Raw genomic sequence first — 57,671 nt, forward strand, 5'->3', positions numbered from 1 at the left:
CCATCACAACATCTAGGGCATCCATAGTCTTGAAGTTGTCACTTTTCCCGAAACTGTAAGTGCTGGCAGATATTACAACTTCTTGGATTGCCGTAGCTTTTTCTTTCATTTGGATAGAAAGATTACGTAGCTTGCTGGCATCTGCAGTCTGCATATATTCTTCAAAACCAATCATGGTAATCTTGATAGACGCTTCTCCAGTTTTTGATGTGGAAAAGGAAAACCTACCCAGAGAATCTGTCAGGCATCCATCAATCGTACCTGTAATGAAAACATTGGCACCAGCAAGCGGTTCCTGACCGCTTTTTACCATGCCTGATATGATGGTCTGTGCAGCCAGGTTGCAGACTGTAGTCAGCAGCAATGCGATATGTATTATTCGATGTTTCATGCCGCAAAGATACTGCATGAAACAGGATTTACCAAATTCTTAGGATATTCAACTAAATCTTATGATGGAAAGCTAGTTAAGATGCCGAATAACTAAGTTGAAGGACAGATAACTAGGTAAGATAAGTCTTTAACTTGGGCACAAATCTTCGGGAAACGGGTATGATGTTTGTGCTATTTCTGAGAGTCAGTTGATAACCATTTGAGTTTCCTCGTGCCGAAGTGATATTATTCACATTGACAGCAAAAGAACGGTGACATTGGAAAATGTTCTCAAACTCTTTCAACTCTTCAAGAGCATGGGTTAGTGTTGTATGGATATCAACAGCAACAACATTACCTTCTTTTAGAAAACAGACGGATACATTGTTTTTCTGTGCTTCCATATAAAGTAGATCGTTGATGGCAATCGACAGATCGTTTCCTCTTACGTTAGTATCATGGATGGTAATAGATACTTCTTCCTGTTCCTTTGTTGTATTGCGTAACAACTCTTCCATTCTCTCTCGTAATGTTCTGTTGTATTGCATTCCGATAGATAATGTCGTAAGAAATATGCCTATGATAATAGTCCAATTTAGAAACAAGAGAAACAGACTGAATGTAATCGTATGATGAAACAAGTATGAGGATAGGAGGAAATTACCGAAGGCAATGATGAAAATCAGTCCGAGTATAGCTACTCCTTCATGCCAGATACGCCAGGGCTTGATAGTTTGATGCAAATACTTCAAGATCGTTGCAGCGTATGTTATGTAGCATCCAAAAGTTACCAGTCCGAATAATGTAGCAACAAAGCATTTGTTACCTTGATATAAGCAGAGTTCAAATGGCTGCAGAAAATATAAAATTACCCAAATGATGAAGCCAAAGATGCTACTATCTTTTAGCAAGTGTTTACTCTGTTTAAAAGGATATGTTCGAGTTAGAAACGACATGTTGAATCTGATTTATTTAATTAACGCAGCACTATCATTTATCTTCTTTATCAGAGTACCTAAGCTACTCTGTTGGTGCACCGGGATGCTTGCCATATCCAGACATTTTGTTTATTATCGTGCTGTAAAAATAAAACAAAGTTCTGAATGACACGGCAAAAGTACAAATAAAATTTGAGAAACGCACTTTTGGAGACGTTTATTTTGGTAATGAAGCATTTTCTTATGATGTCTCAGGACTTTTTATCACATTATTATTATATATATGCATCATCTTTCATGATAGCAAGAAACATCAATCCTACTCTGTTCGACCTCTCGGGAAGAAAAGTCCTTGTGCCACAAAAAGGACACATTTATATTATGGGCAACAAGAAAGTCGTATGGTAGGAACGTGTGTTTCGGATAAAATATAATAAAAGCCGCAGTTTGTAAACGCAAACTGTGGCTTTTTCGTTTTTTTATGCTATCTTTGCACACAGATAGTGTTTTTAAAGATAGATCATGATGGAACAGCAAGTTAAACAAGTACCTTATGGGGTGGCAGATTTTGTTACGGTAATAGAGCAGAATCTATATTATGTGGATAAGACGATGTTTATCCCGGAGCTGGAGAAGCAGCTTCGCAATCTCTTCTTCACCCGCCCTCGTCGTTTTGGTAAGAGTATGTTCTTGAGTATGCTCTATTCTTACTATGACTGTACGCAGAGCCATAAGTTCCAGAGTCTTTTTGGAAATTTGTGGATAGGCCAGCATCCTACTCCTTTGCAGGGAAAGTATCAGGTGCTGTTCCTCGATTTCTCCCAGATTACGGGTAATATCGACAAGCTTGAGACTAAGTTTAATTCTTATCTCAGCATCAACCTTGATGCTTTTGTCCGTCAATACTCAGAATATTATCAGGCAGAGATGGAAGAAATCCTGGCGCAGGAAGATTTCGAGGAAAAGATGGAACTGATATTCAAGGCTGCCAAGGCGCACCAGTATCATCTGTATCTCATCATCGATGAGTATGACAATTTTACGAATGTCATTCTCAATGAACGTGGTGAGAATGTATATCATGCAATTACCCATGCCGATGGATTTTATCTTGATGTCTTCAAAAAGTTCAAGGGTAATTTTGAGCGTATCTTCATGATGGGTGTGAGCCCTGTAACCCTGGATGATGTGACGAGTGGATTCAATATAGGTTGGAACATTTCTATCAAGCCGGAGTTTGATGAGATGCTGGGCTTCTCTACCACTGATGTGATGGAAATGTTTACCTATTATAAAGAACATGGTAGTATTCCTGCTGATAGTGATATTGATGCCATCGTCAATGATATGAAGCCATGGTATGATAACTATTGCTTTGCTAAACAGGCATTGAAGAAGAAAACTCGTATGTTTAATTGTGATATGGTTCTTTATTACCTTCGCAATTATATGGATGCCGGATGTCCGCCAGAAGAGATGATAGACCCGAATACCCGTACCGGTTACGGCAAGATGAAGAAACTGTTGCAGTTTGACAAGCTGGATGGAGAGCGTAAGGGCATTATCCGCAAGATAGCAGAAGAGGAACAGATTGTTACCCAGCTTTATGAGTCGTTTTCTGCGTATCATATTCCAAAGGCTGAGATATTCCCAAGTCTTCTGTTCTATTATGGCATGTTGACCATTAAGGGAACTCGTGGCTCCAAGCTCATTCTGGGCATTCCAAACAATAATGTCCGCAAGCAGTATTATGGTTATCTGGAAGAGGAGTATCAGGCAAAGGCTTATGTGGATGTCAACCAGCTTACCGATTACTATTATGATATGGCATACGATGGTAAGTGGGAAGAAGGATTGCGCTTCATGGCAGATGCCTATGCCAAGGTTTCATCGGTGCGTGATGGCATTGAGGCTGAGCGAAACCTGCAGGGATTCTTCATGGCTTATCTGAATCTGAATGATTATTATATCACGGCTCCAGAGTTAGAGTTGAATCATGGCTATTGTGATTTCTTCCTTTTGCCGGACCTTACCCATTATGCCAGTCAGCATAGCTACATTCTGGAATTGAAGGTTCTTTCTAAGAAAGATTTCTCTGCGATAGTTGAAGGTGAGTTCACGGAAGATGGCAAGCCTATGACCAAGGCCGAGAAACAGTGGCGTGAGGCTGTTGATCAGATTCATCGATATGCCGAGGCTCCAAGGGTTGAGGCTTTGCGCCAAGGCACAAAACTCCATCTCATCATCATGCAGTTTGAGGGGTGGGAACTTAAACGGATGGAAGAAGTATAAAATCAATGAAAAGAATCAATATTATCTTAATAGTACTACTTAGTAGTATTCTTCTTCTAGGTTCTTGCACCCAGAAGAAGATGGTGATTGGTGTGTCGCAATGCTGCAGCGGAGTTTGGCGCGAGAAGGTGAATAATGAGATTCGACTGGCGCAGTATCAATATAAGAATGTGGATTTGCTGTTTACTACTGCAGAGAATGACGGGCAACGCCAGGCTCGCCAGATAGACAGTATGATAGCCAGGAAGGTAGATTTAATCGTGGTGGCTCCTGATAACGTGAATGATGTAACTCCTGCCATCGAGCGAGCTTATCGTGCGCATATCCCGGTTATCCTCTTCGACAGAAAGGTAAAGACACCCCATTATACAGCTTCCATCGGTGGCGATAATGTAGAAGCGGGTAGGGAAGTAGCACGCTTTCTTGCCAGTAAACTGGATGGAAAAGGTACCGTTGTTGAGATTACGGGCTTGAAGGATGCTTCCCCTGTCATTGAGCGCCATCGTGGTTTCCACGAGGTGATGAAGAATTATCCGGGAATCAAGGTGGTTACCCTAGAAAGCAACTGGAAGATGGAGCGTGCCCAGGAGTTAATGAAGCAATATCTGGATAAGGGCGGACATGCGGATGGCGTGTTCGGACATAGCGACTTGGGTGCCATAGGAGCCTTTCTGGAAGCAGAGAGACGAGGCATTGATAAGCAGATACTGATAGTAGGCATTGATGGATTGCCTGGAGAATGGGAAGGAGTGGATAGAGTGAAGAGAGGACAGTTTGCAGCTTCTTATGTCTATCCTACCCAGGGCGAAAAGATTATGGAATTGGCGATGAATATCCTTCAGGGTAAACCCTATAAGAAGAATAATGTGATGAAATCATTTCTTGCTACCCAGGAAAACTGCGATGCCATCGCCCTACAATATCAGGATTTGGAAGCCAAGATGAAGAATCTGGATCAGATTTCTGACAGTCTTGATTCTTATTCAGAGGTTTCCCGTATTCAGAAATGGATGATTATTGTTGCCATCGTCATCGTATTGGTTCTGCTCTTTGTCATCTACTATATATATAATGTATATAGAAAGAAGCTGCAGAAACAGAAAGCCGTGGCTCGTGGCTTCATCGAGAACAAGGAGGGCTGGGCTGCTGAACTGAATCATCTGGATGAGAGTGATCGTTACTTCATGGATCGTTTCAAGAAGAAGATCCTTGAGAATATGGGCAATGCTGATATGAAGATGGATGATTTGGGAGCCCAGATGCAGTTGAGCAAGGTGCAGCTCTATCGCAAGGTGAAGGCTATGACAGGAAAAACGCCTGCCGAGCTCCTGAAAGAGATGCGCCTGCAGAGAGCCTATACCCTCTTGCAGCAAACAGACAAGACAATCTCTGAAGTTTCGGCAGAAGTAGGCTTTGCTGTTCCTGGCTATTTTTCATCATGCTTCAAGAAGCAGTTTGGTGTTCTTCCTACCGATTTTAGAAATGAACAGGCATCTAATAAGGAATAGTTTTCTAACTCCTTTAAAATAAGTACTTTAAAATCTTGACGAAAGATTAGAAAATCGTTTCATGTAACATAATTATTGTTACAGGAACGATTTTTTTTATTCTCATATCCAATCTTTGCCTAATTTTGCGGCAGAAATTAAAATAAAACAATTTTGAAACTTAAAACGTTATAATAGTATGAACAATCTTTCAAGATTACTGATGAGCTCTGCGCTCTGTACTGTTTGCACCGTAGCTAGTGCACAACAGGTAAATGTAAATGGCATTGTGAAAGATGCTGCTGGTGAGACAGTCATTGGTGCATCTGTCATGGTGAAAGGCACAAAGACTGGTACTGTTACCGACTTTGATGGTAACTTTCATGTAGAATGTGCTCCTGGTTCCACACTTGTTATATCTTATATTGGATATAAGACGCAAGAAGTAAAGGCTTCAGACAATATGGAGGTAACACTTCAGGAAGATGCCAACGACTTGCAGGAAGTAGTTGTAACAGGTTATACCACTCAGAAGAAGGCTGACTTGACCGGTTCCGTGGCTGTGGTTTCAACCAAGAACCTGAAGACAAGTTCAGAGACTGACCCGATGCGTGCTTTGCAGGGTCGTGTTCCTGGTATGACTGTTACTACCGATGGTTCTCCTATTGGTTCAGGAACCGTGCGTATTCGTGGTATCGGTTCTTTCAACTCTTCTCAGGATCCGCTTTATATCATAGATGGTGTGCCTACCAATATGGCTTTGAATACCCTCAATACAAATGATATTGAGAGTATGCAGGTTTTGAAGGATGCCGCTTCGGCTTCTATCTATGGTTCCCGTGCATCGAATGGTGTCATCATCATCACCACCAAGAAAGGTAAGAAGGGTAGCAAGGTTGCTGTTGACTTCTCTGCCAACCTCACTGCACAGTTCTATTCCAACCAGTCGAAGATGAAGCTGATGAACTCCAGCCAGTATGCTACTGCGATGGCTCAGGCAGCCCTGAACGATGGACTCGATCCTGTAGCTTATGCTGCCAACTACGGCATCGACTTGAATGCGGCCTCTGGTACTCCAATCACCGTTTGGAATCCTGCTACCAACCAGTATCAGAACTATACTATCAATGGTCGATATGATGGCTACATCAATGCCAAGAAGACCATGCGATTCTCAGATACCGACTGGCTCGATGAAATCTCTCGCACAGGTTTCTCTCAGAACTACGACCTCTCAGTATCTCATGCCAATGACAAGCATAGCGCTATGTTCTCCTTGGGATACAAGAACAATGAGGGAGTCTTGAAATATACCGACTTTGAGAATATCTCAGCTCGTTTGAATACCTCTTGGAATTTGAACAAGATTGTTACCGTAGGTGAGAATGTGACATTGACTTATACCTCTCAGGTAGATTGCCATCCGATGGAGAATGCCTTGAAGATGCCTTCCATCGTTCCGGTTTACGAAGAAGATGGCAAGACCTTCGCTGGTCCTGTAGGAAGTATGGCCGACCGTCAGAACCCTTGTCGTGAGCAGTATCAGAACCGCAACAACCACCTTGATTACTGGCGCATCTTCGGTAATGCTTTCGTAGAATTGAAGCCAGTCAAGGGATTGACCCTGCGCTCTAACTTCGGTCTGGATTTCAAGACATCGTTTATCAATGCGATGACGAATACTTATCATTCCGATATTGTCAACAATGACATCGCCAAGACAACGCTCTCGAATAACAATGAGACTAACTGGACATGGTCTAACACAGCCCAGTACGTTACCCAGATAGGCAAGCACAACATCGATGTACTCGGTGGTATGGAATTTTCCAAGCAGTCGGTTATCGATTTCTCTGCCTACTCAGAAGGCTATGCGCTGGAAGATAAAGATTATATGTGGCCAAATGCTGCAACAGGAACGATGCGTAACTCGGGTGCAAAGGTAGGTTATCGCCTGGCTTCTTTCTTTGGAAAGGTGAACTACAACTGGGATGATCTCCTCCTGGCTTCCTTCACCATCCGTCATGATGGTTCATCACGTTTCGGTAAGGCACATCGCTGGGGTACTTTCCCTGCTGCATCACTCGGTTTCAGATTCTCTAATCTCCTGAAGAAGGATTGGTTGGATGATGCCAAGTTGCGACTCTCTTGGGGTCAGACAGGTAACCAGGCTATCGACAACAATGCACAGTTTGGTCTTTATGTAGTGGATTACGGATTAGACCGTGTAACCTCTACTGCATACGACCTCTTCCTGCAAGGTTCAGGTACCTTCCCTTCTGGTTATCGTGCCACACAGTTGGCTAACCCTAATTTGAAATGGGAGGCTGCTACCCAGTATAACGTAGGTTTGGATTACACCCTGTTTGGCAACACCCTCTATGGTACAGTGGATGCCTATATAAAGAATGTAAAGGATATGTTGATTAATCCTGCTTATCTGGGTGCAACTGGTGAAGGTGGAAATTCATGGCAGAATGGTCCTTCGCTCCGCAACTGGGGTATGGAGTTCACCGTGGGCTATCGCAAGACCTTGGCTAATGGACTTGGCATCGACGTGAACGGCAATCTGGATTTCTTCCGCAACAAGGTTACTTATTTGCCAGCAACAACAACAGGTGCTTACGCTCACACATCTACGGAAAACCTGGTGCAGAGTGGCAAGTCATACGGTTCTATCGTAGGTTATGTAGCCGATGGAATTTTCCAGAATCAGGAAGAAGTAGATAAGTCTGGACAGCCAAACGCACGTGTCGGTGGATTGAAATACAAGGACTTAGATGGTAAAAATGGAATTACTTCAGATGACCAGACTTGGATTTTCGACCCAGTGCCAGCCTTCTCCTATGGTTTGAATATTGCTCTCAACTACAAGGGCTTTGATTTCAGTATGTTCTGGCAGGGTGTCTATGACCAGGATGTGTATAACAACCAAAAGTTCCAGACCGACTTCTGGGCTATTACTGATGGTGGTTCTAACAAGGGTACCCGTTTGCTCGATGCCTGGAATACCAACAATACCGGTTCTTCCATCCCACGCTTGAGCACCATGAACACAGCCGATGAGGGTCGTGCTTCTACTTACTACGTTGAGAATGGATCTTACTTGAAGTTGCGTACCTTGCAGGTGGGTTACACCATCCCAAGCAGCATCCTCTCTAAGTTGAAGATGACCAGTGCCCGTGTCTATCTCTCAGGTCAGAATCTTTTGACCCTCAAGAGCAATAGCCTGACCTGTTCAGACCCAGAGAATCCAAACTGGAACTATCCACTTTCAACATCCGTATCATTCGGACTTCAGGTAGGTTTCTAAAATGTTTCATATTTTTAAAGAGAATTCTAAGATGAAAAAGTTATATACAATGGTGCTTGCAGCAGCACTGGTAGGAACATTCACCAGTTGTGATGATTTCCTGGATTACACCCCAACAGCTGTGGTTGATGAAGACAAGGCTTTCAGCGAGCCAGACAAGATGGTAAACAGTGCCTATGCGATGTTGGGCGACTGTTGGTTTTCTTACCCATTCAACCTTTGGCCATATGGTGACCTTTCTTCAGACGATTGCTTGAAAGGTGGCGGTGGCACCGGTGACACCGGTTATCACGATGTGGAGATCTGGAGTACCTTGACCTCTACTAAGGGCGAACTCGACGAGTTATGGTATCGTCTCTATTGTGCCGTTTCCCGTTGCAACCGTGCCTTGGTTTCTTTACAGCAGAATGGTGAGAGCACACTGGGTGCTGAGGTAACCAAGCAGCGTGAGGCAGAGGTTCGCTTTCTCCGTGCTCATTTCTATTTCAAGTTACTTACCATGTATCGTCAGATTCCTTGGATAGACGAGAAGGTTTATGAGGATAAAACAACAGAGAGCACATCAAACACTCAGTTTACTTACGAGGAATTGTGGCAGAAGGTGATAGCTGACTTCCAGGCAGCATACGATGTACTTCCTGCTAAGCAGAAGGATGGCGGTCGTGTCAACAAGATTGCTGCCGCAGGTTATCTGGCTAAGTGTTATCTTACCATTGCCTGGGGTGATGGCTATGAGGCAACCGATGGTGTTGACCATATTAATAAGGAGTATATGCAGAAGGTTGTCGACTATACTGATGTGGTGAAGAATTCAGACTATGGTTACATGGCAGACTTCGGCGACATCTTCCTGCCTGACAATAAGAACAGCAAGGAGTCAGTTTTTGCCGTACAGGCTTCCGACTATAGCGAGGACCATACTACCTTCGGACGTGGCAACTGGTCTAACGTGCTGAATGGCTGTTGGGGTATGTGGTCTTGCGGATGGGATTTCCACAAGCCTTCACAAGACCTGGTGAATGCCTTCAAGACCAAGAACGGACTTCCTGAGTTTGATGACTACAACAAGACTTGTGATTATCCTGTAAACGGTGAGCCTAATAGTCAGAAATGGGATCCACGTTTGTTCCATACAGTAGGAATGCCTACCTTCCCATATAAATATGAGTCAGAATACACGATGACTACGGCCAACTCTCGTACACCAAACGTTTATGGTTACTATACCTCTCTGAAGGAAGTACCACAGCGTTCTAAGGGTGAGACATTCAATGGCTCTTGGCAGGCGTTTGCCATGAACGACTACGTGCTCCGTTATAGCGACATCATGTTGATGCGCGCTGAGGCTTTGATAGAGTTGGGCCGTCTGGCTGAGGCTCGTACCATCATCAACGATATCCGTCAGAGAGCCAAGAATTCTGTGGATAAGCATATTGAATATGCCAAGGATCAATGTGATATAGCCCTCTATCCTGAGTCTTATTTCCAGGATAAGGAGACGGCAAGAAAGTGCCTTCGTTGGGAGCGTCGTCTGGAAATGGCTATGGAGAACGGCCGCTTCTTCGACTTGCGCCGCTGGGGCATTGCTTCTGAGACACTGAACAAGTATTTCGAATCTGAGAGGAAAGATCAGTATGGAGAGCAAACATACGCACAATACTTGAAGGATGCCAAGTTCACACCGGGCAAGAACGAGTTCTATCCGGTTCCATATAACCAGCTGTATTACATTCCTGGTCTGTATAAGCAGAATAAGGGATACGAATAATTACCATCGGTATTTTTAGATAATTAGACAATGAAAAAGATATTTATTTCAGCGCTTGTCGCTCTTTGCGGTTTCACCGCCAGTTATGCCCAGCAGGCTTCCTTCTTGAGCAATAATCACTGTCTCTATCGCATCAGCCAGGAGAGTCAGAACCAGAAGTGTCTCTTGCTCCCTGTACAGGAGGATGCTGAGATGGCAAATATCAAGGTGATTGCTGACAACAAGCAGGTGAAAGCCTTCAATGTGAAGTTGGCTAAAGACCACGTAGATTATTTCGTACCTCTCTATATGGATGAGTTTGCTGGCTTGAAAGGCTTGGCTCTCGATATCCATGTCAATGGCGATTATAGCAAGGAAGGACTGAATGCCCTCACTTGCTGGAAAGAGATGAAGTTCTCTGATACTTTCGATATGAAGAATCGCGAGCAGTATCGTCCGGATTTCCATCACACTCCTGTTTACGGATGGATGAACGACCCTAACGGTATGTTCTATAAGGATGGCGTATGGAATCTCTATTTCCAGTATAATCCTTACGGATCACAGTGGGAGAATATGACCTGGGGACATTCTACATCTACCGACTTGGTACATTGGAAGTTCCAGGGTGCCCCTATCCAGCCAGATGCAATTGGTACCATTTTCAGCGGTTCTGCCGTTGTGGATAAGAATAATACCGCTGGTTTGGGCAAGGGTGCTGTTGTGGCTCTCTACACTTCGGCTGGTGAGAACCAGACACAGAGCATGGCTTACAGCACAGATAATGGCAAGACCTTTACTAAATATGAGGGAAATCCGGTCATCACCAGCAATGTGCCCGACTTCCGCGATCCTCACGTGTTTTGGAATGAGGATATCAAGAAGTGGAATATGATTCTGGCTGCCGGTCAGCACATGGAAATCTATTCTTCAGATAACTTGAAAGATTGGAAATACGAAAGCTCTTTCGGTGAGAAGTATGGCAACCATGGCGGCGTTTGGGAATGCCCAGACCTGATGAAGATGAAGGTTCGTGGCACCGATAAGGAGAAGTGGATGCTCATCTGCAACATCAACCCTGGCGGTCCATCCGGTGGTTCAGCAACCCAGTATTTCGTAGGTGATTTCGACGGACACAAGTTTACTTGCGACAGCAAGCCAGAGGTAACCAAGTGGATGGATTACGGAAAGGATCATTATGCTACAGTTACTTTTGATAACGCACCAGAAGGTCGCCGTGTGGCTATCGCCTGGATGAGCAACTGGCAGTATGCCAACCAGGTTCCAACCCAGCAGTACCGTTCAGGCAACTCTATTCCTCGCGACTTAGGTCTCTTCGAGTATAAGGGTGAAACTTATTGCAGCGTGGTTCCATCTCCTGAGATGACAGCAGCAAGAAGCAAGGAGGCTGGCAAGAAACTCACAGAATCTTGCGAGATGGTAGTGAGCCTGAAGGGAAATGCTACTATCACTTTGAGCAACGACAAGGGCGAGAAGGTAGTGATGAACTACGATGCCAAGGCAGAAACCTTCTCAATGGATAGAACCAAGAGTGGTAAGGTGGATTTCAGCAAGGACTTCGCTGCAGTCACCAAAGCTCCAACCTACGGCAAGATCAGCCAGCTGCGTATCTTCATCGACAAGAGCAGCATCGAGGCTCTGGATGCTGACGGCAAGATGTCCATGACCAATCTCGTGTTCCCAAGCAAGCCTTACAACAAGGTTACTGTAAAGGGAAAGGGTAAGTACCAGGTTTACGACATCAAGTAACTTCATCTGTTAAGAACTGAATCTATAACACTATTGTTTCTTAGCGTGTTAATGATGTAACAATGCAACAAAAATGGTAGCCGATGAACGATATTTTATGATATATTATATCGTTTATCGCTACCTTTGCAGCAGCAAAATAGAAACAATAACGCTAACAATTATGAATAAATCATCAAAGTTATCAATCATCCCGGTGATGCTCTGTTTCTTCGCCATGGGATTTGTAGATTTGGTAGGCATCGCCTCCAACTACGTAAAGGAAGATCTCAACCTCAATGATGCAACAGCCAATCTGTTCCCATCGCTGGTATTCTTCTGGTTTCTCATCTTCTCGGTTCCAACAGGAATCCTGATGAATAAGATAGGTAGAAAGAAGACTGTACTCCTGTCTTTGCTCGTTACCGTTATCTCACTCCTTTTGCCCATCTTTGGCGAAAACTTTGAGCTGATGCTCGTGTCATTCTCATTGCTCGGCATCGGAAATGCCTTGATGCAGACATCCCTGAACCCACTGGTTTCGGTGGTGACATCAGGTCAGAACCTGGCATCCACATTGACCTTCGGTCAGTTCGTTAAGGCGATAGCTTCCTTCCTGGCTCCATACATCGCTATGTGGGGCGCCATGGCAAGCATTCCAACCTTCGGTTTGGGCTGGAGAATCCTCTTCCCAATCTATATGGTTATCGGAATCGCAGCTACCTTCTTCCTGGCTGGTACACCTATCGAGGAGGAGAAGAACGAGGGTAAGGCGTCTGGCTTTGGCGAGTGCTTCAAGTTGCTCGGCAAACCTATCGTGCTGCTTTCCTTCATCGGTATCATGTGTCATGTAGGCATCGATGTGGGTACCAATACCACAGCTCCTAAAATTCTGATGGAGCGTCTGGGATGGACGCTGAACGAGGCTGCCTTCGCTACATCGCTCTACTTCATCTTCCGTACCATCGGATGTTTCACCGGTACCGTTTTCCTCCGCATGATGAAGACCCGCACTTTCTTCGTCATCAGCGTAGTGATGATGGCTCTGAGTATGATAGGCATGTGGGTAGGCGAGAGCAAGATGATGCTTTATATCGCCATCGCCCTGGTGGGATATGGCAACTCTAACGTGTTCTCCATGATTTTCTCTCAGGCACTTCTTGCCATGCCTGATAAGAAGAACGAGGTGAGTGGACTGATGATCATGGGACTCTTCGGTGGTACCGTCTTCCCTTTGATTATGGGCTTTGCCAGCGATACTTGGGGGCAGGCTGGTGCTGTGGCTGTCATGGCTGTGGGAGTCGCTTATCTCTTCACTTATATCCGCAAGTTATAATAAAAATCATCCGCAATCGTTTATATCGTATATAATAAGGTGTAATTATGGAAACAAAGAATTTGAATACAAAATATTGTGTAGGTTTGGGCGAAATCCTCTTTGATGTTCTCCCTAGTGGTTCTCAACTCGGCGGTGCTCCTGCCAACTTCGCTTATCATGCAGGTCAGCATGGTTTGCATTCTGTAGCCGTGAGTGCTGTGGGCAAGGATGCTCTGGGCGATACAGCTCTCCGCCTGCTCGATGAGAAGAAGCTCAAGTATGTGATGCCTGAGGTAGATTATCCTACCGGTACTGTTCAGGTGCAGCTTGATAAGGAGGGCGTTCCGACTTACGATATCAAGCAGGGTGTAGCCTGGGATAATATCCCGTTCACCAGTGATATCAGGGAGATTGCTGCCAATGCTGGAGCTGTATGCTGGGGCTCTCTGGCTCAGCGCAGTGAGGTTAGCCGTAAGACCATCTATACGTTCCTCGACCATACTCCAGAGGATTGTCTGAAGATTTTCGACATCAATCTCCGTCAGAACTTCTATACTCCAGAGGTGATTACCGAGAGCTTGAAGCGCTGCAATGTGTTGAAGATTAACGATGAGGAGTTGATTACCATCGGACGTCTCTTTGGTTATCCAGGTTTGGATATCGAGAACAAGTGCTGGCTGATTCTCGGCAAGTATAATCTCGATATGCTCGTGCTGACCTGCGGTGTAAACGGCAGTTATGTCTTTGCTCCGGGTGTGAAGTCATTCCAGGAGACTCCAAAGGTTGAGGTGGCTGATACCGTAGGTGCTGGCGACAGCTTTACCGGTACATTCTGTGCCAGCATTCTGAAGGGCAAGAGCATTCAGGAGGCTCACGAACTTGCCGTAAAGGTAAGTGCCTACGTTTGTACCCAGAATGGAGCGATGCCTCAGATTCCTGATGAATACACCCGTTAACCCCGCTTCCTCTATTGTTTATATAGCAATATAAGATGATAGGTTTAAAGAATAGTTGATATAAAGTTAATGTTAGTTAGTAAGCTGCATCCTGTTTGCGAAGAATGGGTGCAGCTTTTTCTTTTTCAGAAATACAATCTCTCAATTACAATAAAAGAACCCCCTAAAATGGTAAAATGATGCCCCAAAATGGCAGAAATGAATAAAAAGATAACGTTTTCATTAAAAATATTATAAAAGAGTTGCAGATTAATAGATTATTTTGTACTTTTGCATCTAAAATATTAGTAGAACATTAAAAATATAGATGTTATGAAAGACTTAGATTGGTCTAATTTGTCATTTGGCTATCGCCAGACTGACTACAATGTTCGCTGTTACTATCGCGACGGCAAATGGGGCGAAATAGAAGTTTGCTCTGATGAGTATTTGAAATTGCACATGGCTGCAACCTGTCTGCACTATGGTCAGGAGGCATTCGAGGGCTTGAAGGCTTATCGTTGCCCAGACGGTAAGGTGCGCGTGTTCCGTATGGACGAGAACGCTGCCCGCTTGCAGAGCACATGTCGTGGTATCATGATGCCAGAGGTGCCTACAGAAATGTTCGAGGAAATGGTGAAGAAGGTGGTCCGCCTGAACCAGGAGTGGATTCCTACCTACGAGAGTGGTGCTACGCTCTATATCCGTCCGCTGCTCATCGGTACAAGTGCTCAGGTGGGTGTTCATCCTTCTAAGGAGTATTGCTTCCTTATCTTCGTAACTCCAGTGGGTCCATACTTCAAGGGTGGATTCTCTACCAACCCATACGTCATCATCCGTGATTTCGACCGTTCTGCTCCTCTCGGAACAGGTATCTATAAGGTGGGTGGAAACTATGCTGCTTCTCTCAGAGCCAACAATATCGCTCACGAGAAGGGTTATGCATGCGAGTTCTATCTTGATGCCAAGGAGAAGAAATACATGGATGAGTGTGGTGCTGCCAACTTCTTCGGAATCAAGAATAATACATACGTTACTCCTAAGAGTACATCTATCCTCCCTTCTATCACCAACAAGAGTCTGATGCAGTTGGCTGAGGATCTCGGTATGAAGGTAGAGCGCCGACAGATTCCTGAGGATGAGTTGGAGACCTTCGAGGAGGCTGGTGCATGCGGTACTGCTGCCGTAATCAGTCCTATCAGCTACATTGATGACTTGGATACAGGCAAGCGCTACAACTTCGGTGAGAAGCCAGGTCCTATCTCTAAGCACCTCTATGATACGCTCCGCGGAATCCAGTATGGTACCATCGAGGACAAGCATGGTTGGACAACCGTAGTTATTGAGTAATCTATGGCTTCTTTATTGCGTAAAAACCAATATTAGAAATATAATTATGATCAGGGCACTTTGAGGAGTTCACGCTCCTAGGAGTGCTTTTTTTATGTCTTTTTATGCCTGGGGGTTAACAGAGTTAACAGTTAACAGCTGTTTTTTCGATACTCCCCCTCGCGCGTACCTTATTATAATATATATATACTTATTTTTATATGTGTGTGGGGGTACCATGCATTTTTGGGGTGTTAACTGTTAACCTGTTAACCCCTCGCTCTTTTTTCCCCGTCTCTGTGCTTTGCGGGGCATAAGTCATAGAGTTGCGGGGGAAGAAGCTATGAGTTAGGATTCTTAACACATTTCAGTATCATGAAAAGCCTTACGAAAAGCTACATGATAAGCCTCATGATAGCCCTCATTTAAGCCTCTGCCCCGTCATCATTTAAGCCACAGCCCGGTCTTCATTTATGCCTGAAAAACTGCAGAAAAGCCTCTTATTTTGCTACTGGGAATACGTAATATTCTCTGTCTACATCGTAATCCAGAACCCATTGGTCAATCATCACATTATCGTCTAAAGCCTTGATGGTAACGTTATGGCTGCCGTCAGGCAGCGTAACGTAGAAGCTCTTCAGCGTCTGTCCGCGCCACAGGTCAAACTTCCAGTCCTTAGAGTTATAAACCTCCTTCAACTGGCAGATTACCGGTTCTCCACGGTCTATGCTCACACTCACCCTCATGTTCTTTACAGCGTTTAGGAAGCAAGGAATTGCGGCGATGGTAAAACGCGCATCACCGCTCTTGTCGCAGTAGAAATCATAGCTCAGACTGGCTCCCTTCGGCAATTTCACAGCCTTGCCGCTGTGACCTAACAGCGGACGGACGGTAATCTTCTCGGCTCCTCTTACGGCAGCCTGGGCAAGCGGCGATTCTGTAGCCTTGCTCCATTCGTAGGCATTCTTGGCAATGATGTCGCCGGTAACTACAGAGAGCGGCTTGAGATCGTTGTTGCGGTCGAAGGCATCAGCTTTCAGCCGCTTGATGTCGGCAGCAGGCAGTGTGCCCGGAATCTGTGGAGCCTGCATCTCTGCACCGTTGGTAAGGATGAAATTCTTCCATTTGCCGTTTCTGATGCGACTGTAGTAGGCATTGAGCTGCTTCAGTTTGTTGTAAGCATCGATGCTCACAGCTGCTGCAGCCTTCGCCTCATCGTCTTTATTAAACAGTCCCGGACGGGCGATGTGTCTTGCTTCCTGTGCCTCCAGCTCCTTTTCGGCTACGAAGGCAGCCAGGAATATCGGATATTTTACTACCTCGAAGAAACCGTCTTTCTGGTTCTGAGGCAGCATGCGTTCGATGGATTCAGTCTTCGCCTTCAACAGGTCGTAGCGGTAGAGAAAACGCTCCAGTTCGTTGCCGAATTCGCCTGAATGAAACTCAGTATCACCATAAGGCATCGCCATATATGCGGAATGGCGGATGCTGGTAAGGCGGTAATATTCTTCCATCAGAGGCATGATTTTCTTGCCCGTAATGGCGCCAAAGAATGCGTTGAGAGTGTTCTGGATATACGTCTTGCAACCCGCTTTCAGGGCGTTTTTATTCCACGCCAGGTTCATCATCATGGCTAGCTGGAAGGTTGACTGCTTCGGATTGGTAATGTTGGCTATCCAGGCACAGTCTTCGTCGTTGTGAGCGGCAGAGCGGTGCGATTTTCCGTGCTGGGCATTCTTGCTCTCCAGATAATCCTTGCTGTTGAGCATTTCGAGCAGCAGACCCGGCGAGAGGTTGCTCATCTCCATCTGTGCATCCGAGCATACCAGCTTCACATTCTCGATGGTTTTGCGGTGTTTCTTCTTGTGCTTCTTGCCCACAAACTCCGTCACCTTGTAGTTTTCCGCCACGCAGATGTCGAAACTGTCTACCACAGCCTTGTTGTAAGCAGCCTCGTGCCTGCCGTCTACCTGCCACAGCGTATTGGCTCTCAGGCGCAGCATCAATCGGGCGATGCGGCTGTAGTTCTGCGGTTTCATCCACTGGCTGTTGTTCAGGGCAAGTCCTCTGAATTCTATTCTCGGAACCTCTATCCACTGCTGGTCTACGGGTGTATAGAGGCTCTTGCGCTGAGCAGGCTGCAGGTCGTTCCATGCCGCCAGAGGCGAAACGCCAGCCAGCTCAGAGAGTTTCATGATGGCGTAAGCCGTTCCGCGGGCGTTGCTTCCGATAACGATGAGTTTCCCTTTCCTCGTACCGATGTAGAAAGCATCCTTTGCGGTGATAATAAGATGCAGCGGCGCACCGAGTTTTTCTACTGCCGAAAACTCCTTGTTGGTGAGCTGGTCGAGCTGGTAAATCTGTATCGGAGCACCTGATTTTTCTTTCGCATCGAATCCGGTTACGGCTTTCATATCGCCCGCAAACTCCTTGAGGGCAATTTTTACTACCGGCGAAATGATAGAGTTGGTGGTATAAGATACTCTTCCGTAGCCGTCGGTCCAGTAAACGTTGGGTGCTGCGGTCTGAGTTTCCGTCTTCTTCACTTTGGTTTCGGTCAGCGCGTTGGCATTCAGGCTAGAGAAGCAGGCCAGAGCCAAGGCTACGCCTAATATAATCTTTTTATATTTCATTTTTCTTCCGTTTTTGTCTGTTCGGTTGTAGATTCGCTTTTTGCTGAAACTACACATTTCTGCAATTTGCAAAGATACATAAAAGTGTTTAATATCTGAAATTATTTAGTTTTTATTTGCTTATTACATTATTTATTGTTACTTTTGCACCAAATAAATAAAAAGAAATGATGACATTATATCCAAAATTGATTGAAGAGGCGCTTGCTACGGTGATTTATCCAGGCACCAAGAAGAACCTCATAGAGAGCGAGATGCTGGCAGATACGCCTAGCATCAATGGTATGAAGGTGAAGGTGGTTCTTCTCTTTCCTCGTGATACGGATCCTTTCCTCAAGAGTACGGTGAAGGCGGCCGAGGCTGCCATCCATTATCATATTTCGAAAGATGTAGAGGTGGAAATCGTTACTGAGTTCAAGTCGGCTCCTCGTCCTGAGGTGGGAAAGATGCTGCCACAGGTGAAGAACGTCATCGCTGTGAGCTCTGGTAAGGGTGGAGTAGGCAAGAGTACCGTTTCTGCCAATCTCGCCATTGCCCTGGCTAAGTTGGGCTACAAGGTGGGCTTGCTCGATACGGATATCTTCGGTCCTTCCATGCCTAAGATGTTCGGTGTGGAGGAGGAACGTCCTTATTCTGTTCACAAGGACGGCAGAGACCTCATCGAACCTGTCGAGAAATATGGCGTGAAGCTCCTGAGTATCGGTTTCTTCGTAAGTCCTACTACGGCTACTCTGTGGCGCGGCGGAATGGCTTGTTCTGCCCTGAAGCAGCTGATTGCTGATGCTGACTGGGGTGAGTTGGATTACTTTATCCTCGATACACCTCCTGGCACAAGCGATATTCATCTTACGCTGCTCCAGACGCTTTCCATTACGGGTGCAGTTATCGTAAGTACGCCTCAGCAGGTGGCGCTTGCCGATGCGAGAAAGGGTATTGACATGTATCAGAATGATAAGGTGAATGTGCCTATCCTCGGTCTTATCGAGAACATGGCCTACTTTACGCCTGCCGAGCTGCCTGAGAACAAGTATTATATCTTTGGTAAGGAGGGTTGCAAGAATCTTGCTAAGGAGATGAATGTGCCTCTGCTCGCCCAGATTCCTATCGTTCAGAGCATCTGCGAGGGTGGTGATGATGGTGCGCCTGCTGCTACCAAGGTTGATTCCATTACCGGTCAGGCTTTCCTCAGCCTTGCTCAAAGCGTAGTAACGGTGGTGAACCGCAGAAATGCCGAGAAGGCTCCAACCAAGATTGTTAGTACACACTAAGTAGTAAATATCCTATTTGATAAGGGTATAAAATAAAAAGCTAGGATTGCCCTCAAGCAGTCCTAGCTTTTTTTATCAGAGGAGTTAACAGGTTAACAGTTAACAGCTGTTTTTTGCATGGTCACCCCCGAAATTATTCATTGTACATTATCCATTCTCCACGATTTCTTCCGCCTCATCCTCTTCTTCTGCTACTTCGGCAGTAAGGTTTGCCTTGAGTCTGGCTGAGCGCAGTTGCTGCCTGAAAATCAGGCAGGTAGCGAGGAAATAGACACCGGTCTGAATCCAGAGTGCTCTGAATTCCGGCAGAATATCTGAAAGCGAAGCACCCATACTGCTGATTCTGAGGAACCCGCGGATGCCGAAAGTGGATGGGAAAACCCACGAAAATCCTTGCCAAAAGCCCGGAATATTGCTCAGTGGCCATGATACTCCCGTCATAAAAAGCAACGGAACGGAGGTAAATACCACCAGAAGCATCACATTTTCACGATATCTTACCAGACACGACAGCATCAGACCGAAGAAAACGCACGAAAGAATGTAAGGAAGGAGGAAACCGAGAATAGTGGTCCACGTTACCATACTTACAAAACTGAACAGCTTAGGAACCACCAGCGTAAGATACATTCCCATCACGGCATAAACCATGAAATAAACCAATGCCTTGCCGAAAACAATGCGGAAAATACCGCCATAATGCTTGCTTACCGGTATGAGTTCGCGGTTTCTGTTGAGTTCTCTTGATGTTCCCGCTGCCATTCCTATGCCCAGCAGCATCGTCTGCTGCAGGATAAGAACCAGCACAGCCGGCAGAATGGCATTTCCGTAACCTCCTGTCGTGTTGAATATCGGAACCTCATCAAAGGCGAGCGGCTCGGTGGTAATCTCGTCGTCTCTATCCGTAAATCCTCCAGCCTGTGTTATCTGGATGCCCGAGTTGATGTGGCTGGCTACAGCCTGCGAGGTCTGATAAATCGCCTTATAGGTCAGCATCAGACTCATATCGCAGTAAACTCCCACATGCGCCTGTTCGCCCCGGTTCAGCTTCGTATCGAAGTCGGCAGGGAAGTAAAGAATTCCGTGAACCGCCTGTCTGCGCACCAGTTCCTTCGCCTCGTCCAGACTGTTGCAGTAATAGGTAGCCTTGGCATCTGGCGAAGCATCATAATCGCGGATAAACTCGCGAGAACTGTGACTGTGGCTCAGGTCCACAATTGCCGTATCCACTTCTCTCACCACCTCGTTGTTGTAAATCCACGAGTAGAGCAGCGGATAACCCAGCGGCACCAGAATGCAGAAGATGAGCACACCCTCATCGCGGAAAACATTGCGCATTTCCGTCTTCCAGATGTAGCACATGTCCCAGATGCCATTGATAATCTTATATAATAAACTACTTTTCTTCATTACGGTAAGTATTTATATACCAGCATTGCCTTCTTGATGTTCCAGATAGTGAGCATCGGCAGGGCACAGAACAGCACCATTGCGCCCCAGTGGAGCACAGCATCGCCCATCGGGAAACCATTGAAGATGTTCATCTGGTAAATCATGTAATAGTGGCGCATCGGGAAAAGCTGGCCGATAGACTGGATCGGAGAATCCATCGAGAAGAGCGGATAGGTGGCTCCGCAGATGGAGAAACTCACTACGCCCCACAACGAACAGATACTCATCGACATACGGAGCGAAGGCATCAGCCCGAAGGCAAAGATGCCGAAACACTGGCAGGAGAGTATGCTCAGAATGCCTAACAGGATGATAGGCAGCGCGCCGCCCGGATGTGGAAACTGTAATACATAATAGATGTAGAATTCGAACAGCAGGAAGATGCTCAGGAAGATGAGCGTCTGAGGCAGCATCTTACCCGCAATGGCGAGATAAGGATTGTTGCCTGCCATCCGCATCCAGTCTCTTGCCCGGTTGAACTTCAGTTCCGTACCTATAGAATAAGGTGTAATCAGGAAGATGAACAGCATGATGAGTCCCGGCACCATTACGCTCGAAAGATAATAGTTGTAGTTGGCGTATGGATTGCCTATCATGTGCAGATCTACGGCGATAGGCTGCAGGAAGGTCATGATTTCATCATTTGTCTTTCCCAGTGCCGACAGTTTCGCCATTCCTGCTGCCGCACCTCCCAGAGTAGAGATGGTTTTCAAATCGCGGAAGAGCAGGGAGCCGGCTGCCAGCGATACGCTGCTGTAATAGAATGAAATCTTAGGCTGCTTCTGGGCCATCAGGCCTGCCTCCGTTCCGTCAGGAATCAGCAGGAAGGCGTAGATTTCGTTCTTCTGGATAGCATGTCTTGCCTCTGCCATGTTCTCGTAATGAGCCACTACCTTGGTAGTCTGGAAGGCATCGAGCTTATGCACCAGCTGGCGCGATGTGGCGGAGTTGTCCTGATCTACTATGCCCACAGGCATGTCGGTAGGCACTCCTCCCTTCATCAGCGTGGTGAAGAAAATCACCACCACGATGGGGAAGATGACCATGCAGAAGAGATAAATGGGATTCTTCCACATGATGCCGCATTCTCTGAGGGCTATATGATATAATTTCTTAAACATAGATGTTATTTAATGATGAGTGACATTCCCGGGCGCAATCCCTCCAGCTTGGTGACAGGACGGGCCTTCACCTCGAATGTCTTGCGGTCGTAGTCGCCATTATCCTTGGTTGCCTTCCAGGTAGCGTAAGAGCCCTGGTCTTTCAGGTAGTAAACCTTCATCTTGATGTCCTTGTTGAAGGCTGGAACGAAAGCGGTGAACTCATCGCCCTTGTTCAGACCCTTGAGATGGTCTTCGCGAACATTGAAGGTTCCCCACATATCGCTCATGATAGAGATGCTCATGATAGGAGAGCCGAGGCCTACCAGCTCGCCTACCTTAGGATAGACATTGCTTACCTCGCCCTCGCACTGGGCAATCTGAACGGTCTCTTTCAGAAGATTCTTCACTACATCCACAGCGCTCTTCGAAGCCTGGGTGTTGTTGGCAGCCATGCGCTTCTCCTGCTCGCGGGCGCCATTCTTCGCCATATCGTACTGACTTCTGGCAGCAGCCACCTGAGCCTCTGTAGCCTTGTAGGCTGCGTAAGCCTCATCGCGCTTCTGACCACTAATTACGCCCTCGTTGAAGAGGTTCTGCATGCGGTCGTAGGTCTTCTTGGCGATGGTTGCGGCAGCTTCAGCCTGCTGAACCAACTGGTAAGCGCCCTGAATCTGCTCCTTGCGTGCACCTGCATCCGTCAGGTCCTTCATCGCCTCGGCTGCAGCGTTGGTAGCCTGGAGCATCTGTTCCTGCGATTTCATTTCCGGCACTTCGAGGATGGCGAGCGTATCGCCCACATGAACGTAATCGCCTTCCTGAACGCGGAGCTCTACTACGCGTCCCGGCAGTTTGCAGGATACTCTGTATTCTGATACTTCTACCTCGCCCTGAATGGTGTCATCCTTCTGTTCCAAAGTGAAGAAACCGATGACGCCTACGAGAATGACTACTGCTGTAAAACCGATTACAGCGAGCAATATGTTGTTATGCTGTGATTTCTTAGACATTTTGCTTAATCTGAATTTAAATTTGTTATTATTATTACTGCAGGATACCGAGCGCCTTGTTCAGCCCAACCTGAGTCAGCTTCACGTCGATTTCTGCATCAATCTTCTGGCTCTGTGCTTTCTGCCAGGCAGTCTGTGCAGCCATCACGTCGGTAACCTCCATCACGCCTTCCTTGAAACCGAGGTTGGCGCATCTCAGGTTCTCATCTGCACTGGCGATATTCTTCATTGCCATGTTGAGTTTCTTCTGGGCTTCTTTTACCTTAAACTGGCTTTGGGTAATCTGCAGATGAATCTTCTCTCTCGTATCATCCAGGTTCATCTGGGCGATATTGCTGGCAGCCTTGGCGGCTCTCACCTTGTAGGCGCCGTCGAACCAGTTCCATACCGGAACATGAACCATCACGCCTACGTTCCAGACTCCGGTAAACTTCTTCTGGAAACCATTGAATACGTTCGGGTTCGAAATCATGTAGCCGCCTGTCAGCATGACGTGAGGCAGATTGATGGCGCGAACCATATTGGTAGCTTCTTTAGAGATGTCGAGCGCATTCTGCAGCATGCGGAGTTCCGGACGGGTGTTCATCGCTGAATCCTGTGCGGCTACTCTCTGCTGCTCGGTGTCAACAGGAGTTCCTGATAAAGCCAGGGTTTCCTTATCTTCATCGGCAAGTGTGATTTCCTGGTTCATCGGAATGCCGCAGAGCTGACAGAGCAGCATCTTCGACAGGGCGAGCCCGTCTTCTGCCTGGGTAATCTGCATCTCAGCCTCGTTCACCTTTACGTCTACCTTCAGTCCGTCTGCCTTGGTGGCAACTCCCTGCTGAATCATCTTGTGAACATCCTCGTTCAGTTTCTTTACGAGGTCGCGGTAGCTGATGGCGAGTTTCTGCTTCTGCTTCAGCGAAACGGCGAGCCAGTAAGCCTGGTCTATGCTGTAGAGCGTGCTCTGGGTCTGCTGGTCGAGATCATTCTCTGCAATCTGCTCTCCGATGTCGGCAATCTTGTTGGCTGCAATGATGGCTCCACCCATATAGATAGGTTGGCGAACCATCACGCTTCCAGCCCAGATATTGCGGGTGTCGGTGCGGAAAGCATCTACCAGTTTCTCTCCCAGCGCATTGCCTTGCTGCTGCAGGGGTCCCAGTTTCTCATTCATCAGTCCGCCTATCTGCTGCGCTATCTCCGGGGTAATCATTCCCTGACTTACAAGTTGGCTCATCAGATTGCTGGCTCCTCCCGATATTCCTCCGGTAACGGTAGAGCCGATATTGCTGAATGTTGATTTCTGACCGTCGTTCAGCAGCGAAATCTCCCTGCTGAACCATTCGTAACCGCCTAAAGCATCTACTTTAGGAAGATATTTGGTACGTGCCGATTTCTTCATGTTGTACGCCACGTCTTTCTTGAGCTTCGAGGCATTGAGCTGCTTGTTGTTGCGCAGCGCCATGGCACGGCAACTGTCAAGGCTCAGCGTTTGTGCCTGAGCCCCGGCAGGAATCAATGCTCCCATCAGCATGATAAGAGTTATATATTTTTTCATCCTTTGTTTATAATATTATATAATATTGGATGCAAAATTATGGAATTATTCTTAAATGACAAAGAAATTTTGTTTATCAAATCTTTAAGAATCAAAAAATATATTGCATTGTGGAAAAATAGAACATACCTTCTAGTTTTCAGTATTCTTTTAATCGTCTGTTTCTTAGAAATTCACCCGTTCTGTCTCGCCCCAGGTAGGGTCTACGGTAATGCCGATTCCACCACCCGCACTGTCGCCTCCGCCACCGAATCCGTCAGCGATGGAAATCTCGGTATAGGCTGTTTGGTTCTGATGGATTTTCAAATCGGCTTTTTCAAAACTCTTTACCACCTTTGCATCAGCATCCAGAAAGCTGATACTCATCTTGATGTTCTTCTCTTCTTCATGTGGGAAGGTGTAGACGGTAAAGTCTCTGCCGCCATCTTTCATACTGAAATTCTCGGTCTGACGGCTGTTCACGCAGCCGAATCCGGTGGTTGCATCCAGGGTGCTGCTGCCGCCGGTATAATAGAACTTGATGCTTTTGATTTCTTCGGGAATGGTTTCGTCGGTAATATGTAACTTGAAGGCGCCAACCGCTCGCTTCAGGTTGATGTCGGAGGTGGCACCGTCTGCCGTTACGCTCAACCTGCCGTAATAATAGAAGGTGTCGGTAAGCTTGTTGCTCGCAAACTTTACTTTCTCGGGTGCGCTGACAGAGCAGTTTCCCTTTCCGTTATGGGCAATCACCACCAGCCGGTATTCTCCTTCGTCCAGACTTACATAGGCTGTTCCGAAGCCGTTGTCTGTTGAAAGCTGGTTCACCGTCTCCAGTTTCTCCTCTCCGTCAAAGATGGCAAGCGTCAGTCTGGAGCACACATCGCCCAGCGCCATCTGCTTGTCGTCAGCTTTGGTTGTCAACAAACTTGTGCCTTCTATTTTCTGCACATGGATAGTTACGTTGGCGTTTGCCTCACGTGATTTTCCGGTTGTTTCGTCAATCGAAAACTTCTCGCATGAAGTAAGCGTCGCTACGAGCATCAGCAACAGGGATGCCAGTAACCGATAGGACTTCTTACTCATAATAGTTCTTATTTAGTAGTTGCTCTATGCATTATCTCGGAGTTTCCTCGGGCATAAAGATGTGGCAAATATACGTTTTTTCTCTTTTCGATGCAAGTAAAATCTAATAAATCTTTATATTTTTTGTCATTTATCTGTTTTTTCGTAATTTTGCATCGGTTTTGCAGTACTTACACAACCGATTTTGCATTATATATATAATAAGGTATAGAAGATATTGGTATGGATAAGAAGATAAAAGCATTGTTTTTTGATATTGACGGCACCTTGGTGAGTTTCAAAACCCACAAGATTCCACAGAGCACGGTAGATGCCTTGGAGCAGGCTAAGAAGAACGGGGTAGAGGTGTATATTTCTACCGGTCGTCCGCAGCTCCTCATTACTAACCTCGGTCAGATAGAACATCTCATCGACGGTTACATCACCACCAATGGAGCCCGCTGTTTTGTAGGCGATAAGGTGGTGAGCCAGCACGCCATCCTTCCTGAAGATGTAAAGAAGATAATCGAGGCAGCCGACCGTGATGATTATCCGGCAATTGTCGTAGGAGAGCATCATCTTGCTATCCATCATTATACTGACGAGGTTTATGAAATCTTTGCCAAGGGACTGGGGGTGGATTGCGAAATCTTCCTGACTGATGTGAATGAACTGGGAGATGAGCAGATTCTGCAGGTTACTCCTTTCTGTTCGGTAGAGCAGGAGGCGCTCCTGATGCCTACGCTCCGCAACTGCACTTCGGGCAGATGGCATCCTGCCTTTACGGATATTACGGCAGCCGATGCTGATAAGGGCAAAGGTTTGCATGCAATGGCTGATTATCTGGGTTTGAACATAGATGAAACCATGGCTTTCGGCGATGGCGGCAATGATATTTCCATCGTCCGGGAGGCAGGCGTTGGTGTTGCGATGGGCAATGCGGGTGATAATCTCAAGCAGGTAGCCGATTACATTACGACTCATGTGGATGAAGATGGTGTTAAGAATGCGCTCCTCCATTTTGGAGTGATTTAATTTTCCGGCGTTATTGACTCCTTTTTTCATAACTCTCTATATCTAATAAGGTGTAATCTTGATGAACCCTTTTTGATAGGTGAGTTTCATTTTAATAAAATAATTAGGGCAAACATGTTATTTATTGTAATAAATGGCGTGTTTGCCTTTCTGTTTCCAAAACTTCCCTTTTGTACCCAGTTTCTTCTCGTTATTTACTTTTTGATGGAATAAATGCCAAAAATGCTTACGAAAAGTAATGAAATATGCGAAAAATATACATAAAGTACCATAAAGTAGGTATTTTATATCAAATTGTTTGCTAAAAATTTGTTTAATTAGCAAAAAGTATGTATCTTTGCATCCGATATTTGTAAGTTGTTTAATTTTTAAGAGAGAGAATTATGGTAAAAAGATAGCCCATGCTCATGGGAGGGCTCGTTCTTTCAACAGGAATGGCTCTCGCTCAAACTACTGTTACAGGTAAGGTTGTTTCTCAGGAAGATGGTGAGCCAGTAATTGGCGCATCCATCAAGATTGAAGGTACCAAGATGGGTACTGTAACAGATGTTGACGGTAACTTTTCTTTGGTAGCTCCTAATGGAAATGCCAAGTTGGTAATCTCTTATTTGGGAATGAAATCTCAAAAGGTGGTTGCTAAATCAAAAATGAAAATTGTGTTGGAAGGCGAGGACAATACATTGAATGATGTGGTTGTCACAGCCTTGGGTGTTTCTCGCCAAAAGAAGGCTTTGGGTTATGCTGTAACCGAGCTGAAAGGCGATGAGATGCTGAAATCACGTGGAGGACTCAGTAACCCTGTCAATGCTCTGCAGGGTAAGGTTGCGGGTTTGACCATCTCTTCTAGTGCCGGTAGCATGGGCGGATCTTCTAAGGTCTTGCTTCGTGGTGCTAACTCGCTTTCTGGCAGCAACCAGCCGCTGTTCGTTGTTGACGGTGTGCCTATCGAGGGTGGCGACAATAACTCTACCGAGACTCAGCGTGGTGGTGGTGGGTACGATTACGGTAACTTGATTCAGGATATCAACCCTGATGATGTAGAGAACATCAGCGTGTTGAAGGGTGCTTCTGCTACTGCTCTTTATGGTAGCCGTGCCTCTAATGGTGTTATCATGATTACTACCAAGCGTGCCAAAAAGTCTGCAGGACTCGGTGTGGAGTTCAGCTCTTCTGTTGGCTTTGAAACTGTAACCAAACTGCCTAAGCTTCAGAGTCAGTATGGTGGCGGTTATGGTTATGCTGGCGATTATGCTTATGGCGACGATGGTGATGATATGGGTACTGCCACTATCAATGGCAAGGAATATCTGATTCCAGACTATGGTCAGGATGAAAGCTGGGGTCCTAAATTGGATGGCCGCCAGGTGCTTTCATGGTACGACTTGCTTACATGGAAGAATAACGGTTCTGTAGGCGATCCTACTACATCTGCCTGGAGCCCTGCTTCTTCAGATTATCGCGACTTCTTCAAGACTGGTGTTTCTTACACCAATAATATCGCTGTGTCTCAGTCTTATGACAACAGTTCGTTCCGTATTTCCTATACCAATACTTCTTTGACAGGTTATCTGCCAAACAGCAGCCAGTATAAGAATGCCTTGAATGTTACGGGCAACATCATGTCGCCAGACAAGAAGTTGAATGTGTTCACCAGTGTCAACTACTTCAACAACCGTACCAAGGGGCGTCAGGATACTGGTTATGGTGACAACAACATCATGGTGAAGTTCACGCAGTGGGGACAGCGCCAGCTGAACATGAACGAATTGGAGTCTCTCTATAAGAACCCTGATGGAAGCCAGGCTTCCTGGAACATTGGTGGTATTGATGATACTACTATCCAGTTCCACAACAACCCATACTGGAGCCGCTACATGAACTACGAGAATGATAGCCGTAACCGTGTATATGGTAATGTGGGCTTCAGCTATCAGATTATCCCACAGCTCAAGTTCCAGTATAAGGCAAACCTTGATTTCTGGGTTGACAAGCAGTATGAACGCAATGCCGTTTACTCACAGGAGTTGTCTAAGTATAAGGAAATCTCCCGTCAGCAGTATGAGTTGAACCATGAGTTCCTGCTGATGTATAACCAGACATTCGGCGATTACAGCATCAGTGCCAATGTGGGTGCTAACATCATGCGTAATCACTATGAGTATGTGTATGGTTTGACACAGGGTGGTTTGGCTATTCCTGAATACTATAACCTGGCTAACTCCTTGCAGGCAGCCAAGGCTTATAACTATAAGCGAGTAAAGGGAATCAACTCTCTGTTTGGTGATATTACTTTGGGTTGGAAGAACATGCTCTACTTGGAGGCTACTCTTCGTGGTGATAAATCTTCTTCTCTTCCATCAAGCAACAATACATATGTCTATCCATCTGTCACCGGTAGCTGGTTGTTCTCGGAACTGTTGAAGAACAAGGCTCCTTGGCTGACATATGGTAAGGTACGTCTCGGTTTTGCAAAGGTAGGTAACGATACCGATCCATATCAGGTGCTGAGTACTTATACCCAATATACCAACATCGATTCCTCTACTCCAGGTTATCGCTTGCCAAATACATTGAACAATGCCGATTTGAAGCCTGAGTCAACCACATCTTACGAGTTGGGTCTCGAGATGGCTTTCTTAGACAACCGTCTGGGATTCGATGTAACTTACTATCAGACAAATACCAAGGATGAGATTCTTCCTTTGTCAGTATCTGGTACCACCGGTTATATCTACAAGATGATCAACTCTGGTGAAATCGAGAACAAGGGTATTGAGGTGGCTATCCATGCTACTCCTATCAAGACCCATGATTTTGAGTGGAATACATCGTTTACCATCGCATCTAACAAGAATAAGGTGAAGAGCCTTGCAGATGGTGTAGATTATTACAAGATTGCTTCTGCTCCATTCATGGCTGAGGTGGGTGCCAAGGTAGGTGAGGAATATGGTATCATCATGGGTACCAATTTCGTGTACGATGAAAATGGCAACAAATGCGTAGATCCAGAGACTGGTCTCTATATGGCTACTGATGGTAACGAAGTGATTGGTCATATCTATCCAGATTTCACGGGTGGTTGGGTCAACTCATTCCGCTATAAGGGCTTCGATGCCAGCATCCAGTTCGACTTCTCCAAGGGTGGTCAGTTCTTCTCTACCACAACTCTTTGGGGTAACTACTGTGGTATGATGGAGGAGACAGCAGCCAATGGCGTTCGTGAGAATGGTATCATCTCAGAAGGTGTGGTTTATGGTACAAATGAACCTAATACCATGAGGGTAAGTGCTCGTGATTACTACGAGAACTATTACAATGGTCCTGCTGCTCAGAGTGTATTGAAGAGCGATTATATCAAACTTCGTGAAATCAATGTGGGTTATACCTTCAAGTTGAACCCTTCTTGGTTTGTCAAGTCATTGCGTCTTTCTGCATATGGTCGTAACCTCGGCGTATGGGGACCAGACTGCAAGCACTTCGATCCTGAGATGATTGTCACCAGTTCTGGTAATGTTCAGGGTATTGAGGGTGGTGCCACTCCTATGGTTGCCAACTATGGCTTTGGTGTTAGTTTGAAGTTCTAATTTTTAAGATGGAAAAGTTATGAAGAAGATTTTAAAATATATATTGATAGGAGCGGCTTGTTTACCTATGGCATCTTGCGATGACCTGGATTCTCTCAACGAGAATCCAAACGCTCCGGGCAATGTTCCTTCTAACATGCTGATGGAAGGTGCAGAGAAGTGGACCATGGACAATATCTACGACAACTGGTTCAGCGGTCGTCAGTGTCTGGCTTACTCTCAGCAGTGGACCCAGCGCAACTATACAGAGGAGGACCGTTATCAGATTCGTGAGTCTGTAAACAACAGTTATTTCAATTACCTCTATATGGGATTGGCTAATTTCGACAAGGTCATCAAGATGAATACCGATGAGGCTACCAAGAATACTGCTTCTGCTTATGGTGCCAACTGCAACCAGATTGCTGCTGCCAAGATTATGAAGGTCTGGTTGATGGATGTCATCACTGATACATGGGGCAATGTTCCTTACTCTGATATCGCACAGCTGGAAGATAAGGGTGTTCTCTATTGCAAGTATGATGACCAGAAGGATATCTATGCTGGTATGATTTCTGAGTTGGATGAGGCAGTAGGTATGATTGATGAGAATCAGAGTGCCTTCACTTCAGGTGATGTTATCTTCGGTGGTGATGCTTTTAAGTGGAAGAAGTTTGGTAACTCTTTGAAGTGCCGCCTGGCTATCCACATGTCTAAGGTAGATTCCAACTGGAAGAAGTATATCGCTGAGGCGGTAGCCAGTGGTGTGATGGAGAGCAATGATGATGCGGCTAAGTTTACTTACGCATCTTCAGGGTCTGACTATTGTAAGTTCTATGAGGGCTTCTATATTGATGGCCGTAACGACTTCACCATCACCAATGTGCTTACCAAGCTGATGTTGGGTAAGAAAGATGATTTGAATGGCAAGAGCCATCCTTGGGAGGGTACTGTAGATCCACGTATCTCTATCTATACCAACAAGAATGCTCAGGGTACATACGATGGTATTCCATACGCTTGTCCTACAGGTACCCAGGATAAGTTCCGTGCTACATCTCCAAACTGGTATAATGGTCAGCCTTTAGTCTTGACCAAGACTTACGCTGTGCCATTGATGACTTATGCTGAGTTGAAGTTCATCCTCTGCGAGTACAATGGCTATGACGCAGAGGATTACAAGGAAGGTGTAAAGGCTTCTATCGAATATTGGTATGATTTGGCAGGTCAGTCTATCTCTGATGCTGTTGTGGATGCTTATGTTAATGCGGTATCTACAAACGTAGATGCTGAAACATGTGCTATCCAGAAGTACATCGATCTCTTTACCAATGGTACTGAGGCTTGGACTGAGGTTCGTCGTACAGGCTATCCAAACCAGTTGCTTCGTCCAGGTGAAATCACAGCCGTTTACAATGGCAATAATGTGAAGTTTGAACCATTGAGCGAAGTGAAAGGCATGATTATTTCCCGTGTGAAATATCCTACCAATGAGAGTACATTAAATGGTGCCAACTGGAATGAAGCTGTGAAGAAGTTGACCGACGGAACAAACAACTATTATAGTAAGATGTTCTGGGATGTGCGTACTTCTGCATACGATCATCCGGCAAATAAATAAGGATTTTCCTGCGGATAAGTAAGGCTTATTTAGGTAATGATAATAAAGAATATAAGGCAAAGTGATTTGCCTCGTTGTTGACCAAGTCAACACTTATATCTCTCTCGTCTTGGGGACTGGCAGTGGTCAGTCCCCTTTTTATGTTTATAAGAAAGATTTCTTGGTTAATGAGGGTGTGTCATAAGTCTGAATGATAGTTGGTGCATAACAGTTGACTACCGCATGCACAACAGCTGTTGTGCATGCGCATATCAGCTGTTATGCAAGCGCACAACAGGTGTTGTGCGACCGAAGATACTGACTGTCTCAACAACATATCCTATCTCTTCCAATAACTTCTTCTGTCTCTTCCTGCAACTTCTTCTGTCTCTTCCTGCAACATATCCTATCTCTTTCGGCAACATATCCTATCTCTTTCAACAAATAGAAGAGGGTGAATCATAAACTTATGACACATCCTCTTATTTGTAGATGAAGTAGCTGCCTCCATCGCTTTGGCAATATTTCTTCAGAAGCTGGATAATGTATTCGGCATTCTCGCGAACGTGCTGTTCGTCTCCGTCATATCCGTTGATGAGAACCACCAGGTGAGTGGTGTCGCTACTCATCTTGGTTCGCTCGTTATCGCTGGTTGGAGTTCCCACACCACCTATCTTGTCACGGTAAACAGGCAGACCTTCGATGTTGATCATGCCTCTGCCGATGCCTTCGTATGGTTCGCCGGCTTTGCCTACGCCCAGGGTCAGGGTGTCGCCTTCAAACTTGTCTGCATCAAATCCGCCGATGCTGTAGCCGTATGCAATGCTCGCCAGGTTCACAAGATCCACCAGCGTATCTCTCTGGTAGAGTTCCTTGCCCTGCAGCATTCTGCGGATAAGGGCTTCTGATGCAGGACGGTAGCGCGATGGATCCTTGCCGCAGGCACGGTACACCTTTCGGGTGGCGGCAATTCCACTCATCTCTTTCAGCGATTCCGTGGTCAGCGTCTGTCTGTATTTCTCACCGAGGGCATTGATTTCATCCCAAAGTTCCTGACAATAAGGGGTGTTTACCACATTGGCTTCCACACATGCTCCCACAAAGGTGGGACATACCGATTCGATTTCTTCTGATACAATAATTTTCATGATGAATTTCCGTTTTCTGTTAAACCTTACTGATTGGTAGGGCAAAAGTACGAAGAAATATTGGAATAGCCAAAAGTTCAGTCTATTTATATATATAATAAGGTGTAAAAAAAAGCTTAAATGTTTATAACTGTTAAAAGTTTGGTTAAAATGAAACTTTTTTGCGAAAAGATTTGGTGGAATGAAAAATAGTTAGTACTTTTGCACTCGCTTTTGAGAAATGCACTTTCTCTTAGCAATAAAGAAAGAGTTCTTTGAAAGATTTTACATAAACAGACAAGTAGTACAAGAAGCGGTTAACTTCTTATAATTAAGAAAGTTGACTGGGTAAAAGAAACGAACCGTCAAGAAATTGACAAGTCAGGTTTACTAAGCTTCAATAAACGAAAAGGATATTCGTCCTAAGTACAGACAACAAACACTTCGCTAAGTTTTCGGATTTAGCAAAGTAAAAATGATATTTTACAATGGAGAGTTTGATCCTGGCTCAGGATGAACGCTAGCTACAGGCTTAACACATGCAAGTCGAGGGGAAACGACATCGAAAGCTTGCTTTTGATGGGCGTCGACCGGCGCACGGGTGAGTAACGCGTATCCAACCTGCCCACCACTTGGGGATAACCTTGCGAAAGTAAGACTAATACCCAATGACGTCTCTAGAAGACATCTGAAAGAGATTAAAGATTTATCGGTGATGGATGGGGATGCGTCTGATTAGCTTGTTGGCGGGGTAACGGCCCACCAAGGCGACGATCAGTAGGGGTTCTGAGAGGAAGGTCCCCCACATTGGAACTGAGACACGGTCCAAACTCCTACGGGAGGCAGCAGTGAGGAATATTGGTCAATGGACGAGAGTCTGAACCAGCCAAGTAGCGTGCAGGATGACGGCCCTATGGGTTGTAAACTGCTTTTATAAGGGAATAAAGTGAGCCTCGTGAGGATTTTTGCATGTACCTTATGAATAAGGACCGGCTAATTCCGTGCCAGCAGCCGCGGTAATACGGAAGGTCCGGGCGTTATCCGGATTTATTGGGTTTAAAGGGAGCGTAGGCCGGAGATTAAGCGTGTTGTGAAATGTAGACGCTCAACGTCTGCACTGCAGCGCGAACTGGTTTCCTTGAGTACGCACAAAGTGGGCGGAATTCGTGGTGTAGCGGTGAAATGCTTAGATATCACGAAGAACTCCGATTGCGAAGGCAGCTCACTGGAGCGCAACTGACGCTGAAGCTCGAAAGTGCGGGTATCGAACAGGATTAGATACCCTGGTAGTCCGCACGGTAAACGATGGATGCCCGCTGTTGGTCTGAATAGGTCAGCGGCCAAGCGAAAGCATTAAGCATCCCACCTGGGGAGTACGCCGGCAACGGTGAAACTCAAAGGAATTGACGGGGGCCCGCACAAGCGGAGGAACATGTGGTTTAATTCGATGATACGCGAGGAACCTTACCCGGGCTTGAATTGCAGAGGAAGGATTTGGAGACAATGACGCCCTTCGGGGTCTCTGTGAAGGTGCTGCATGGTTGTCGTCAGCTCGTGCCGTGAGGTGTCGGCTTAAGTGCCATAACGAGCGCAACCCCTCTCCTTAGTTGCCATCAGGTCAAGCTGGGCACTCTGGGGACACTGCCACCGTAAGGTGTGAGGAAGGTGGGGATGACGTCAAATCAGCACGGCCCTTACGTCCGGGGCTACACACGTGTTACAATGGCAGGTACAGAGAGATGGTGTTCTGCAAAGCGCATCTAATCCTTAAAGCCTGTCTCAGTTCGGACTGGGGTCTGCAACCCGACCCCACGAAGCTGGATTCGCTAGTAATCGCGCATCAGCCATGGCGCGGTGAATACGTTCCCGGGCCTTGTACACACCGCCCGTCAAGCCATGAAAGCCGGGGGCGCCTAAAGTCCGTGACCGTAAGGAGCGGCCTAGGGCGAAACTGGTAATTGGGGCTAAGTCGTAACAAGGTAGCCGTACCGGAAGGTGCGGCTGGAACACCTCCTTTCTGGAGAGACGAATTTCCTATGAAGTGATAGGGGATCTGATTAAAAGTTCGCTTCTCTTCTTGTACGCACCATCTGTTTAATTAAATACAGGAGACTGGGATTCCTTATACATTATATAATATATAGGGATGGCTCAAGCAAAATGGTTCAACTCCACAATCTCCACCATGCCTTTTAAGGCAAGAAGATCTTTGACATATTGACACAAGCAAAACTGTAAGTAATGAACTTTAGTTCAGACTAAAGTGAATCAAATCGCAAGATGAGATTTCACAAGTTAGAATACAGCTGAAAGTATGAGCTACTTATTCGCTGTCAGGTTAAACTGATAGCAAATACAGTCGTAAAGAAAGTAAGAAAGGGCGTATGGCGGATGCCTAGGCTCACGGAGGCGATGAAGGACGTGATAAGCTGCGATAAGCTTCGGGTAGGTGCAAATAACCCTTGATCCGGAGATTTCCGAATGGGACAACCTAGCCGTCTGAAGGACGGTTACTCTTACCAATGTAAGAGAGCTAACGCAGGGAACTGAAACATCTTAGTACCTGCAGGAAGAGAAAATAAATGAATGATTCCCCCAGTAGTGGCGAGCGAACGGGGAACAGCCCAAACCGTTGACGTCGCAAGGCGCCAGCGGGGTTGTAGGACCGCGACATTGTACTGAAATGGTGAGTGGAAGTATCTGGAAAGTTACATCACAGAAGGTGATAATCCTGTACACGAAGCCAGATCAGGCATAGCGGTATCCTGAGTAACGCGGGACACGAGGAATCCTGCGCGAATCTGCCGGGACCATCCGGTAAGGCTAAATACTCCCGTGAGACCGATAGCGAACGAGTACTGTGAAGGAAAGGTGAAAAGAACCCCGAGCAGGGGAGTGAAATAGTTCCTGAAACCATACGCCTACAAGCGGTCGGAGCACAGCAATGTGTGACGGCGTGCCTTTTGCATAATGATCCTACGAGTTACCGTCACTGGCGAGGTTGAGTGTCACGAGACACGTAGCCGCAGTGAAAGCGAGCCTGAATAGGGCGCACAGTCAGTGGGGGTAGACGCGAAACCAAGTGATCTACACTTGGCCAGGATGAAGTCCCGGTAACACGGGATGGAGGTCCGCACCAATAAGCGTTGAAAAGCTTCTGGATGAGCCGAGTGTAGGAGTGAAAGGCCAATCAAACTTGGAGATAGCTCGTACTCCCCGAAAGGCATTTAGGTGCCGCGTCGGATGGTCACCGTGAGAGGTAGAGCGACCGATAGGACAAGAGGGCTTCACCGCCTATCGAGTCCTGACGAACTCCGAATGCTCACGGTTTGCAGTCCGGCAGTAAGGGGGCGGGTGCTAAGGTCCGTCCCCGAGAGGAGAAGAATCCAGACCGCCGTCTAAGGTCCCGGAGTTCTGCCTGAGTTAGTCTAACGAAGTCTGGTCCCTATGACAGCTAGGATGTTGGCTTGGAAGCAGCCATTCATTCAAAGAGTGCGTAACAGCTCACTAGTCGAGGGTCCGGGCATGGATAATAATCGGGTATAAGGCAGACACCGAAGGCGCGGGATAGCAATTATAAAAGTATCGGTAGGGGAGCATACTCACAGCGTCGAATGGTGTACGTAAGTTATCCTGGAGCGGTGAGTAAAGCAAATGTAGGAATAAGTAACGATAAGGAGGGTTAGATTCCCTCCCGCTGTAAGACCAAGGTTTCCCGGGCAATGCCAATCAGCCCGGGGTCAGTCGGGTCCTAAGTCTAAGCCGAACGGCGATGGCGATGGCAGAGACGGTTAATATTCCGTCACTGCCGCATGGGGCGATGTGGAGACGGAGCAGTGAAACCACCGCGGGGCGACGGAAGTCCCCGTTGAAGGGTGTAGGTGTTGAGGAGAGCAGGCAAATCCACTCTCCGAGCTGAACCTGACAGTACGGAGTCCTCCTCGGAGGAATCTGATAGTGTGGGTAATCATACTCCCGAGAAAATCCGCTAAGCTTAACCCATGCGGCACCCGTACCGCAAACGGACACACGTGGTCGGGTAGAACATACTAAGGCGTTGAGAGATTCATGGTTAAGGAACTAGGCAAATTGACCCTGTAACTTCGGGATAAAGGGTCCTCGTGATGAGCGAGGCGCAGAGAATAGGTCCAGGCAACTGTTTAACAAAAACACAGGGCTGTGCAAACTCGAAAGATGACGTATACAGCCTGACACCTGCCCGGTGCCGGAAGGTTAAGAGGAGATGTCACCAGCAATGGGAAGCATTGAATTGAAGCCCCGGTAAACGGCGGCCGTAACTATAACGGTCCTAAGGTAGCGAAATTCCTTGTCGGGTAAGTTCCGACCTGCACGAATGGTGTAATGATCCGGACGCTGTCTCAACCATGAGCTCAGTGAAATTGTAGTATCGGTGAAGATGCCGATTACCCGCGATGGGACGAAAAGACCCCGTGAACCTTTACTACAGCTTAGCATTGACCTTGGTCATCCGATGTGTAGGATAGGCCGGAGGCTTTGAAGCGGGAGCGCCAGCTTTCGTGGAGCCATCCTTGAAATACGGCCCTTTGGCTGTCTGAGGTCTAACTCGCTAGTGCGAGGACACTGCTTGGTGGGTAGTTTGACTGGGGTGGTCGCCTCCAAAAGCGTAACGGAGGCTTCCAAAGGTGCCCTCGGGTCGATTGGTAACCGACCTCAAAGAGTGCAATGGCATAAGGGCGCTTGACTGGGAGGCAGACATGCCGAGCAGGCAGGAAACTGGGGCATAGTGATCCGGCGGATGTGTATGGAAACTCCGTCGCTCAAAGGATAAAAGGTACTCCGGGGATAACAGGCTGATCCCCCCCAAGAGCTCATATCGACGGGGTGGTTTGGCACCTCGATGTCGGCTCGTCACATCCTGGGGCTGGAGAAGGTCCCAAGGGTTGGGCTGTTCGCCCATTAAAGTGGCACGCGAGCTGGGTTCAGAACGTCGTGAGACAGTTCGGTCTCTATCTATCGTGGGCGTGGGAGTTTTGAGTGGTGCCGTCACTAGTACGAGAGGACCGTGATGGACAGACCTCCGGTTTACCAGTTGTGCCGCCAGGCGCACCGCTGGGTATCTGAGTCTGGATTGGATAAGCGCTGAAAGCATCTAAGTGCGAAGCCAGCCGCAAGATGAGAACTCCATTGAGGGTCGTCAGAGACGATGACGTTGATAGGATGCAGGTGTAAAGACAGCGATGTCAAAGCCGAGCATTACTAATTGCCCGAACACTTTCTTTAATATAGTTCATAGTTTCAGCTGTTGACTCTCGATAAAATCGAGAGGAACGGTGGTTCTTTACTTGATAAACAGTTTGCTTGTGTGCAAATACGTCATAACCCATTATCAGGTGGTTATTGCGGTGAGGTCCCACCTCTTCCCATTCCGAACAGAGAAGTTAAGCTCACTTGCGCCGATGGTACTGCAATGCAATGCGGGAGAGTAGGTAGCCGCCTCCTTTTATCAAGAGCTTCAGATTTCGAAAGATTTCTGAGGCTTTTTTGTTTTTCCTACAGTTCTGCTTTCTTATCGCCTAGCTTTTTCCCACAGATAGATGGGCGCAGCTCCTTTTACCTTTTTACCTTTTACTCTTTTACCTTTCTATTGATTTATATCAAACCTAAGTGTTTAATTACGTGAAAATGCGCTGATAATCAGCCAATTACTTGCATAATTCGTTTTTTTTTTGTATCTTTGCAAACGATAAGAATAAGGATACCAGTATCTTGTGCTTTTTGTTGTGTGAGAAGGTATCCATTAAGGTATCTAACGGGACTGAGGTGAGCAGCCTTTCTTTTTCTCACAAGTTGCCACCGCGAAATCACTGATGTTGTATTTCAGCTTTTCAGGTTCCATAAAACAATTAATATGAAGAGAATAACAATGGTATTAGTTAGCATGTTAATGCTGACATTAGAAATTCATGCAGCGTCGGCTGCAACATCAGGAAATGTATCCTCTACCAGCGAGATGGACTGGACTCCAGTGATGGACGCTATCATTCAGGTAGAGAGTAAGGGTGATCCGAAAGCTAAGAGCGGTAACTCTGTAGGTGTGATGCAGATCACTCCAATTTTAGTAGCAGAATGTAATAATATTCTGAAGCGCAAGAAATCGAAGAAGCGCTACACTTTGGCTGATAGATATAATGTCGCTAAATCTAAAGAAATGTTTCTATTGATTCAGAGTGTCTACAATCCTCTTAATAGTATCGAGCACGCAATCCGTTCATGGAATGGCGGTAATCATTTCAGTAAGAAGCGTACTCAGAGATATTTCGAGAAGGTAATGAAACTTTTGAAAAAGTAATTCTTTTTCCATAAGGCCCGATTGTTCTGAAAAAGAGCAATCGGGCTTGCTTTTTACTCGTTTTCGCCTCTTTTATGTACGTTTTGTTGCTATTCTGTTTAATAACTGTTAAATATATGCAGATTTCTGACAAAATGTTTGGTGGGGTCGGGAAAAAGTCGTACCTTTGCACTCGCAATTCAGAAATGAGTTGATTATATCGCGGTGTGGAGCAGTTGGTAGCTCGCCAGGCTCATAACCTGGAGGTCGCATGTTCGAGTCCTGCCGCCGCAACAATGATCGGGTAAGAAGTTGGTCAACAACATCTTATCCGTTTTTTTTATGCCCTAATTTATTAATTTAACATTAAATATTTGTTTAATTCGAATTAAAGTGCTACTTTTGCACAATAATATTTTTATGTGCAATTAATAAAAAAGGAAGGGCTTCAATATGTCAGTATCCAAAACAAGACAAAAACTGGTAGATGTCGCACGACAACTCTTTGCCAAGAATGGTATAGCAAATACTACAATGAATGATATTGCTGTAGCTTCTGGTAAGGGTAGACGTACGCTTTATACTTATTTCAGTAGGAAGGAGGATGTCTATTACGCGGTGATAGAATCAGAGTTGGAGCGTCTTTCGGACAAGTTGGACGAGGTTGCTAATTGCAAGATGCGTCCACAGGATAAAATCATCGAGCTTATCTATACTCACCTCAGTATGATCAAGGAAACGGTTGTAAGAAACGGTAACCTCCGTGCTGAGTTCTTCCGAAACATCTGGATGGTTGAGAAGGCGAGAAAAAACTTCGATGAAGATGAAATAGAGATTCTCAGAAGGATTTATGCCGAAGGTAGAGAAGATGGTGAGTTTGATATTGATAACATCGATCTGGTGGCCGATATTACTCACTATTGTATCAAAGGTCTCGAAGTTCCATTTATCTATGGACGTTTGGGCCATGGCATGAATGTGGAGTCGAGCAAACCTTTGGTTGCCAAGGTGGTTTATGGTGCCTTGGGAAAGTCAGGCTTGAAACTCTAGATAAAAGATAGTAAATACGTAACTAATTGATAATTAATTAAATAAGAAAGAAATGGGATTATTAAGTGGTAAAACAGCCCTTGTAACAGGTGCTGCTCGCGGCATCGGTAAGGCTGTCGCTATGAAGTTCGCCTCTGAGGGCGCTAACATCGCATTTACAGACCTCGTACTCAACGACGATATGGCTGCCGGTTTGGAAGCTACCCGTAAGGAGATTGAGGCTCTTGGTGTAACCTGTCGTGCTTATGCTGGTAATGCAGCAGATTTCGAGGAGACACAGAAGACAGTTAAGCAGATTCATGAGGACTTCGGTTCTATCGATATTCTGGTTAACAATGCAGGTATCACCAAGGACGGTTTGATGCTCCGTATGAGCGAGGCTCAGTGGGATGCTGTTTTGAATGTAAACTTGAAGTCAGCCTTCAACTTCATTCATGCTTGCTCTCCAATCATGCTTCGTCAGCGTGGTGGTTCTATCATCAACATGGCTTCTGTAGTAGGTGTTCATGGTAATGCAGGTCAGTGCAACTATGCAGCTTCTAAGGCTGGTATGATTGCTTTGGCTAAGTCTATCGCTCAGGAGTTGGGGCCTAAGGGCGTACGCGCTAATGCGGTAGCTCCTGGTTTCATCGAGACTGCAATGACAGCACAGTTGCCTGAGGAAATCCGCAAGGACTGGATGAAGAAGATTCCATTGCGTCGTGGTGGTCAGACTGAGGATATCGCAAATGTTTGCCTCTTCCTCGCTTCCGACTTGTCTAGCTATGTAAGCGGTCAGGTTATTCAGATCGACGGTGGTATGAACATGTAATCTCTCGGCAATCGTTTTATTGATAAAACATGCAGGTAGTTTACGAAGACAACCATATAATCATAGTCTCTAAGAGAAGTGGCGAAATCGTGCAGGGCGACAAGACCGGCGACGAACCTCTCTCGGAGACTGTGAAACAGTACATCAAGGAGAAGTATCACAAGCCGGGAAATGTATTTCTCGGTGTGGTGCATCGCCTTGACCGTCCTGTTTCGGGTTTGGTCGTATTTGCCAAGACTTCTAAGGCATTGAGCCGTCTGAACAATATGTTCCGGGATGGCGAAGTTCACAAAACCTATTGGGCAATCGTGAAGAATATGCCAAAGGAACCTGAGGCTACGCTCACCCATTGGATTGTAAGAAATGAAAAGCAGAATAAGAGCTATGCTTACGACCATGAGGTGAAAAACTCGAAGAAAGCGATATTGAAGTATAAGGTGATAGGTCATACAGACCATTATACACTTCTGGAGGTGAACTTGATGACGGGTCGTCATCATCAGATAAGATGCCAGCTTGCCAAGATGGGATGTCCTATCAAGGGAGATCTGAAATATGGTTCTCCACGTAGCAATGCAGATGGCAGTATTTCTCTCCTTTCACACAGAGTAGAATTTGTTCATCCTGTGTCTAAAGAAACAATAGTAGCAGAGGCTCCGCTGCCGGATGATAATCTTTGGCGGGCTATTGCACCCTAACTCAAAAATCCATGCTTATGAAGAGGTATGCGAAATGGGCAGGAATCACGGTGTTGACTCCATTGGTGCTCATCTTGTTGTTATCCATTCTGCTTTATCTGCCACCTGTTCAGAATTGGGCGGTAAAGCAAGTAGCTGCTTATGCCTCTGAGTCGACGGGTATGGATATTTCGGTAAAGCAAGTACGCCTCGTCTTCCCTCTGAAACTGGGAGTGGAAGGCGTAAAGGTACTTCAGCCAATCGACTCACTCAAGAATTCCCCAAACTTGGCTTTAAGAAATAAGAGAGATACCGTTGCCGACATCCAGAAGATGGTGGTAGACGTACAATTGTTGCCTCTTTTCGAAAGTCAAGTCATGGTGGATGAACTCAATTTCACCCAGATGAAGGTGAATACCACGAATTTTATTCACGAAGCCAGAATCAAGGGCAATGTAGGTAATCTGCGCCTGAAGGCTCATGGCATTGACCTCGGTAAGGAGAAGGTCAGGGTGAATCATGCCCTGTTGGCTGATGCCCGACTCTCGGTAGAACTGAGCGATACCGTGCCGCCGGATACTACGCCTAGTACCAATTTCTGGAAGGTGAATATCGAAAAACTGAAACTGAAGAACACTGATTTCGTATTACACATGCCTGGAGATACTCTTCAGGTGAATGCTTATTTTGGAGATGCGGTGGCGCAGACTACCTATCTCGACCTTTATAAAGGACTTTATCAGATAGGTCATCTTGACTGGAAGAATGGCAAGGTGAACTATGACCAGAACTATATCCGTCCGGTATCGGGCATGGACTTTAACCATATCGCTCTGTCGGCCATGACTTTGAAGGCAGACTGTTTCTATTATTGCGATTCGAAGATAGATGTCAAGATTCGTGAAGCTCAGTTTAAGGAGAAAAGCGGTTTGCAGGTAGACCAGCTCTATGGCAGATTCGTGATGGATTCCGTAAAACTGCAGTTGCCTGATATCTGTCTCCGTACCCCATACTCCCAGTTGCAGGCAACGGTGGATATGGATATGAATGCCTTTGATGAGGTGAAACCTGGCAAGTTGATGGCACAGCTGAAGGGAGCTTTGGGCCGTTCAGACCTGTTCCTCTTTGCAGGCGATGCCTTCCCAGACGCCATGAAGAAGAAATGGCCTTTCTATCCGATGAAGATAGAAGGTTCGTTCAAGGGAAATATGCAGCAGGCATCTTTCTCGGGCTTGAAACTGTCGCTTCCTACAGCCTTCGAACTGAGTGCTGATGGAAAATTGGGTAACCTGACGGATATGAACCGTCTGAAGGCAAATGTAGATCTGAACGCCCGTACCTATCATCTGGATTTCATTACCGCCATGCTTGACCCTTCTCTGATGCAGGAGATACGTGTGCCTAGCGGTATCGGAATCCGTGGTAACATTCAGGCAGACGGCTCCAGATATGCTACCCGACTCGCCATTACCGAAGGTCGTGGCAGAATGAGGGTAGATGCCAAGATAGATGCGAAGACCCGGAAAGACGGCAGTATCGATATGAACCGTCTGGCTTATCAAGCTAAGATTCAGGCGCACAACATCCAGGCAAAGCATTTCCTTCCAAAACAGGATTTGCATTCTTTCACCGGCTCATTGCAGGCGAAGGGAGTGGGAACCGATTTCCTCTCTCCTCGTACCCGATTACAGGCTAAGGCACAGGTAAACCAGATTCAGTATGGCAAATACAAACTGGATCATGTATTGGCAGTGGCTCACGTTGCTAATGGTAAGGTGCATGCCGATATCGACAGCAAGAACCAGTATCTTACGGGGCTCGTCAGCCTTGATGCACTTACGAATTCCAAGAAACTGGAGGCTACCCTGGTGGCAGATGTCCGCGATGTGAATCTTTATTCGTTAGAGGTAACGAAGGCACCGATGCGCCTGTCGCTCTGCGGTCACATGGATATCAGGTCCGACCTGAAGGACAGTCACGACATCATGGCTTCGATGAGTGATATTACGGTTCGTACGGCAAAAAAGAATTACCGTCCGGTGGGTGTTGACGCCGATGTCTTTACCCGCAGAGATACCACGCACGCAGTCATCGATTGCGGCGACTTCCATCTCAACATGGATGTACACGGAGGCTATAAGCAGTTGCTGAGCCGTTTTGCCGGATTGCAGAAAGAATTGGCTCATCAGCTTAGGAACCATCATATTGACCAGGTGAAGATTCGCAGCCAGTTCCCGTTCGGTCATGTTTATCTTACCACAGGAAAGGACAATTTCATTTCCCGTTTCATCGCTTACTGCGGTTATGATTTCAAGACGGTGGATATGAAGATGACCATGTCGCCTGTAACGGGTGTCAATGGTTATCTCAACATCGATTCTCTGGTAGCGAGTGGCATGCAGTTGGATACGATCCGTGCCTTGGTGAAGACTGAGGGCGATACCATCCGCTATGCAGCACGTGTTCAGAACAACAAGCATAATCCTCAGTATGTGTTCCGTGCACAGGTAGAGGGCGAACTGCAGGAGAAGGGTTCCAATATCAATGCCCGCATCTATGATGCCAAAAACAGATTGGGTGTAGATGTGGGTCTGGAGGCACTGCTGCTGGAAAACGGTGTGAAGATTTCGCTCATTGATACCCATCCTGTCCTGGGTTACAAGAAGTTTACTGCCAACGATGACAACTATCTGATGTTGGGCAATGACGACCGTGTTTCTGCCAATCTGAGTCTGAAGGCAGCCAACGGCATGGGTATCCGTATATACAGCAATGATGAAAACGAAGAAGCGCTGCAGGATCTTACGGTGAGCATGAGCCAGTTTAATCTGGATAAAGTGCTCAGCGTGATTCCTTATATGCCGGATATCTCGGGTATTCTTGACGGCGACTTCCATATTATCCAGACCAAGGATGAATTCTCGGTTTCTTCTAATCTGAACATCGACAATATGGTTTACGAAAAGTGTCCGATGGGAGATGTCGGTACTGAATTCGTTTACATGCCAAAGAGCGACGGCTCTCATTATGTAGATGGTTTCCTCAATTATGAGGGTGAAGAAGTAGCTACCGTAAAGGGTACTTACAAGTCGGAAGGAAACGGTTATCTCGATGCCGAAGTGGGTATGGAGAAGTTGCCTCTGCATTTTGTCAACGGTTTTGTTCCTGACCAGATTATGGGTCTGAAGGGATATGGCGAAGGAAAACTGAGTTTGAAGGGAGCCTTGAGCCAGTTGGATGTAGAGGGCGAAGTATATCTGGATTCGGCTTATCTCGTCAGTGTGCCGTATGGCATCACGATGCGTTTTGCCAACGATCCTGTCCGTATCATAGACAGCAAGTTGCTCTTCGAAAACTTCATGATGTATGCCAACAATGAGAGTCCGCTCAATATCCAGGGCAGTCTCGACTTTACGAATATAGAGAAGATGATGCTCGATATCCGGATGAGAGCACAGAACTTCCTGCTGATTGATGCCAAGGAGAATGCCCGTTCCGAGGCTTTCGGCAAGGCGTATGTCAACTTCTATGGTGCGATGCGCGGACCGGTAAGCAATCTGAAGATGCAGGGTAAGCTGGATGTGCTCGGTAATACGGATATGACGTATGTGCTGAAAGAATCGGAACTGACTACAGATACTCAGCTCGATGAACTGGTGAAGTTTACGAATTTCAAGAGCGGCAAGCCTGTCGTTGTTGAACGTCCGGCACTGGAAGGATTGAACATGATGTTGGGCATGTCGATAGACGAGTCGGCTCATATCCTCTGTGCTTTGAATGCCGACCAGACCAACTACATCGACCTGATGGGCGGTGGTGATCTGACGATGACTTACAATTCGGTTGATGGCATCGGCATCACGGGCAAGTATACCCTGAACAATGGCAAGATGAAATATTCGTTGCCTGTCATTCCGCTCAAGACGTTTGATATCCAGGACGGCAGCTACATAGAGTTTAACGGCGATCCGTTCAACCCGGCCCTGAACATCACGGCAACAGAGAATGTCAGGACAACGGTAAACGAGGGACAGGGAACCGGCCGCTCGGTGGATTTCATTTGTGGCGTAAAACTCTCGCAGACATTGAATAAGCCAGGCATCCAGTTTATCGTTTCCTCACCAAACGATGCCACCTTGCAGGATGAACTGAACACGATGAGTATTGAAGAGCGGGGTAAGATAGCCATTACGATGCTGGCTTCGGGCATGTATCTTGCCAACGGAAATACCAATTCGTTCTCCATGAACAGTGCCTTGACCTCATTCCTCAACTCAGAGATCAATAATATTGCAGGTTCAGCGATGCGTTCTGTGGGTGTGGATGTCGGTATGTCGGTAGATAACTCCACCAATGCAGCAGGTGCCATGCACACCGATTACAACTTTAAGTTTGCCAAGCGGTTCTTCAACAACCGCTTGAGTTTCAGTGTGGGCGGTAAGGTTTCTACCGGTGCAGAAATGGAGAATGCAGCCAACAATGATGATGCATTCTTCAACAATATCGAATTGCAGTACCGTCTCAACGAAGGTGCGAGCCAGTATATCCGTGCCTTCTACAACAACAATACCTACGATTGGCTCGAAGGTTTGATAGGTGAGTACGGTGTCGGTTTCAAATGGCAGAGAAAGTTGCAGCATTTCAAGGACATCTTCCGGTTCAAGACCGATAAGCAGCAGATTCCTGCAGCCCCAATGGAGAAGAATCCTGCGGTGAAGAAGAGTACGAACGAAAAGAAGGATACGATGGAGAAAGCCAGAACAAAGGACTTTGACCCATTGAAACTTAACGAAAAGTAATGAGCGATATGAAACAGCAGAACAGGTTATACCTTATTATATATGTGGCAGCATTGCTGATGTTGTCGGGGCAGCTCATAACGGGTTGCTCTTCAACCAGTGCGCTGAAAGAAGACGAGCAGCTGTTTACGGGTCTGGTACCTATCGAGTATAAGAACTACGAGAAGGGATCTTATGCTGATTCTACCATCACCGAGATGGAGTATGCCCTGGCTTCGGCTCCGAACGGTGCCTTGTTCGGAAGCAGCTATTACCGCACGCCGTTCCCTGTGCGTCTGTGGATATGGAATGCTTTCTCTCAGTCGGATGGAGCACTGGCTAAGTGGATAACCAAGGTATTCGGTTCCAAACCTAAGCTGATGGCGAATGTGAATCCGCAGCTCCGTGCCCAGGTAGCCGAGCATCAGCTCGATAAATATGGCTATTTTAACGGTAAGGTGACTTATGATGTGCTGACACAGAGCAATCCGAAGAAGGCGAAGGTTGCCTATCAGGTAGACTTCGGTCATCTCTGGACGCTTGATTCTATGGCTTATCTCAACTTCCCAGCCAAGAGCAAGCAGTTTATAGATGCTTCCATGAACAAGGCGCTCATACGGAAGGGGAGTCCTTTCAATGTCGCCAACATGGAATCGGAACGTCAGCGTATCACCCGTCTGTTCCGCAACAGGGGCTATTATTTCTATCAGAACAGTTATGCTTCTTATCTTGCCGATACCGTGAATGTGCCCGGCAAGGTGCAGTTGCGGCTGATGATGGCAGACAGCGTGGACGATAGGGCTACCCGCCAGTGGTATATCGGAAAGATTCATGTTAATTTCAGAAAGCAGTATATGGAGGAGTTGAAGGATTCCTTTGTGCGCAGCTATCTGAGTTTCCATTATAATGGAAGAAAGATGCCGATACGTCCGGGCATCGTTTTGCAGAGTCTGCGCCTGCGTCCCCGTGAACTGTATCGGGTACGTACCGAGGAGCGTGCCAAGACCGGACTCCAGGAGATGGGACTCTTCAGCTATTCCAGCATCCAGTTTACCCCCCGTTCGGTGCAAACCCTCGACAGTCTGGGCAATGTAGTATATCGTGATACTTTGGATGCCAATATCGATCTGGTATTCGACAAACCATACGATTTCTATGTCGAGGCAAATGCCCGCGGCAAAACGACCGGTAGAGTAGGACCGGAGTTGGTAGTGGGTCTTACCAAGCGCAATGCTTTTCATGGAGGCGAGAAACTTACAGTCAACCTGCATGGTTCGCATGAGTGGCAAACCGTCAGTCAGGCTGGTGGAGGTTCTACCCGCATCAATTCCTATGAATACGGATCGGATGTTTCCGTAGAGTTCCCTCGCATCATCACGCCTTGGAATATGTTCAGAACGATGGAGCAGAATGAGCGCAGATACCGTGCCGGACACATGCCTACCCGATATCGGGGTGTGCCAACTACTACCATCAAGGCTTCGATGAATGTGCTGAACAGAGCCAGCTATTTCCGACGTCATGTGGCAGCGGGCGAGTTAACCTATGCGTGGTCTACCTCTTACCAGCATCAGCATTCTTTCAGCCCGCTGATTCTCTCTTATGAGTTTATGAACAGCCGCACAGCCGCTTTCGATAGCATCCTCGCCCTGCATCCTTATCTTCAGATATCGATGCGCGACCAGTTTGTGCCTAAGATGAGTTATACCTATACTTATCGCAGTCCGCGCCGTTACCGCCATCCTATCACCTGGTCAACCACCATCAGCGAGGCAGCCAATATCCTTTCGCTCGGTTACATGGCGGCCGGAAAGGGATGGAACGAGAAAGACAAGAAGATGTTCAAGAATCCGTTTGCTCAGTTTCTGAAACTGGAGACAGATTTCGTGAAATATTGGCGTATCACCCAGGATGGTACGCTGGTGGGACATGTCAATGCCGGCATTATCTGGAGTTATGGCAATGCCGAGAATGCTCCTTATTATGAGCAGTTCTATATCGGTGGTGCCAACAGTGTGCGAGCCTTTAATGTGCGGAGTATCGGACCGGGCAGATACCAGCCTACCAACAGCAAGTATTCGTATATCGACCAGACGGGCGACATCAAGTATCTGATGAATCTGGAATACCGTCAGAAGGTATGGGGCGATCTCTATGGAGCCCTTTTCCTGGATGCAGGTAATGTGTGGACCTTACGCAACCATGAGTACAGTCCGCTCGGCAAGTTTGATGTTGACAAGTTTTTCCGGCAACTGGCGGTAGGCACCGGTGTCGGTGTGCGTTATGACATGGGTATGTTTGTGATACGTGTCGACTGGGGTATCGGTCTGCATGTTCCTTACGATACCGGCAAGAATGGCTTCTATAACATCCGTCGGTTCAAGGATGCCCAGAGTCTGCATTTCGCTGTGGGTTATCCTTTCTAGGTTTAGCCTGGGAGATGTGTCCGAAAATAAGTCTGATATGTGTTACAGATAGTGCATAAAAGGACAAAAATTGATATTAATCAAAAAAAAGTAGGAAAACGTGCGGTTAACTGCATTTTTTTTGTTACTTTTGCATCGTTATTTTATAAATAACTATCAACTATTAATAAATAAAAGTATAGACAAAATGAAACCTACGTTATTGCTTTTGGCTGCCGGTATGGGTAGCCGTTATGGTGGTTTGAAACAGCTTGATGGTCTGGGTCCTAATGGTGAGACTATCATGGACTACAGCATCTATGATGCTATTCAGGCTGGTTTCGGAAAGATCGTATTCGTTATCCGCAAGGACTTCGAAGATCAGTTCCGTGAGAAGATTCTTTCAAAGTATGAGGGTCATATTCCTGCAGAACTTTGTTTCCAGGCATTGGATGATCTCCCAGAGGGATTCTCAGTTCCAGAAGGTCGTGAGAAGCCATGGGGTACAAACCATGCTGTCCTGATGGCAAAGGATATCATCAAGGAACCTTTCTGCGTAATCAACTGCGATGACTTCTACAACCGCGATTGCTTCATGGTAATCGGCAAGTTCCTCTCTGAACTTCCAGAGGGCAGCAAGAATCGTTATGCCATGGTAGGTTTCCGTGTAGGTAATACCTTGAGTGAGAATGGTACCGTAGCTCGCGGCATCTGCTCTAAGGATGCTGATGAGAACTTGACAACCTGTGTAGAGCGTACCGAGATCATGCGTATCGACGGTAAGGTATCTTACAAGGACGAGCAGGGCGAGTGGGTTGCTGTTGGCGACAATACTCCTGTTTCCATGAACGTTTGGGGCTTCACACCTGATTACTTCCAGCATAGTGAGGAGTACTTCAAGGAGTTCTTGAGTGATCCTAAGAATATGGAAAACAAGAAGGCTGAGTTCTTCATCCCTTTGATGGTCAACAAGCTCATCAATGAGGGTACAGCTACTGTTAAGGTGCTCGATACTACCAGCAAGTGGTTTGGTGTAACTTATGCTGCCGACCGCCAGAGTGTTGTTGACAAGATTCAGCATCTTATCGACGAGGGTGTTTATCCAAACAAGCTCTTCTAATTTAATGTGATGGATATAAACATTAATATATTGACAGATCAGGAAGCCGCTATTCTCCGAGAGACGATAGCGGCTTCTCATCGTATTGTCGTCTGTGCCCATAAGTCGCCAGACGGTGATGCCATCGGCTCTTCTTTGGGATGGGCTGGTTATCTTCGCTCTTTGGGCAAGAAAGTTGACATTTGTGTGCCGGATATGATACCGGATTCTATTTCCTGGTTGCCTGGAGCTGCTGGTATCCTGCGATATGACAGACAGCCTGAACTGGTGCAGCGAGCTTTCGATGAAGCCGACTTGGTATGCTGTGTTGATTTTAGCAGTGAGGGACGTCTTGATGAGATGGACCATGTATTGTTGGGTTGCAAGACTCAGCGTGTCATCATCGACCACCATCTGTCTCCTAATCTTGAGGCTAAGCTGCTGGTTTCGCAGCCACATGCCAGCAGTGCCAGCGACCTGGTATTCCGTGTAGTCTGGCAGTTGGGAGGTTTCCCACAGATGGATCAGACTTGGGCTACCTGCATCTATTGCGGCATGATGACCGATACGGGCGGTTTTACCTATAATTCTACCCAGCCTTATATCTATTACATCATCTGCTTGCTGCTTACCAAGAACATCGACAAGGATAAGATTTACCGCAATGTCTTCAATAATGCCCGCATTCCGGCAGTCCGGTTCCGTGGCTATCTGATGAATGAAAAGCTGCAGGTAGTAGAGGGACTTCATGCCAGTTTCTATACAGTGACCCGTAAAGAATTGAAGAAGTATGACTTTATCAAGGGCGATCTGGAAGGACTGGTGAACGTGCCTCTTACAATCAAGGGACACAAACTCTCCATTTCTCTTCGTGAAGATACAGATATAGACAATCGCATATTGGTAAGTCTCCGTTCGGTAGACGATTTCCCATGCAATAAGATGGCAGCCGAGTTCTTCAATGGTGGCGGTCATCGCAATGCTTCTGGCGGCAAATTGCTTTGCAGCATACAGGAGGCAGAGCAGATAGCATTGAAGGCTATCCTGGCATACGCCGATATGCTGAAGTAGCCGATTTTTTCCTTAGAAATGACGAAAAAGACAGAAAACAACCCCGTTTTGAGGCAATAGGATGATAATAAGTGATAAATAATAATAAAATCAACCTATTCCTCTCGGTGTTGTCTTATCTTTTTTGTACCTTTGCCCAATAAATCAGATTTTAAAAAGAAGAATGAAGAAATTTTTGTTTGCAATGATTGCTTTCGCGGCTGTTTTATCGTTTGCCGCATGCAATGATAGTGAGACTTATAAGGACATGCGCGACAGAGAGCTCGATTCTATCAGCTCTTTCTTGCGTAAGGAAAATATTAAGGTCATCTCCGAGGATGAGTTCAACAGACGTTGGAAAAATAATGAAAAACTGACGGATACAGCAAAGAACAACAACGAATGGGTACTTTTCAACAGTAACGGTATCTACATGCAGGTGATTGACCAGGGATGTGGCGACTATATCAAGAAAGGTACATCGGTAGATGTATTGGTCCGCTTTGATGAGTATAACCTTTCGTATGCTGCAGAAATGAGCGATAAGTGTCTCACGCTTTCAAACAAAGTTCCTGCTTATTCCTATTATATAGATAAGATAAGCGTTACCAATACTTCCGGTACATTCACCGGTTCTTTCGTTGATCCTAAAGCCAGTCTGATGGCCAGAACATATAATTCATCCAATTATGGCAGTGTAAGTTCTACCGTGCCTAGCGGTTGGCTCATACCATTCACCTGGATTAAGATAGGCAGACCGAAGACTGATGATGAACGCATCGCTCATGTCCGCCTGCTCGTACCTCACTCTTACGGTACCACATCGGCATCGGGCAGTGTGCAGGCATGTGTCTACGACATGACCCTGCAGAAAGGAAGATAAACATTAAAAGAGAAAGATATATTTATGACACTGATTAAGTCAATTTCTGGTATCCGCGGTACTATCGGCGGTCCAGCGGGCGATACTTTGAATCCGCTCGATATCGTAAAGTTCACTTCAGCATACGCTACCTTCATTCGCCGTAGCGGTGCTTCAGAGAGTAATACCATCGTTGTAGGCCGTGATGCGCGCATCTCTGGCGAGATGGTAAAGAATGTGGTTTGTGGAACCCTCATGGGTATGGGCTACGATGTATTGAACATCGGTCTGGCTACTACTCCTACCACCGAACTTGCTGTTACCATGAGTGGTGCGGCCGGCGGTATCATCATCACAGCTTCTCACAACCCACGCCAGTGGAATGCCCTCAAGCTCCTCAACGAGAAGGGTGAGTTCCTCACAGCAGCTAATGGTAACGAGGTGCTGGGTATCGCAGAGAAGGAAGACTTCGACTATGCGGATGTGGATCATCTCGGAAAATATACTGAAGACAATACCTTCAACAAGCGCCATATCGACTCCGTACTTGCTTTGAAGCTCGTAGATGTCGAAGCAATCAAGAATGCCCACTTCAAGGTTTGTGTAGATTCCATCAACTCAGTGGGTGGCGTTATTCTTCCAGAGTTGCTCGATGCGCTCGGTGTAGCATATACTTTCCTCAATGGTGAGCCTACAGGCGACTTCGCTCATAATCCGGAGCCATTGGAGAAGAACCTCGGTGGTATCATGGATGAGTTGAAGAAGGGTGGCTACGATATGGGTATCGTTGTAGACCCTGATGTTGACCGTCTGGCTTTCATCTGCGAAGATGGCAAGATGTTTGGCGAAGAGTATACCTTGGTAAGTGTGGCAGATTACGTATTGAGCAAGACTCCAGGCAATACCGTCAGCAACCTTTCATCTACCCGTGCCCTCCGTGATGTTACCGCGAAGCATGGTGGCAAGTACACTGCAGCTGCTGTAGGCGAGGTGAATGTAACTACCAAGATGAAGGATGTTCACGCTGTTATCGGTGGTGAAGGCAATGGTGGAGTTATCTATCCAGAGAGCCATTACGGTCGTGATGCCCTCGTTGGTATCGCCCTCTTCCTGAGCAGTCTGGCTCACAAGGGCTGCAAGGTGAGCGAACTCCGTGCCAGCTTCCCTAACTATTTCATCGCCAAGAACCGCATCGACCTGACTCCATTGACCGATGTAGATGCTATCCTCGTGAAGGTTAAGGAGATGTATGGTAAGGAAAAGGATGTCACCGTAACAGATATCGATGGCGTCAAGCTTGATTTCCCTGACAAGTGGGTTCACCTCCGCAAGAGTAATACCGAGCCTATTATCCGCGTATATAGTGAGGCTTCTACCATGGCGCAGGCTGATGAACTGGGCAAGAAGCTCATGCAGGTGGTTTACGATATGCAGTAAGATACTGAATATGAAATCATATAAAAAGAGATGAAGCAACGTAGATTTAGCTTCATCTCTTTTTTTGTGCGCAGTTTTCCATCTGCAAATGCTCCAATTTAAAGAAAGATAGAGAAAGATTTGGCTTTCTCAGATAAAAGTCGTATTTTTGTTGCAAAATTGCTGACAATGCGGGTTCTGAGGCCTTCGTTGCAGCAATGAAAATCTTGATCCGTTCCTGATAGGGAGCATAAATAAAATTACAGAATAATGGAATCTATTATAAAGCATTATCAGGTAGCCCATGTCGGGTTCAGCCTTTCTTATCCTGATTCCTCTCAGGAGATGATGGCTGTTTTACTGGAGGCTTATCAGGCGTTTGAATGCGATGAACAGATCGCATCTGCTGCCCTGACCTCCTTCTCTCTTACCTTGAACGAAAGCGGGGAAGAACTGAGGAAACCTGCCGGCTTCAAGGAGGAATGCAGACAGGATGAGGAGGGACAGCTCATTATCAGCGGTAGTCTGGGAGAGAAGCAGAAGGCGTTCCTGCTGGCAATGACTGATATGAAATCGATACTGGTTACAGGGCATGATTATCAGCATTCCAGTCTTCTGGTTCCTGCTGGCACCTTCGGCCAGAAGTCGGCTTTCGGATCCCTCAAGGCAACCGTTGACACCTCGCTGATGCTGCTCTATGCCATGCGTTCGGCTGCCGGAGATACACTCCTGTTTCATTCTTCTACCGTAGTAAAGGATGGTAAGGCTTATCTCTTCCTGGGCAAGAGCGGAACGGGAAAGAGTACGCATTCCGGACTGTGGCTCAAACATATCGAGGGCACCCGATTGCTGAATGATGACAACCCGGTGGTATATATATCGCACGAAGGTACGCCCATGGTGAGTGGCTCGCCTTGGAGCGGAAAGACACCTTGCTATAAGAACGAGGAATATCCGATAGGGGCAATTGTCCAATTGTGCCAGGCGCCAGAGAATAAAATCAGAAAACAGACCGTCTTAGAGTCTTATGTGTCTATCAAGAGTTCTGTCTCCGGCAAGGCATGGGAGAAGGAAATTGCAGATGGCCAGCATCAAACGATAGAGAAGCTGATCGGGGCTACCCGGCTTTATCAGCTCGACTGTCTGCCTGATGCCGGTGCAGCCCTCCTTTGCAGTCAGACCATCAGTCTGTAAAACCAACCGTCGGGTAAAAACCAATCGTACAATAGAAAGATGAATATATCCGATTCAAAATATAAGGCAATAGCCGCGCTCGAGCAATTCATCCGTGAAGGTCGTCCTGTCAAGTTTCCGGTCAAGGGCACCAGCATGCTTCCCTTTATCGTAGGTGGTAGAGATTGCGTAGAATTCTATCCGGTAGAAGGCGAGTTGAAGGTGGGCGATATTGTGATGGCGAGGGTAGAAGAAGGCTATCCGGTGGTGCATCGCATCATCGGGATAGAGCCTGTTACAGGAGCAGCTTCCCCCGCATCCTTTTCTGCAGATGATTGCCGTATCGTGCTGACGGGCGATGGAAATCTCGGTTTTAAGGAGCATTGCCTGCGCAAGGATGTCATTGCGAAGGCGCATGCTGTCATCTGTCCCGATGGCAGCCGCAAGAGTCTCATCTCGCAGAAAGCGCTCAGAAACTGGCACAGATGGCAGAGGTTGAGGCCTGTGCGTAGGGTCTTGCTTAAAATAATCAAGCTCTATATCCGTTTATCATATAAAAACTAAAAAACAAGATACAATGAAGATCAAGAACGATTTCAAGCTCCGCGAAATTTGCGGTGAGTATGTGGTAACAGCCGAAGGTATGCAGGCAGTAGACTTTACCAAGTTGATCAGTCTCAACGAAACAGCTGCGTTTCTTTGGAAGGCGGCTGAGAAACAGGGTGAATTTACGATAGCTTCGTTGGCTCAGGCTCTGTGCGATGAGTATGATGTAGTCATGGCTCAGGCAGAAAAAGACTGCGAGGCGATTATTGCTCAGTGGCAGAAAGAGGGACTGGTATGAGGAAGTATGCACTTTGGTTTTTTCGCCAGATGTCTGCAGTCCGTGGACGTTTGCTGTTGCGCATCATCGCCGGTCTTCTGCAGGTAGCATTAGGTTTGTGGCTCGTCTGGCTGTGTCGCCGGTTCATCGATGTGGTGATCTGGCGTGGCAATGTGCTGCGCGAAACCATCGTGCTTTTTTCAGTCATCGCCCTGCTGATAGCCCTTCGCCAGCTGGTATTCTATCTTTCCGGCATCACCGAGGTTATCCTCCAGAATGATATGCGTAGCCGCCTCTTCCGGTTTGTGCTGGGCAGGAAACTCTATGCCGTTAAGCATCAGGCTGAGGCTGGTCCCGGAAAGCCTGCTTCTGATATGCTTTCCGGCGACATCAGCCAGCGTTTGGAGCGCGATCTCTCATCAGCCTCTTCGGTAGTTACGGATATCCTGCCCACAATCGTAGTCACCCTGGTGCAGCTCTTCGGTGCCTTCTTCCTGATGCGTTCTATCGATTCCATTCTGGCATGGAGTCTTCTGGTGTTGACACCGGTAGTTGCAGTCTGTGCCAAGTATCTCGGCAGCCGACTCAAGAAGATGACGCTGGCGATACGCGAGGAGGAGAGCAGCATACAGATGATGATTCAGGAGACGGTAGAACATGAACTCACCATCAAAACCTTGCAGGCAGAGAGCACGGTTTCCGGTAGGGTAGGCAGCATGCAGCAGCGTTTGCATCATCTGGTCCGCCGTAGAATCCGTTTTACGTTGATATCCCGTCTGCTCCTGGCTTTCACCTTCAGTTACGGCTATTTCGGAGCCTTTGTCTATGGTGCCATCCAACTCAAGAACGGGTTGATAACCTTTGGCGTGATGACCGCCTTCCTGCAGTTGGTGGGTCAGATACAGAGTCCTATCATGTCGCTCTTGGGCATGATTCCCCAGCTGATTCATGCATCAGCGAGTGTAGACCGGTTGGTAGAGATTGAAAATACCGAGCAGGAGGAATCTCTGGTACAGGCAGATGCTTCTATCCCTTTGCAGCGTGCTTGCGGCATCCGTCTTCAGGATGTGAGTTATTCATATCCCGATGAGCGAAAGAAAGTTGTTGTCAGTCATTTCTCTTATGATTTCCGTCCCGCCACATCTGTGGCGATAGTAGGAGAAACCGGTTGTGGCAAGACCACCATCCTGCGCCTGCTGTCGAGTATCATCCAGCCCGATAGCGGAAGGATAGTATTGTATGATGCCCTGGGCAAAGAGACAGAAGGAACCGGCATGCGTTCGCATATCGTGTATATAGAGCAGGGTAATACGCTGATGAGCGGAACCATTCGCGATAATCTTCTTCTTGCCAATCCCGTGGCTACCGATGAGCAGCTTACCGAAGCCCTTCATGTAGCCTGTGCCGATTTCGTTTTCAGTTTGCCGGCAGGTATGGATACGAAGATAGGAGAGCATGCCACCCGTTTGAGTGGCGGTCAGGCACAGCGCATTGCTATAGCCCGCAGTCTTTTGCGCGAAGGTAACATTCTGTTGCTTGATGAAATCAGCTCATCGCTGGATGCCGAAACCGAGAAGCTTCTTTTCGACCGCCTCTTTACTTCGTATGCCGATAAGACTATTATCTGTGTTACGCATAGGAAGGAGGTGGCAGACAGATGCCAGGAGCAGATACGGCTGTGATGAAATGACCTAACCTCTTTATGCTCTGGGGATAGGTTATCCCCAGCCCCCAGGCAGTAGCCGGTAATGTGTAGTGTGAATATCGTGAGGGATACCCCCAAATCGTGATGGATGATAGATGATTACATAAAACTTATTCACGAATACGGCTGCATCGGGTTACAAATATGGCTGCGTGGGGTTACAAATATGGCTGCGTGGGGTTACGAATATGACTGCATCGGGTTACGAATATGACTGCGTAGGGTTACAAATATGACTGCGTAGGCTAACGGAGACGTATCTGTAAGCTTATCGAGACGTCTGCATCAGCCAACAGAGACGTCTGAACTCGCTGACTGAACTACTTGAGTTTCTTGACTGAACCACTTGAGTTAGCTGACTTAACCACTTGGGTATTCTTCTTCATGTGCTTGAATGTAACCATAAAACTTTTCAACCATACAGGTCGAAATTGTTTCAGCGGGCGAGAGCCCCCTCAAACTTTTACTTTTATTTATAAATCGTCAGCCCGACGCTCTGAAGCGGAGTGCTGTTTTTATAGCATTATAAATACTTTCCCGGAATCTGCTGCAAGGCAAAATCCCAGGAAGTATAAGCCCCCAGCCTGCTTGCGAAAGTAGGCATGGGAATTTCTTATCTGTTACCTCTAAGATAATATCTTATTTCAATTTTTCTAT

General features: G+C 46.6%; 36 protein-coding genes, 1 tRNA gene and 3 rRNA genes (2 of these 40 only partly in view). 30 read left to right on the forward strand and 10 right to left on the reverse strand.

Features of this window, described 5'->3' with window-relative positions:
• Together FO447_RS14625 and FO447_RS14630 are read right to left on the reverse strand one after the other, a co-directional pair.
• Positions 1–391 carry the 5' portion of a TonB-dependent receptor gene (locus FO447_RS14625; protein WP_200756979.1) on the reverse strand. Its footprint begins 1,664 nt before the window's first position, so 391 of the gene's 2,055 nt are visible here — the first part of the coding sequence; its start codon is at positions 389–391; the stop codon falls past the left edge of the window.
• A 112-nt stretch (positions 392–503) separates the two neighbouring features.
• Entirely contained in the window at positions 504–890 is a 387-nt protein-coding gene (locus tag FO447_RS14630) for a LytTR family DNA-binding domain-containing protein (RefSeq protein ID WP_200756981.1), read from the reverse strand.
• 945 nt (positions 891–1,835) lie between these two features.
• Here FO447_RS14630 and FO447_RS14635 point away from each other — a divergent pair.
• From FO447_RS14635 to FO447_RS14670, 8 genes are all read left to right on the forward strand, one after another.
• On the forward strand, positions 1,836–3,602 hold the full coding sequence (locus FO447_RS14635; RefSeq protein ID WP_200758605.1) for an ATP-binding protein: 1,767 nt from the start codon (positions 1,836–1,838) through the stop codon (positions 3,600–3,602).
• 5 nt (positions 3,603–3,607) lie between these two features.
• Positions 3,608–5,110: an AraC family transcriptional regulator gene (locus FO447_RS14640; protein ID WP_200756983.1), complete on the forward strand. Its 1,503-nt coding sequence runs from the start codon at positions 3,608–3,610 to the stop codon at positions 5,108–5,110.
• Between the two features lie 178 nt (positions 5,111–5,288).
• On the forward strand, positions 5,289–8,402 hold the full coding sequence (locus tag FO447_RS14645; RefSeq protein ID WP_200756985.1) for a SusC/RagA family TonB-linked outer membrane protein: 3,114 nt from the start codon (positions 5,289–5,291) through the stop codon (positions 8,400–8,402).
• Positions 8,403–8,433: 31 nt separating this feature from the next.
• On the forward strand, positions 8,434–10,170 hold the full coding sequence (locus FO447_RS14650) for a RagB/SusD family nutrient uptake outer membrane protein (RefSeq protein WP_200756987.1): 1,737 nt from the start codon (positions 8,434–8,436) through the stop codon (positions 10,168–10,170).
• 30 nt (positions 10,171–10,200) lie between these two features.
• Complete coding sequence (locus FO447_RS14655; RefSeq protein WP_200756989.1) at positions 10,201–11,919, forward strand: DUF4980 domain-containing protein; 1,719 nt, start codon at positions 10,201–10,203, stop codon at positions 11,917–11,919.
• Positions 11,920–12,082: 163 nt separating this feature from the next.
• Positions 12,083–13,234 (forward strand): MFS transporter, encoded by a 1,152-nt coding sequence (locus tag FO447_RS14660; RefSeq protein WP_200756991.1) that lies wholly within the window; start codon positions 12,083–12,085, stop codon positions 13,232–13,234.
• A gap of 47 nt (positions 13,235–13,281) precedes the next feature.
• Complete coding sequence (locus FO447_RS14665; RefSeq protein WP_200756993.1) at positions 13,282–14,172, forward strand: carbohydrate kinase family protein; 891 nt, start codon at positions 13,282–13,284, stop codon at positions 14,170–14,172.
• 312 nt (positions 14,173–14,484) lie between these two features.
• Positions 14,485–15,501, forward strand: a complete 1,017-nt coding sequence (locus tag FO447_RS14670; protein WP_118200643.1) for a branched-chain amino acid aminotransferase — start codon at positions 14,485–14,487, stop codon at positions 15,499–15,501.
• A 479-nt stretch (positions 15,502–15,980) separates the two neighbouring features.
• On the opposite strand, the gene FO447_RS14675 is transcribed toward FO447_RS14670, so the two are convergent.
• A complete protein-coding gene (locus FO447_RS14675; protein ID WP_200756995.1) occupies positions 15,981–18,113 on the reverse strand; it encodes a glycosyl hydrolase 115 family protein in 2,133 nt (710 codons plus the stop codon).
• A 170-nt stretch (positions 18,114–18,283) separates the two neighbouring features.
• Between FO447_RS14675 and FO447_RS14680 the strand changes: the two genes are divergently transcribed.
• Positions 18,284–19,381, forward strand: coding sequence for an Mrp/NBP35 family ATP-binding protein (locus FO447_RS14680; protein WP_117694624.1), 1,098 nt, complete (start codon positions 18,284–18,286; stop codon positions 19,379–19,381).
• A gap of 147 nt (positions 19,382–19,528) precedes the next feature.
• Here FO447_RS14680 and FO447_RS14685 read toward each other — a convergent pair whose 3' ends face one another.
• From FO447_RS14685 to FO447_RS14705, 5 genes are all read right to left on the reverse strand, one after another.
• A complete protein-coding gene (locus FO447_RS14685) occupies positions 19,529–20,791 on the reverse strand; it encodes an ABC transporter permease (RefSeq protein ID WP_200756997.1) in 1,263 nt (420 codons plus the stop codon).
• Positions 20,791–21,954 (reverse strand): ABC transporter permease, encoded by a 1,164-nt coding sequence (locus FO447_RS14690; protein ID WP_200756999.1) that lies wholly within the window; start codon positions 21,952–21,954, stop codon positions 20,791–20,793. The genes FO447_RS14685 and FO447_RS14690 overlap by 1 nt, the downstream gene beginning before the upstream one ends.
• 5 nt (positions 21,955–21,959) lie before the next feature.
• Entirely contained in the window at positions 21,960–22,943 is a 984-nt protein-coding gene (locus FO447_RS14695; RefSeq protein WP_200757001.1) for an HlyD family secretion protein, read from the reverse strand.
• Between the two features lie 34 nt (positions 22,944–22,977).
• Positions 22,978–24,486: a TolC family protein gene (locus FO447_RS14700; protein ID WP_117694547.1), complete on the reverse strand. Its 1,509-nt coding sequence runs from the start codon at positions 24,484–24,486 to the stop codon at positions 22,978–22,980.
• Between the two features lie 165 nt (positions 24,487–24,651).
• Positions 24,652–25,551 carry a FimB/Mfa2 family fimbrial subunit gene (locus FO447_RS14705; RefSeq protein WP_200757002.1) on the reverse strand — a complete coding sequence of 300 codons (900 nt, stop codon included), beginning with the start codon at positions 25,549–25,551 and terminating at the stop codon, positions 24,652–24,654.
• Positions 25,552–25,773: 222 nt separating this feature from the next.
• On the opposite strand from FO447_RS14705, the gene FO447_RS14710 reads away from it, so the two are divergent.
• The 3 genes from FO447_RS14710 to FO447_RS14720 all read left to right on the forward strand — a co-directional run bounded on the left by FO447_RS14710 (position 25,774) and on the right by FO447_RS14720 (position 31,749).
• Positions 25,774–26,565 carry a Cof-type HAD-IIB family hydrolase gene (locus tag FO447_RS14710; protein ID WP_200757004.1) on the forward strand — a complete coding sequence of 264 codons (792 nt, stop codon included), beginning with the start codon at positions 25,774–25,776 and terminating at the stop codon, positions 26,563–26,565.
• Between the two features lie 434 nt (positions 26,566–26,999).
• Positions 27,000–30,149 (forward strand): SusC/RagA family TonB-linked outer membrane protein, encoded by a 3,150-nt coding sequence (locus FO447_RS14715; protein ID WP_234699017.1) that lies wholly within the window; start codon positions 27,000–27,002, stop codon positions 30,147–30,149.
• A gap of 19 nt (positions 30,150–30,168) precedes the next feature.
• Entirely contained in the window at positions 30,169–31,749 is a 1,581-nt protein-coding gene (locus FO447_RS14720) for a SusD/RagB family nutrient-binding outer membrane lipoprotein (protein WP_200757006.1), read from the forward strand.
• A 461-nt stretch (positions 31,750–32,210) separates the two neighbouring features.
• Here the strand turns inward: FO447_RS14720 and FO447_RS14725 are convergent, their stop codons facing one another.
• The gene (locus tag FO447_RS14725) at positions 32,211–32,876 is read right to left on the reverse strand and encodes a B3/B4 domain-containing protein (protein ID WP_200757008.1); all 666 of its coding nucleotides are present in this window, start codon (positions 32,874–32,876) and stop codon (positions 32,211–32,213) included.
• 464 nt (positions 32,877–33,340) lie between these two features.
• On the opposite strand from FO447_RS14725, the gene FO447_RS14730 reads away from it, so the two are divergent.
• From FO447_RS14730 to FO447_RS14815, 18 genes are all read left to right on the forward strand, one after another.
• A 16S ribosomal RNA gene (locus FO447_RS14730) occupies positions 33,341–34,872 on the forward strand.
• 347 nt (positions 34,873–35,219) lie between these two features.
• Positions 35,220–38,117, forward strand: a 23S ribosomal RNA gene (locus FO447_RS14735).
• Between the two features lie 106 nt (positions 38,118–38,223).
• Positions 38,224–38,336, forward strand: a 5S ribosomal RNA gene (rrf, locus tag FO447_RS14740).
• The 16S, 23S and 5S rRNA genes sit together here, the layout of an rRNA operon.
• A 409-nt stretch (positions 38,337–38,745) precedes the next feature.
• Positions 38,746–39,186 carry a lytic transglycosylase domain-containing protein gene (locus FO447_RS14745; RefSeq protein WP_117727821.1) on the forward strand — a complete coding sequence of 147 codons (441 nt, stop codon included), beginning with the start codon at positions 38,746–38,748 and terminating at the stop codon, positions 39,184–39,186.
• Positions 39,187–39,386: 200 nt separating this feature from the next.
• Positions 39,387–39,459: transfer RNA gene (locus tag FO447_RS14750), tRNA-Met, on the forward strand.
• A 159-nt stretch (positions 39,460–39,618) separates the two neighbouring features.
• The gene (locus tag FO447_RS14755; RefSeq protein ID WP_006847902.1) at positions 39,619–40,215 is read left to right on the forward strand and encodes a TetR/AcrR family transcriptional regulator; all 597 of its coding nucleotides are present in this window, start codon (positions 39,619–39,621) and stop codon (positions 40,213–40,215) included.
• 52 nt (positions 40,216–40,267) lie between these two features.
• Positions 40,268–41,026 (forward strand): 3-oxoacyl-[acyl-carrier-protein] reductase, encoded by a 759-nt coding sequence (fabG, locus tag FO447_RS14760; RefSeq protein WP_022120325.1) that lies wholly within the window; start codon positions 40,268–40,270, stop codon positions 41,024–41,026.
• Between the two features lie 29 nt (positions 41,027–41,055).
• Positions 41,056–41,724: an RluA family pseudouridine synthase gene (locus FO447_RS14765; RefSeq protein ID WP_022120326.1), complete on the forward strand. Its 669-nt coding sequence runs from the start codon at positions 41,056–41,058 to the stop codon at positions 41,722–41,724.
• 17 nt (positions 41,725–41,741) lie between these two features.
• Positions 41,742–46,502, forward strand: a complete 4,761-nt coding sequence (locus tag FO447_RS14770; protein ID WP_234699018.1) for a translocation/assembly module TamB domain-containing protein — start codon at positions 41,742–41,744, stop codon at positions 46,500–46,502.
• Positions 46,502–48,907, forward strand: coding sequence for a BamA/TamA family outer membrane protein (locus FO447_RS14775; protein WP_200757015.1), 2,406 nt, complete (start codon positions 46,502–46,504; stop codon positions 48,905–48,907). Before FO447_RS14770 ends, FO447_RS14775 begins: the two co-directional genes overlap by 1 nt.
• Before the next feature lie 187 nt (positions 48,908–49,094).
• Complete coding sequence (locus FO447_RS14780; protein ID WP_022120329.1) at positions 49,095–50,006, forward strand: nucleotidyltransferase; 912 nt, start codon at positions 49,095–49,097, stop codon at positions 50,004–50,006.
• Between the two features lie 15 nt (positions 50,007–50,021).
• Positions 50,022–51,056, forward strand: a complete 1,035-nt coding sequence (locus FO447_RS14785; protein ID WP_418857774.1) for a DHH family phosphoesterase — start codon at positions 50,022–50,024, stop codon at positions 51,054–51,056.
• Positions 51,057–51,219: 163 nt separating this feature from the next.
• Entirely contained in the window at positions 51,220–51,918 is a 699-nt protein-coding gene (locus tag FO447_RS14790; protein ID WP_200757019.1) for a DUF4827 domain-containing protein, read from the forward strand.
• A gap of 24 nt (positions 51,919–51,942) precedes the next feature.
• Entirely contained in the window at positions 51,943–53,334 is a 1,392-nt protein-coding gene (gene glmM / locus FO447_RS14795) for a phosphoglucosamine mutase (RefSeq protein ID WP_200757020.1), read from the forward strand.
• Positions 53,335–53,583: 249 nt separating this feature from the next.
• On the forward strand, positions 53,584–54,507 hold the full coding sequence (locus FO447_RS14800; RefSeq protein WP_200757021.1) for a hypothetical protein: 924 nt from the start codon (positions 53,584–53,586) through the stop codon (positions 54,505–54,507).
• A gap of 39 nt (positions 54,508–54,546) precedes the next feature.
• The gene (locus FO447_RS14805; RefSeq protein WP_200757022.1) at positions 54,547–55,050 is read left to right on the forward strand and encodes a S24/S26 family peptidase; all 504 of its coding nucleotides are present in this window, start codon (positions 54,547–54,549) and stop codon (positions 55,048–55,050) included.
• 13 nt (positions 55,051–55,063) lie between these two features.
• Positions 55,064–55,330: a PqqD family protein gene (locus FO447_RS14810; protein WP_200757023.1), complete on the forward strand. Its 267-nt coding sequence runs from the start codon at positions 55,064–55,066 to the stop codon at positions 55,328–55,330.
• A complete protein-coding gene (locus FO447_RS14815) occupies positions 55,327–56,991 on the forward strand; it encodes an ABC transporter ATP-binding protein (RefSeq protein WP_200757024.1) in 1,665 nt (554 codons plus the stop codon). The genes FO447_RS14810 and FO447_RS14815 overlap by 4 nt, the downstream gene beginning before the upstream one ends.
• 662 nt (positions 56,992–57,653) lie before the next feature.
• Here FO447_RS14815 and FO447_RS16135 read toward each other — a convergent pair.
• Positions 57,654–57,671, reverse strand: partial view of an Rpn family recombination-promoting nuclease/putative transposase gene (locus FO447_RS16135; protein ID WP_234699019.1) — the 3' end only. 294 nt of this gene lie beyond the right edge of the window; the window shows 18 of its 312 coding nt (coding positions 295–312); the start codon falls outside the window, past its right edge; its stop codon occupies positions 57,654–57,656.

The organism is Segatella copri (assembly GCF_015074785.1).
Taxonomy (GTDB): domain Bacteria; phylum Bacteroidota; class Bacteroidia; order Bacteroidales; family Bacteroidaceae; genus Prevotella.

Bases quoted from the DNA above. Each gene is read 5' to 3' on its own strand.
- FO447_RS14630 (WP_200756981.1), bottom strand. From the start codon at position 890: ATGGAAGAGTTGTTACGCAATACAACAAAGGAACAGGAAGAAGTATCT.
- FO447_RS14815 (WP_200757024.1), top strand. From the start codon at position 55,327: ATGAGGAAGTATGCACTTTGGTTTTTTCGCCAGATGTCTGCAGTCCGT.
- FO447_RS14680 (WP_117694624.1), top strand. From the start codon at position 18,284: ATGACATTATATCCAAAATTGATTGAAGAGGCGCTTGCTACGGTGATT.
- FO447_RS14655 (WP_200756989.1), top strand. From the start codon at position 10,201: ATGAAAAAGATATTTATTTCAGCGCTTGTCGCTCTTTGCGGTTTCACC.
- FO447_RS14700 (WP_117694547.1), bottom strand. From the start codon at position 24,486: ATGAAAAAATATATAACTCTTATCATGCTGATGGGAGCATTGATTCCT.
- FO447_RS14650 (WP_200756987.1), top strand. From the start codon at position 8,434: ATGAAAAAGTTATATACAATGGTGCTTGCAGCAGCACTGGTAGGAACA.
- FO447_RS14800 (WP_200757021.1), top strand. From the start codon at position 53,584: ATGGAATCTATTATAAAGCATTATCAGGTAGCCCATGTCGGGTTCAGC.
- FO447_RS14715 (WP_234699017.1), top strand. From the start codon at position 27,000: ATGGCTCTCGCTCAAACTACTGTTACAGGTAAGGTTGTTTCTCAGGAA.
- FO447_RS14675 (WP_200756995.1), bottom strand. From the start codon at position 18,113: ATGAAATATAAAAAGATTATATTAGGCGTAGCCTTGGCTCTGGCCTGC.
- FO447_RS14725 (WP_200757008.1), bottom strand. From the start codon at position 32,876: ATGAAAATTATTGTATCAGAAGAAATCGAATCGGTATGTCCCACCTTT.
- FO447_RS14645 (WP_200756985.1), top strand. From the start codon at position 5,289: ATGAACAATCTTTCAAGATTACTGATGAGCTCTGCGCTCTGTACTGTT.
- FO447_RS14770 (WP_234699018.1), top strand. From the start codon at position 41,742: ATGAAGAGGTATGCGAAATGGGCAGGAATCACGGTGTTGACTCCATTG.
- FO447_RS14805 (WP_200757022.1), top strand. From the start codon at position 54,547: ATGAATATATCCGATTCAAAATATAAGGCAATAGCCGCGCTCGAGCAA.
- FO447_RS14695 (WP_200757001.1), bottom strand. From the start codon at position 22,943: ATGTCTAAGAAATCACAGCATAACAACATATTGCTCGCTGTAATCGGT.
- FO447_RS14635 (WP_200758605.1), top strand. From the start codon at position 1,836: ATGGAACAGCAAGTTAAACAAGTACCTTATGGGGTGGCAGATTTTGTT.
- FO447_RS14775 (WP_200757015.1), top strand. From the start codon at position 46,502: ATGAGCGATATGAAACAGCAGAACAGGTTATACCTTATTATATATGTG.
- FO447_RS14755 (WP_006847902.1), top strand. From the start codon at position 39,619: ATGTCAGTATCCAAAACAAGACAAAAACTGGTAGATGTCGCACGACAA.
- FO447_RS14705 (WP_200757002.1), bottom strand. From the start codon at position 25,551: ATGAGTAAGAAGTCCTATCGGTTACTGGCATCCCTGTTGCTGATGCTC.
- fabG (WP_022120325.1), top strand. From the start codon at position 40,268: ATGGGATTATTAAGTGGTAAAACAGCCCTTGTAACAGGTGCTGCTCGC.
- glmM (WP_200757020.1), top strand. From the start codon at position 51,943: ATGACACTGATTAAGTCAATTTCTGGTATCCGCGGTACTATCGGCGGT.
- FO447_RS14665 (WP_200756993.1), top strand. From the start codon at position 13,282: ATGGAAACAAAGAATTTGAATACAAAATATTGTGTAGGTTTGGGCGAA.
- FO447_RS14780 (WP_022120329.1), top strand. From the start codon at position 49,095: ATGAAACCTACGTTATTGCTTTTGGCTGCCGGTATGGGTAGCCGTTAT.
- FO447_RS14810 (WP_200757023.1), top strand. From the start codon at position 55,064: ATGAAGATCAAGAACGATTTCAAGCTCCGCGAAATTTGCGGTGAGTAT.
- FO447_RS14765 (WP_022120326.1), top strand. From the start codon at position 41,056: ATGCAGGTAGTTTACGAAGACAACCATATAATCATAGTCTCTAAGAGA.
- FO447_RS14670 (WP_118200643.1), top strand. From the start codon at position 14,485: ATGAAAGACTTAGATTGGTCTAATTTGTCATTTGGCTATCGCCAGACT.
- FO447_RS14710 (WP_200757004.1), top strand. From the start codon at position 25,774: ATGGATAAGAAGATAAAAGCATTGTTTTTTGATATTGACGGCACCTTG.
- FO447_RS14685 (WP_200756997.1), bottom strand. From the start codon at position 20,791: ATGAAGAAAAGTAGTTTATTATATAAGATTATCAATGGCATCTGGGAC.
- FO447_RS14720 (WP_200757006.1), top strand. From the start codon at position 30,169: ATGAAGAAGATTTTAAAATATATATTGATAGGAGCGGCTTGTTTACCT.
- FO447_RS14640 (WP_200756983.1), top strand. From the start codon at position 3,608: ATGAAAAGAATCAATATTATCTTAATAGTACTACTTAGTAGTATTCTT.
- FO447_RS14690 (WP_200756999.1), bottom strand. From the start codon at position 21,954: ATGTTTAAGAAATTATATCATATAGCCCTCAGAGAATGCGGCATCATG.
- FO447_RS14790 (WP_200757019.1), top strand. From the start codon at position 51,220: ATGAAGAAATTTTTGTTTGCAATGATTGCTTTCGCGGCTGTTTTATCG.
- FO447_RS14745 (WP_117727821.1), top strand. From the start codon at position 38,746: ATGAAGAGAATAACAATGGTATTAGTTAGCATGTTAATGCTGACATTA.
- FO447_RS14660 (WP_200756991.1), top strand. From the start codon at position 12,083: ATGAATAAATCATCAAAGTTATCAATCATCCCGGTGATGCTCTGTTTC.